This window comes from Saccharopolyspora indica, assembly GCF_027853965.1.
In the GTDB taxonomy this organism is placed as follows: Bacteria; Actinomycetota; Actinomycetes; order Mycobacteriales; family Pseudonocardiaceae; genus Saccharopolyspora; species Saccharopolyspora indica.
This window is the reverse complement of the sequence record NZ_JAQGLB010000020.1, coordinates 1-57,671: the sequence shown is the minus strand read 5'-3', so window position 1 is coordinate 57,671 and position 57,671 is coordinate 1. Positions and strand designations below refer to the sequence as shown.

At 70.6% G+C, this 57,671-nt stretch carries 46 protein-coding genes (1 of these 46 running past the window's edge); 17 read left to right on the top strand and 29 right to left on the bottom strand.

Annotated elements, in window-relative coordinates; all coding sequences use genetic code 11:
• Window positions 1-1,042, bottom strand: the 5' portion of a protein-coding gene (dnaK, locus tag OU416_RS31985; protein WP_270930791.1) for a molecular chaperone DnaK. The gene continues 794 nt to the left of window position 1, outside the view; the window shows 1,042 of its 1,836 coding nt (coding positions 1-1,042); it begins with the start codon at window positions 1,040-1,042; its stop codon lies beyond the left edge, outside the window.
• Between the two features lie 285 nt (window positions 1,043-1,327).
• Here dnaK and OU416_RS31980 point away from each other — a divergent pair, with 285 nt between their 5' ends.
• Window positions 1,328-2,095, top strand: coding sequence for a hypothetical protein (locus OU416_RS31980; protein WP_270930790.1), 768 nt, complete (start codon window positions 1,328-1,330; stop codon window positions 2,093-2,095).
• A 152-nt stretch (window positions 2,096-2,247) separates the two neighbouring features.
• Here OU416_RS31980 and OU416_RS31975 read toward each other — a convergent pair whose 3' ends face one another.
• Window positions 2,248-2,817: a helix-turn-helix domain-containing protein gene (locus tag OU416_RS31975; protein WP_270930789.1), complete on the bottom strand. Its 570-nt coding sequence runs from the start codon at window positions 2,815-2,817 to the stop codon at window positions 2,248-2,250.
• An 88-nt stretch (window positions 2,818-2,905) separates the two neighbouring features.
• Here OU416_RS31975 and OU416_RS31970 point away from each other — a divergent pair, with 88 nt between their 5' ends.
• Entirely contained in the window at window positions 2,906-3,736 is an 831-nt protein-coding gene (locus tag OU416_RS31970; RefSeq protein WP_270930788.1) for a class I SAM-dependent methyltransferase, read from the top strand.
• An 83-nt stretch (window positions 3,737-3,819) separates the two neighbouring features.
• On the opposite strand, the gene OU416_RS31965 is transcribed toward OU416_RS31970, so the two are convergent.
• The gene (locus tag OU416_RS31965; RefSeq protein WP_270930787.1) at window positions 3,820-4,371 is read right to left on the bottom strand and encodes a DUF3060 domain-containing protein; all 552 of its coding nucleotides are present in this window, start codon (window positions 4,369-4,371) and stop codon (window positions 3,820-3,822) included.
• A gap of 289 nt (window positions 4,372-4,660) precedes the next feature.
• Between OU416_RS31965 and OU416_RS31960 the strand changes: the two genes are divergently transcribed.
• Both OU416_RS31960 and OU416_RS31955 read left to right on the top strand, forming a co-directional pair.
• Window positions 4,661-5,074 (top strand): hypothetical protein, encoded by a 414-nt coding sequence (locus OU416_RS31960; protein WP_270930786.1) that lies wholly within the window; start codon window positions 4,661-4,663, stop codon window positions 5,072-5,074.
• A complete protein-coding gene (locus OU416_RS31955) occupies window positions 5,071-8,823 on the top strand; it encodes an nSTAND1 domain-containing NTPase (protein WP_270930785.1) in 3,753 nt (1,250 codons plus the stop codon). Before OU416_RS31960 ends, OU416_RS31955 begins: the two co-directional genes overlap by 4 nt.
• Before the next feature lies 1 nt (window position 8,824).
• Here the strand turns inward: OU416_RS31955 and OU416_RS31950 are convergent, their stop codons facing one another.
• The 11 genes from OU416_RS31950 to OU416_RS31900 all read right to left on the bottom strand — a co-directional run bounded on the left by OU416_RS31950 (window position 8,825) and on the right by OU416_RS31900 (window position 20,845).
• The gene (locus OU416_RS31950) at window positions 8,825-9,967 is read right to left on the bottom strand and encodes an MCE family protein (RefSeq protein WP_270930784.1); all 1,143 of its coding nucleotides are present in this window, start codon (window positions 9,965-9,967) and stop codon (window positions 8,825-8,827) included.
• Window positions 9,967-11,115 (bottom strand): MCE family protein, encoded by a 1,149-nt coding sequence (locus tag OU416_RS31945; RefSeq protein ID WP_270930783.1) that lies wholly within the window; start codon window positions 11,113-11,115, stop codon window positions 9,967-9,969. The genes OU416_RS31950 and OU416_RS31945 overlap by 1 nt, the downstream gene beginning before the upstream one ends.
• A gap of 250 nt (window positions 11,116-11,365) precedes the next feature.
• Window positions 11,366-12,565: an MCE family protein gene (locus OU416_RS31940; RefSeq protein WP_270930782.1), complete on the bottom strand. Its 1,200-nt coding sequence runs from the start codon at window positions 12,563-12,565 to the stop codon at window positions 11,366-11,368.
• Window positions 12,565-13,581, bottom strand: coding sequence for an MCE family protein (locus tag OU416_RS31935; RefSeq protein ID WP_270930781.1), 1,017 nt, complete (start codon window positions 13,579-13,581; stop codon window positions 12,565-12,567). The genes OU416_RS31940 and OU416_RS31935 overlap by 1 nt, the downstream gene beginning before the upstream one ends.
• Window positions 13,578-14,612 carry an MCE family protein gene (locus tag OU416_RS31930; protein ID WP_270930780.1) on the bottom strand — a complete coding sequence of 345 codons (1,035 nt, stop codon included), beginning with the start codon at window positions 14,610-14,612 and terminating at the stop codon, window positions 13,578-13,580. Before OU416_RS31930 ends, OU416_RS31935 begins: the two co-directional genes overlap by 4 nt.
• Complete coding sequence (locus OU416_RS31925) at window positions 14,609-15,925, bottom strand: MCE family protein (RefSeq protein ID WP_270930779.1); 1,317 nt, start codon at window positions 15,923-15,925, stop codon at window positions 14,609-14,611. Before OU416_RS31925 ends, OU416_RS31930 begins: the two co-directional genes overlap by 4 nt.
• Complete coding sequence (locus tag OU416_RS31920) at window positions 15,922-16,776, bottom strand: MlaE family ABC transporter permease (protein ID WP_270930778.1); 855 nt, start codon at window positions 16,774-16,776, stop codon at window positions 15,922-15,924. The genes OU416_RS31925 and OU416_RS31920 overlap by 4 nt, the downstream gene beginning before the upstream one ends.
• 4 nt (window positions 16,777-16,780) lie before the next feature.
• On the bottom strand, window positions 16,781-17,560 hold the full coding sequence (locus OU416_RS31915) for an MlaE family ABC transporter permease (protein ID WP_270930777.1): 780 nt from the start codon (window positions 17,558-17,560) through the stop codon (window positions 16,781-16,783).
• 89 nt (window positions 17,561-17,649) lie between these two features.
• Entirely contained in the window at window positions 17,650-18,396 is a 747-nt protein-coding gene (locus OU416_RS31910) for a glucose 1-dehydrogenase (protein ID WP_270930776.1), read from the bottom strand.
• Window position 18,397: 1 nt separating this feature from the next.
• On the bottom strand, window positions 18,398-19,906 hold the full coding sequence (locus OU416_RS31905; RefSeq protein WP_270930775.1) for an aldehyde dehydrogenase family protein: 1,509 nt from the start codon (window positions 19,904-19,906) through the stop codon (window positions 18,398-18,400).
• Between the two features lie 51 nt (window positions 19,907-19,957).
• The gene (locus OU416_RS31900; protein WP_270930774.1) at window positions 19,958-20,845 is read right to left on the bottom strand and encodes a 3-oxoacyl-ACP reductase; all 888 of its coding nucleotides are present in this window, start codon (window positions 20,843-20,845) and stop codon (window positions 19,958-19,960) included.
• Window positions 20,846-21,300: 455 nt separating this feature from the next.
• Here OU416_RS31900 and OU416_RS31895 point away from each other — a divergent pair, with 455 nt between their 5' ends.
• From OU416_RS31895 to OU416_RS31885, 3 genes are all read left to right on the top strand, one after another.
• Entirely contained in the window at window positions 21,301-22,479 is a 1,179-nt protein-coding gene (locus OU416_RS31895) for an acyl-CoA dehydrogenase family protein (RefSeq protein ID WP_270930773.1), read from the top strand.
• 121 nt (window positions 22,480-22,600) lie between these two features.
• On the top strand, window positions 22,601-23,695 hold the full coding sequence (locus tag OU416_RS31890; protein ID WP_270930772.1) for an acyl-CoA dehydrogenase family protein: 1,095 nt from the start codon (window positions 22,601-22,603) through the stop codon (window positions 23,693-23,695).
• Window positions 23,696-23,698: 3 nt separating this feature from the next.
• Window positions 23,699-25,261 (top strand): long-chain-fatty-acid--CoA ligase, encoded by a 1,563-nt coding sequence (locus tag OU416_RS31885; protein ID WP_270930771.1) that lies wholly within the window; start codon window positions 23,699-23,701, stop codon window positions 25,259-25,261.
• Window positions 25,262-25,346: 85 nt separating this feature from the next.
• Here OU416_RS31885 and OU416_RS31880 read toward each other — a convergent pair whose 3' ends face one another.
• Together OU416_RS31880 and OU416_RS31875 are read right to left on the bottom strand one after the other, a co-directional pair.
• The gene (locus OU416_RS31880) at window positions 25,347-26,093 is read right to left on the bottom strand and encodes an SDR family NAD(P)-dependent oxidoreductase (protein WP_270930863.1); all 747 of its coding nucleotides are present in this window, start codon (window positions 26,091-26,093) and stop codon (window positions 25,347-25,349) included.
• 29 nt (window positions 26,094-26,122) lie between these two features.
• Window positions 26,123-27,277: an MFS transporter gene (locus tag OU416_RS31875; RefSeq protein ID WP_270930770.1), complete on the bottom strand. Its 1,155-nt coding sequence runs from the start codon at window positions 27,275-27,277 to the stop codon at window positions 26,123-26,125.
• Between the two features lie 77 nt (window positions 27,278-27,354).
• Here OU416_RS31875 and OU416_RS31870 point away from each other — a divergent pair, with 77 nt between their 5' ends.
• Window positions 27,355-27,768 carry a MarR family winged helix-turn-helix transcriptional regulator gene (locus tag OU416_RS31870; RefSeq protein ID WP_270930769.1) on the top strand — a complete coding sequence of 138 codons (414 nt, stop codon included), beginning with the start codon at window positions 27,355-27,357 and terminating at the stop codon, window positions 27,766-27,768.
• 1 nt (window position 27,769) lies between these two features.
• On the opposite strand, the gene OU416_RS31865 is transcribed toward OU416_RS31870, so the two are convergent.
• Together OU416_RS31865 and OU416_RS31860 are read right to left on the bottom strand one after the other, a co-directional pair.
• A complete protein-coding gene (locus tag OU416_RS31865; RefSeq protein ID WP_270930768.1) occupies window positions 27,770-28,873 on the bottom strand; it encodes an NAD(P)H-dependent flavin oxidoreductase in 1,104 nt (367 codons plus the stop codon).
• Window positions 28,874-28,968: 95 nt separating this feature from the next.
• A complete protein-coding gene (locus tag OU416_RS31860) occupies window positions 28,969-30,588 on the bottom strand; it encodes an acyl-CoA synthetase (RefSeq protein WP_270930767.1) in 1,620 nt (539 codons plus the stop codon).
• Window positions 30,589-30,733: 145 nt separating this feature from the next.
• On the opposite strand from OU416_RS31860, the gene OU416_RS31855 reads away from it, so the two are divergent.
• The gene (locus OU416_RS31855; protein ID WP_270930766.1) at window positions 30,734-31,528 is read left to right on the top strand and encodes a crotonase/enoyl-CoA hydratase family protein; all 795 of its coding nucleotides are present in this window, start codon (window positions 30,734-30,736) and stop codon (window positions 31,526-31,528) included.
• A gap of 309 nt (window positions 31,529-31,837) precedes the next feature.
• Here the strand turns inward: OU416_RS31855 and OU416_RS31850 are convergent, their stop codons facing one another.
• Window positions 31,838-33,388, bottom strand: coding sequence for an acyl-CoA synthetase (locus OU416_RS31850; protein WP_270930765.1), 1,551 nt, complete (start codon window positions 33,386-33,388; stop codon window positions 31,838-31,840).
• Window positions 33,389-33,659: 271 nt separating this feature from the next.
• Complete coding sequence (locus OU416_RS31845) at window positions 33,660-34,706, bottom strand: LLM class F420-dependent oxidoreductase (RefSeq protein WP_270930764.1); 1,047 nt, start codon at window positions 34,704-34,706, stop codon at window positions 33,660-33,662.
• Between the two features lie 49 nt (window positions 34,707-34,755).
• On the opposite strand from OU416_RS31845, the gene OU416_RS31840 reads away from it, so the two are divergent.
• The 6 genes from OU416_RS31840 to OU416_RS31815 all read left to right on the top strand — a co-directional run bounded on the left by OU416_RS31840 (window position 34,756) and on the right by OU416_RS31815 (window position 40,544).
• A complete protein-coding gene (locus tag OU416_RS31840) occupies window positions 34,756-35,751 on the top strand; it encodes a Zn-ribbon domain-containing OB-fold protein (RefSeq protein ID WP_372907130.1) in 996 nt (331 codons plus the stop codon).
• A 126-nt stretch (window positions 35,752-35,877) separates the two neighbouring features.
• Window positions 35,878-36,927 carry a thiolase domain-containing protein gene (locus tag OU416_RS31835; RefSeq protein WP_270930762.1) on the top strand — a complete coding sequence of 350 codons (1,050 nt, stop codon included), beginning with the start codon at window positions 35,878-35,880 and terminating at the stop codon, window positions 36,925-36,927.
• Complete coding sequence (locus OU416_RS31830; protein ID WP_270930761.1) at window positions 36,927-38,081, top strand: thiolase domain-containing protein; 1,155 nt, start codon at window positions 36,927-36,929, stop codon at window positions 38,079-38,081. Before OU416_RS31835 ends, OU416_RS31830 begins: the two co-directional genes overlap by 1 nt.
• Window positions 38,082-38,083: 2 nt before the next feature.
• On the top strand, window positions 38,084-38,953 hold the full coding sequence (locus tag OU416_RS31825; RefSeq protein ID WP_270930760.1) for a TIGR03619 family F420-dependent LLM class oxidoreductase: 870 nt from the start codon (window positions 38,084-38,086) through the stop codon (window positions 38,951-38,953).
• Between the two features lie 70 nt (window positions 38,954-39,023).
• A complete protein-coding gene (locus OU416_RS31820) occupies window positions 39,024-39,467 on the top strand; it encodes a nuclear transport factor 2 family protein (protein WP_270930759.1) in 444 nt (147 codons plus the stop codon).
• Window positions 39,468-39,623: 156 nt separating this feature from the next.
• Complete coding sequence (locus OU416_RS31815) at window positions 39,624-40,544, top strand: hypothetical protein (RefSeq protein ID WP_270930758.1); 921 nt, start codon at window positions 39,624-39,626, stop codon at window positions 40,542-40,544.
• Window positions 40,545-40,600: 56 nt separating this feature from the next.
• Here OU416_RS31815 and OU416_RS31810 read toward each other — a convergent pair whose 3' ends face one another.
• The gene (locus OU416_RS31810; RefSeq protein ID WP_270930757.1) at window positions 40,601-41,827 is read right to left on the bottom strand and encodes a cytochrome P450; all 1,227 of its coding nucleotides are present in this window, start codon (window positions 41,825-41,827) and stop codon (window positions 40,601-40,603) included.
• 207 nt (window positions 41,828-42,034) lie between these two features.
• Here OU416_RS31810 and OU416_RS31805 point away from each other — a divergent pair, with 207 nt between their 5' ends.
• Complete coding sequence (locus OU416_RS31805) at window positions 42,035-43,171, top strand: steroid 3-ketoacyl-CoA thiolase (protein ID WP_270930756.1); 1,137 nt, start codon at window positions 42,035-42,037, stop codon at window positions 43,169-43,171.
• Window positions 43,172-43,245: 74 nt separating this feature from the next.
• On the opposite strand, the gene OU416_RS31800 is transcribed toward OU416_RS31805, so the two are convergent.
• The 4 genes from OU416_RS31800 to OU416_RS31785 form a co-directional block, all read right to left on the bottom strand.
• Window positions 43,246-43,890 (bottom strand): formylglycine-generating enzyme family protein, encoded by a 645-nt coding sequence (locus OU416_RS31800; RefSeq protein ID WP_270930755.1) that lies wholly within the window; start codon window positions 43,888-43,890, stop codon window positions 43,246-43,248.
• Complete coding sequence (locus OU416_RS31795; RefSeq protein ID WP_270930754.1) at window positions 43,887-44,246, bottom strand: DUF4180 domain-containing protein; 360 nt, start codon at window positions 44,244-44,246, stop codon at window positions 43,887-43,889. The genes OU416_RS31800 and OU416_RS31795 overlap by 4 nt, the downstream gene beginning before the upstream one ends.
• On the bottom strand, window positions 44,239-44,688 hold the full coding sequence (locus OU416_RS31790; RefSeq protein ID WP_270930753.1) for a helix-turn-helix domain-containing protein: 450 nt from the start codon (window positions 44,686-44,688) through the stop codon (window positions 44,239-44,241). Before OU416_RS31790 ends, OU416_RS31795 begins: the two co-directional genes overlap by 8 nt.
• Window positions 44,689-44,794: 106 nt before the next feature.
• Entirely contained in the window at window positions 44,795-47,026 is a 2,232-nt protein-coding gene (locus tag OU416_RS31785; protein WP_270930752.1) for a helix-turn-helix domain-containing protein, read from the bottom strand.
• Between the two features lie 540 nt (window positions 47,027-47,566).
• On the opposite strand from OU416_RS31785, the gene OU416_RS31780 reads away from it, so the two are divergent.
• Window positions 47,567-48,034, top strand: a complete 468-nt coding sequence (locus OU416_RS31780; protein ID WP_270930751.1) for a helix-turn-helix transcriptional regulator — start codon at window positions 47,567-47,569, stop codon at window positions 48,032-48,034.
• A gap of 131 nt (window positions 48,035-48,165) precedes the next feature.
• Here OU416_RS31780 and OU416_RS31775 read toward each other — a convergent pair whose 3' ends face one another.
• The 4 genes from OU416_RS31775 to OU416_RS31760 form a co-directional block, all read right to left on the bottom strand.
• Window positions 48,166-48,885, bottom strand: coding sequence for a thioesterase II family protein (locus tag OU416_RS31775; RefSeq protein ID WP_270930750.1), 720 nt, complete (start codon window positions 48,883-48,885; stop codon window positions 48,166-48,168).
• Entirely contained in the window at window positions 48,878-50,035 is a 1,158-nt protein-coding gene (locus tag OU416_RS31770; RefSeq protein WP_270930862.1) for an acyl-CoA dehydrogenase family protein, read from the bottom strand. Before OU416_RS31770 ends, OU416_RS31775 begins: the two co-directional genes overlap by 8 nt.
• A 5-nt stretch (window positions 50,036-50,040) precedes the next feature.
• On the bottom strand, window positions 50,041-53,187 hold the full coding sequence (locus OU416_RS31765; RefSeq protein ID WP_270930861.1) for a non-ribosomal peptide synthetase: 3,147 nt from the start codon (window positions 53,185-53,187) through the stop codon (window positions 50,041-50,043).
• 37 nt (window positions 53,188-53,224) lie between these two features.
• Window positions 53,225-57,671: amino acid adenylation domain-containing protein (locus OU416_RS31760; RefSeq protein WP_270930749.1), on the bottom strand; the 4,447-nt coding region annotated here is incomplete at its 5' end.

Here is a 57,671-nt window from a genome sequence, read left to right as displayed (position 1 = left end):
CGACCGCGACGACCTCGTCCGGGTTCACGCCCTTGTTCGGCTCCTTGCCGTCGGTCAGCTCGCGCACCAGGTCGGTCACCGCGGGCATCCGCGTCGCGCCGCCCACCAGCACCACGTGGTCGATGTCGCCGACCTTGATCCCGGCGTCCCGGATCGCGTTGCCGAACGGCTTGCGGCAGCGCTCCAGCAGGTCGGAGGTGATCCGCTCGAACTCGGCGCGGGAGAGCGTCTCGTCCAGGAACAGCGGGTTCTTGTCCGCGTCGACCGTGATGTAGGGCAGGTTGATGCTGGTCTGCGAAGAGCTGGAGAGCTCGATCTTGGCCTTCTCCGCGGCTTCCTTGATCCGCTGCATGGCCATCCGGTCCTTGGTCAGGTCGATGCCCGACGACGCCCGGAACTTCTCCACCAGCCACTCGACGATGCGCTCGTCCCAGTCGTCACCACCGAGGTGGGTGTCGCCCGAGGTCGCCTTGACCTCGACCAGCCCTTCGCCGACGTCGAGCAGCGAGACGTCGAAGGTGCCGCCACCGAGGTCGAAGACCAGGATGGTCTGCTCCTTCTCGCCCTTCTCCAGGCCGTAGGCCAGCGCGGCCGCGGTCGGCTCGTTGACGATCCGCAGCACGTTCAGACCGGCGATCTGCCCCGCTTCCTTGGTCGTCTGCCGCTGCGAGTCGTCGAAGTAGGCCGGGACGGTGACGACCGCGTCGGTGACCTCCTCGCCCAAGTACGACTCGGCGTCCCGCTTGAGCTTCATCAGCACGCGAGCGCTGATCTCCTGCGAGGTGTAGGCCTTGTCGTCGATCTGCACCTTCCAGTCGGTGCCCATGTGCCGCTTGACCGACCGGATGGTGCGGTCCACGTTGGTGACCGCCTGGTTCTTCGCGGGCTGACCGGTCAGCAGATCGCCGTTCTTCGCGAACGCCACCACCGAGGGCGTGGTCCGCGAGCCCTCGGAGTTGGCGATCACCGTCGGTTCACCGCCCTCCAGGACCGCCACCACGGAGTTGGTCGTCCCCAGATCGATGCCCACCGCGCGACCCATCACGCACCCCTCTCCGACTCGCTGCCGTCGAGCCCTTCGAGGTCGATGTCCTCAGTATGGGAATGCCCCACGAGCACGTCCACCTGGGCAAACCGGGGATCCGGCCGCGGAGGTGGGCAGCGCAGCTCACGCAATGTGACGGGTGGTGCGACCGAGGGCGGTGAGGCGCTCCGCACGCTGAAGCGGGCGAACGCGTCGAACGCATGACATTTGCCCGAAAACAGGAGAACGAGGGCGATTCACGTGCTTCGATGCTGATCCGCAAAACCTTGTCGAGGAGCTTCGATGACCCACCCCGGCCCGCCGCAGCAGTACCCGCAGGAGGGACAGCCCCACGGGCAGTACCCGCAGCAGGTTCCGCAGGGCCAGCAGCATCCGCAGCAGTACGTCCAGCACGCGTACCCCCAGTGGGGGCAGATGCCGCCGCAGCAGGGCAAGCGCAAGAGCAAAGGCCCGCTGATCGCCGTGCTGGCCGTGGTGGGCGTGGTGCTCCTCGCCGGCGCCGCGGTGGGCGGCCTCTTCTTGATGGAGGAGTTGGCCAAGGAGGAGAAGCCGGTGGTCAACACCTCGCTGGACCTGCCGAAGGCCCCTCTGGGCTGCGCGCTCTTCGAGGAGAACGAGGTCGCGCCGTACATCCCCGGCCGCACGGACTACGAACCCAGCTCCTTCGGCAGCCAGACGAAGACGAAGGAGAGCGCGCAGTGCAGCTGGAGCAACCGCGACACCTTCCGCGATGACAAGGTCCCCAACACCAGCGTGTGGGCCACCAGCTACATCTGGCACGCCACCTCCCAGCAGTCCGGCGTCGACCAGGCGAAGGAGGAGATGGAACGCGAGGGCAGGGCGAGCCGCAAGGCCGGCGACGTGCACGTGCCCGGCGCCGACGAGGCGATGCTGCGGGAAGTCACCGACAACAAGGTGGAGGTCATCAGCCGGTACCGCAACGTCATCTACAAGATCAGCTACGACACCCGCGCCGATGGTGCCAACCTCAAGCGGCCGGCGACCGAGCTGACCGCCCTCGTGATCAGCAAGATCACGAGCGGGAGCTGACAGCGCGTGACACCTCTGTGTCCACCCCAGTCCTGCTCAACCGCACCTCAGGGGACCGTGACGCAACCCAGCCACAAGAAACCCCCACAACGCAAGATCACTCCGAAACGCAACCACCACTGAAAATCCCGGAGAGGCGGGACAGCGGGAAGTCACGCGCCGCGGGGCTTGGCGCGGACGTGCATCTTCTCGCCCTGCGGGCCGAAGAGGCTGAGCACCTCCACCGGCGCTTCGCCGGTGCTGCCGAACCAGTGCGGGACGCGGGTGTCGAACTCGGCCGCTTCGCCCACCTTGAGCACCACGTCGTGCTGGGCCAGCACCAGCCGCAGCTTGCCGCTGAGCACGTAGAGCCACTCGTAGCCCTCGTGGGTGCGCTGGTCGGGTTCGCTGCGCTCCGGGCCGATGATCATCTTGAACGCCTGCAGCCCGCCCGGCTGCTGGGTGAGCGGCACGATCGTGGTGGCGTCGCCCTGCTTGAACGGCTTCATCCGCACCCGCGGGTCGCCGACCGGCGGCGCGCCGACCAGTTCGTCCAGCGGCACCTGGTGGGCGTGCGCGATCGGCAGCAGCAGTTCCAGGCTCGGTTTGCGCTGCCCCGACTCCAGGCGCGAGAGCGTGCTGACCGAGATCCCGGTCTTCTCCGACAGCGCCGCCAGCGTGCACTTGCGCTGCTGGCGGATGCCCTTGAGGCGCGGTCCGACCGCGGCGAGCACTTCATCCATGCTCGTATTGCAGAAACAGCAACAGGATTTGTCAAGTCGGCGAGGCCGAGCGCACCGTGGTGGCAGGACAACCGGGATTGGAGTGCAGATGACCGACCACGACTGGGCGGCGATGGCCGACGTGCTCGAACTCGAAGGGGAGGCGTACCGGCCCTACGTGCAGCTGGCGCTGGCCGAGCTGGCGCAGCTGGAGCCGCGGCGGATCACGGACGTCGGCAGCGGCCCGGGCGTGGCCGCCTGCCAGCTGGCGGCCGCGTTCCCGAAGGCCGAGGTGACCGCCGTCGACGGCACGCCGGAGCTGCTGGCGCGGGCCGAGCAGCGGGCGAAGCGGCTCGGGGTCGAACTGCGCACCCAGGTCGCCGAGTTCCCGGCCGGGCTGGACGACCTCGGCACCGCGGACCTGATCTGGACGGCGCAGACCGTGCACCACGTCGGCGACCAGCAGGACGCGCTGGACCGGCTGGCGCGGCTGCTGGCGCCGGGCGGCGTGCTGGCGGTCGTGGAGGGCGGGCTGCCGACCCGCTGGCTGCCGCACGACTTCGGCTTCGGCCGACCCGGACTGCAGTCGCGCATCGACGCGGCGATGTCCGAGCGGTTCAACCAGATGCGCGCCGAACTGCCCGGCTCGGTCGCGACGGTGGAGACCTGGGCCGACATGCTGCGCGCGGCAGGCCTCGACGGCACCCGCAGCAAGACCTTCCTGGTCGACCGCCCGGCCCCGCTGGACGACGGAACCCGGCGGTGGCTGCGCGGAACGGCCGAGCGCTACCGCCACGGCCTCCAGGACCACCTGGACGCCGAGGACCTCGCCGCGCTGGACCGCCTGCTGGACCCGGCCGACCCGATGGGCCTCGACCAGCGCCCGGACCTCTTCCTGCTCACCGCGAAGACGGTCCACTTCGGGCACAACCCGGCCTGACCGATCGGCGCAGGCAGAGCCCGTGAGCGTTTTGTGGTGCTATAACCCCACAAAACGCTCACGGGCTTTCACCTGCGGAACGGTCAGGGTGTCGCCGAGCCGCCCTGGGAGACGGTGCCGCCCTTGTTGACCACCTGCGGCCGGCCGGAGGCGTAGTGCACCGCGCTGCCGGGGCCGACCGCGATGATCTTCTGCGCGGAGCCCACGTCGACGGTGGAGTTGCCGCCCTGGACCTTGACCAGCGAGCAGGCGCCGTTGAGCGTCAGGTCGGCGTCGCTGGCCAGCACGATGACCTTCCGGGCCGCGCAGTCCTCGGTCAGCGAGGTGCCGTTGGCCCGGACGATCAGCGGAGCCCCGCCGCCCCGGTGGTCGCCGCCCTGGTAGTCGTCGGCGGATTCGTCCTGCCCGGTGGTGTCGCCCTCGCCGGTGGCACCGACAGCCTCGTCCACGTCATCCACGACCGGCAGCGGCGCGGCCTGCGCGTCGGCGGACGCCGAGGCCTCGCCTGACTCGGACGCCGCCTGGCCGCCCGAGCCGCACCCCGCCACCAGCAGCGCGGTCAGCCCGGCACCCGCCAGGACCACTGCGGCGCGACGAACCCCGGACAAGCCGTCCCTCAGAGGATCTACCTGCATGTTCAACAAAATATCAACCTTGAGTTCCGTGTCGACCCCCTGGCCACACCTGGGGTGATCTCCCTCTCCAGGCCCGAACGGCGCGGTGACCGTTCGGCCCATCGAATCAGAAATCGCTTCACATTCTGTGAACGATGAAGAGCTCGCCCATTCATGGCATATTCCGCGAATTTCGGAATCCTTTCGACGTCGGCGTGAACCTTTTCGATTCCCAACCGCGCGACCAATGCGGTGGTCTATGGTCACCGACCAAGTCGAGCACCCAATAGCCCTTCATCGGGGGGACGAAATGGATCCCGAACTCGCCGCCTTGGCGTCGTCCGCGGCGAACACGCTGGTGGAATCGCTGACGACCAGTGCGTGGCAACAGGCCAAGAACGGGCTCGGAGCGCTGTGGCGCCGAGTGCACCCCGAGCAGGCCGAGACCGTGGAAGCGGATTTCGACGGCTCCCGAGAGGAAGCGCTGGCGGCCGCCCGAACCGGCGATGAAGAGGCCGCGGGGGAAGCGCTCACCGCGGAATGGCGGTCCCGGCTGCACCGCTTGCTCAACAAGAACCCCGAGCTGGCCACCGAACTGAGCCGGTTGATCGAGGAGCTGCGCCCCGCGCTGCCGGAGAGCAGCACCTCGACGATGTACGGCAGGGCGTCCGAGCACGGCAGGGTCTACCAGGCCGGCCGCGACATGCACTTCAACGAGCGGTGAAGCCCGACGAGAAGGCCGGAGCGCCCCACCTCTCGGCTCGTGCGTCCGAATTCGCGAACATCTTCCAGTCGCTCCGCGATCAGCACTTCCACTTCTACGACCGTGAGGGCCGGTCGACGCACCGCGCGCTCCCGACGGATGGCATCTGCCCGTACCCGACCGACATGGCGGCGTTCGGCCCGGCGGACCAGCAGTGGTTCTTCGGCCGCGACCACCTCGTCGCCGACCTCCTGCAGCGCCTCGACCAGCGGCGGAAGGACGAGCACGGCCCGCTGGTCGTCGTCGCGCCCTCCGGGGCGGGGAAGTCCTCGCTGCTCCAAGCCGGGCTGATCCCCATGCTCGCAGCAGGCGCGCTGCCGGGTTCCGCGCGTTGGCCCCGGCTGCTGTTCACCCCCACCGGCGACCCGGTTCGCGCCTTCGCCGCCGAGCTCGTCGGTCTCATCGGTGACGACCCGGACGAGATCCAGCAGCAGTTCACCGATCCCGTTCAGCTCGGCGAACGCCTGCGTGAGGCGCTGCGCGAACGGGCGGCCGCCGGGGAGGAATCGGGGGCGAGCCTGGTGGTGATCGTCGACCAGCTCGAAGAGCTGTTCACGATGTGCACCGACGTGGCGGAACGGCAGCGCTTCCTCGCGCTGCTCTCGCACCTCGCCCAACCAGGGCCGGGCGGCGGAGCCCCGACCGCGCTGGTGGTCTACGCGCTGCGCGCCGACTTCTACGCGCAGTGCACCGACCACCCCCAGCTGCGCGACGCGTTGCAGAACGGGCAGGTCGTCGTCGGCCCGATGAGCCGGCTGGAACTGCGCCAAGCGATCGTCTTCCCGGCGCGGAGGGCGCGCCTGGGAGTCGAAGAAGCGCTGGTCAGCATCCTGCTGCGCGATCTCGGCGTGCCCGACGACGACGCAGCCGGGTACGAGGCCGGGCGACTGCCGCTGCTGGCCCACGCGCTGCGGGTCACCTGGCAGGTGCGCGAAGGCGATCAGCTCACCGTCGCCGGATACGGCAGAACGGGCGGGATCCAGCACGCGGTGGCGACCACCGCCGACGGTGTGTACGACGCGCTCCTCTCCACCGAGCAGCATGCCGCGCGGACCCTGCTCCTGCGGCTGGTCAAGATCGGCGACGGCACCGAGGACACCCGCAGGCGGATGTCCCGCTCCGAGCTGCTGGCCGATCTGCCCGATCAGCAGATCGCGCGGGACGTGCTGGAGAGGTTCACCCGGGCCCGCCTGCTCACCCAGCAGCAGGACACCGTCGAGATCACCCACGAGGTCCTGCTCCGCGCCTGGCCCCGGCTGCGCCGCTGGATCGACGACGACCGGTCCGGCAACCTGATCCGCCAGGCGCTCGACGAGGACGCCACCGCCTGGGATCGCGACGGGCGCAGCCCTGCCCTGCTGTACCGGGGAAAGCGGCTCGACGACGCCCGCGCGTGGAGCAGGGCGCATCAGGGCGAGGCGAACACGCTGGCCTCGGCGTTCCTCAGCGCATCCGCCCGGCGGAAGCGCTTGCTCACCGGTGCGGGCTACACGGCGGTCGCGCTGGTCGGCGTGCTCGCCCTGGTCGCGACGCTCGCGGCGGCGGACGCCTTCCGGCAGCGCGACAAGGCCGTCTTCAACCAGGTCACGGCGCAGGCCGATCGCCTGCAGGACGTCGACGTGTCCCTGTCGGCCAAGCTGAACCTCACCGCCAGCCACATGCGCCCGGACGACCCCGACGTCCGGATGAGCCTCGTCGCCGCCGAGAACACCCCGCTCTCGTCGCTGCTGACCGGCCACTCCGGCCGGGTGGGCTCGGTGACCTACAGCCCGGACGGGCGCACCCTCGCCAGCACCGGTGAGGACAAGACGGTGCGGCTGTGGAACCTCTCCGATCCCGCTCGTCCCGCGCCGCTCGGGCCGCCGCTGACCGGGCACACCGATACGTCGACGCAGACGGCGTTCAGCCCGGACGGGCGCACCCTCGCCTCCGGGAGCAACGACGGCGCGGTCCGGCTGTGGAACGTCGCGGACCCGGCGCATCCCGTTCTCCTCGGCCAGCCGCTGACGGACCAGATCGGCGAGATCTCGGACGTGGCGTTCAGCCCGGACGGGCGCACGCTGGCCACCACGGGGGAGAACGGCACGGCGCGGTTGTGGAACGTCGCCGACCCGGCGCGTCCAGTGATCTTGGGAACTCTCTCCAGCGGGTACTCCGGATACCTCGCTTCCGCTTCGTTCAGCCCCGACGGCCGCACGCTCGCCACTGCCGGGAAAGACGGGCTGCTGTTGCTGTGGAACGTCGCCGATCCCGCCAATCCGGCGCCACTGGGCAAGAACCTCGACGGCCACAACGGCAACGTCCAGTCCGCGGTGTTCAGCCCGGACGGGCGGCTCCTGGCCGCGTCCAGCGATGACAAGAAGACGCTGCTGTGGAACGTTTCCGATCCCGCGCAGCCCGTGCTGCTGGACCGGGCGATGACCGGACACACCGGCCCGGTGTTCTCGGTGGCCTTCAGCCCTGACGGGCGGGTGCTGGCCAGCGCCGGTGTCGACCGGACCATCCGGTTGTGGAACATCTCCGATCCCGCCTACCCGGTGGCCCTGGGCGAACCGCTGAGCGGGCACGGCAACTACGTGAGCTCGGTGGCGTTCAGCCCCGACGGCAACGCGCTGGCGAGCAGCAGCAACGACGGCACGATCCGGGTGTGGCACCTGCCGCGCACCCTGCTGACCGGCCACACCCACTTCGTCAGATCGGTGGCGTTCAGCCCGGACGGGCGCACGCTGGCCAGCGGCGGCGATGACCAGACCGTGCGGTTGTGGGACGTTTCCACCGGCACCCGCCCGGCACCGCTGGGCGAACCCCTCACCGGCCACACCGACGCCGTGTGGTCGGTGGCGTTCAGCCCCGACAGGCGCACGCTGGCCAGCGCGGACGTCGATGGCACCGTGCGGTTGTGGGACGTCTCCAGGCCAGCGCACCCGGTGGCCGGGCAGGCCTTGGCCGGTGACCCCAGTCCACTGTGGTCCGTCGAGTTCAGCCCGAACGGGAGAATCCTGGCCGGGGCGCGGGAGAACGGGACGGTCCAGCTCTGGAACGTCGCCGACCCGGCTCACCCGGAACAGCTCGGAGGCCCCTTCCCCATCGGCAGCGAGAAAGCGCATTCGGTCGCGTTCAGCGCGGACAACCGCAAACTGGCCGTGGGAGGCGACGACGCGGTCCGGTTCCTGGACATCACCGACCCGGCACGGCCGACAGCTCTGCCGCTGATCAGCAGCGAGGGAGGCAGCGTGCAATCGGTGGCCTTCGGCCCCACCGATGATCTCCTGGCCACCACCGGATACGACCTGAAGGTGCGGCTGTGGGACGTCTCCGACCCGGCGAACGCCGAACTGCTGGGGCAGCCCCTGACCGGCCACACGAACTTCGTGACGGCAGTGGCCTTCACCCCGGACGGCCGCACCATGGCCAGCTCGGACAACGACGGCGCAGTGCGGTTCTGGGACGTCTCCGATCCGGCCAACCCGAAACCGCTCGGCCAGCCCTTCACCGGCCACACCGACGCGGTGTGGGGCCTGGCCTTCAGGTCCAACACCACGCTGGCCACCGGCAGCCACGACCAGTCGGTGCAGCTGTGGAACCTGGATCCGGGCTTCGCCTCGAACCGCGTCTGCGCCGTCACCAACGACAACGTCCTGACCGAGGAGGAGTGGCGCAAGTACGTCTCCCCCGAGCTGGCGTTCGACCCGCCCTGCCAACCGTCCTGACTCACCTGAACGGCGGCGGGGCGGGCACCGGGTCCGGGATCGGCTGGCGCGGGGCGTTCTGGGAGCCCCGGACGCTGATCACGCTGCCCGGCGGTTCGGCGCAGTGCAGGTCCTCGTTGATCGGGCCCGGTGCCGTTTCGCTGCCCGGGCGGCGGGGCGTGTCCTCGTAGCCGCGGGTGCAGGCGATCGGGTTGAAGAAGTTCAGGACCAGCCCGAGGTGACCGGTGCCGTCCGGGGCCAGCGTGTGCGAGAACGCCGAGATCACCGGCAGGGCCACCAGCAGCTGCTCCATGCCCTCGGTGCGCACCTCGGTGATCTTCATCGTGGTCAGCATGTTCGCCGCGACCACGCCGAAGTCGGTGCCCGCGCTGTCGAGCAGCGCCTGGACCTCCTGCCCGGCCGCGGGCGCGTCGCGGATGATGCCGCGCAGGTCCGGGTCGGATTCCTTGAGCTGCCCGGAGATCTCGCGCAGGCCCTGGCTGAAGGACACGATCTCCTCGGCCTGCTGCTGCTGGGTGCGCAGCACGACGTCGCTGTTGGCGAGCAGCGAGGTGGTCTGCGGCAGGTGCTGCTCGGCCGCGGCGGTCACCGAGCTGGTCGCGTCCAGCAGCCGCTGCAGGTGCGCGCCGGAGCCCTCGAATGCGGTGCCGACCTCGTCGACGACCGTGCGCAGGTCGTCGACCGGCACGCTGCCCACCAGCCGGTCGAGGTCGACCAGCAGCGATTCCGGCGGCAGCGGCACGGCCGTGCGGTCCTGGGCGACCACGGCCCCGCTCGCCAGGTACGGGCCGCCTTCGCGCTCCGGCCGCAGATCCAGGTACTGCTCGCCGACCGCGGACCGGTTGGCCACCACCGCGCGGGTGTCGGCCGGGATCTGCGGGGCGGAGTCGTCGATGTGCAGTTCGGCTTCGAGGCCGGTCTCGGTGAGCCGCATCGCGGTGACCCGGCCGACCGCCACGCCCCGGTAGGTGACCTCGGAGTTGGTGAACAGCCCGCCGGAGTCCGCCAGCTGCACGGTGACCGAGTAGCCGTTGCCGCCGACGAGCCGGTCCAGCCCGGCGTAGCGGCCACCGGTGTAGCCGATGCCGACCACGGCCAGGACCAGGAACAGCGCCAGGTGCACCTTGGTCTTGCGGCTGAACATCACTGGCCTCCCAGCAGCGGCGGGACGGAGGGCGGCGGCGTGGAGCCGGGCACCGGCAGCGGGAGCGGCGGCAGCGCCGGGGCCGGTGGCGGCGGCCGCAGGCCCGGCTGGCCGGCGTCGGTGAGGCCGGGGATCGGGATCAGCGGGCCGGAGGAGCGCGAGAGGTTCTCCACGATGCTGCTCAGGTCCAGGTCGAAGCGGACGTCGGCGTTGACGAAGTCGCCCTTGAGCGGCTTCATCACGTACTCCGGGAACGGGTAGGTGGCCAGGAAGCCGATCGCGTCCGGCAGCGCGTCACCGGTGTCGGCGAGCTTCTGCAGGGTGGGCGCGAGCGCGTGCAGGTCGGCGAGCATGTCCTCCCTGCTGCGGTTGACGGTGTCGACCGCGACGCCGGAGAGCCGGTCCAGCGATTCCAGCATCGACACCAGCTGACCGCGCTGCTCGTTGAGCACCTGCAACCCCGGCCCGATGCCGTCGAGCGCGGCCGAGACGGTGCCGGTCTGCTCGCGCAGCGTCGTGGACAACCGGCCGAGCCCGTCGATGGCGCGGGTGATGTCCTCCCGCTGACCGTCCAACCTGGACACCGTCTCGTCCAGGTTGCCCAGCAGCGAGCGGATCTCCGCCTCGTTGCCGGTGAAGGCCTTGTTCAGCTCCTTCACGATGTCCTGCAGCTGCGCCACCCCGCCGCCGTTGAGCAGCATCGACAGCGCGCCGAGCACCTCCTCGATCTGCGGGTTGCGGTTGGTGCGCTCCAGCGGGATCACCGCGCCGTCGGCGAGCTCGTCGGACGCGGGCTGCTCGGGTGCGGCGAGCTCGACGAACTTCTCCCCCAGCAGGCTGGACTGCCGCAGCCGGGCATCGGCGTTGGCGGGCAGCCGGACGTCGCCGTTGACCGACATCGACACCAGCGCAGTGGTGTTGTCCGGGCCGAGCTCGATGCGCTCCACCCGGCCGACCGGCACGTCGTTGACCTTCACGCTGGACTGCGGCACCAGGTCGAGCACGTCGGCGAACTGCGCGCTGACCCGGTACGGCCGGTCGCCCAGCTCGGCGCCGCCGGGCAGCGGCGCGTTGTAGAGACCGGTGAACCCGCCCGCCGAACAACCGGACACCAGCAGCAGCACCACCACCAACGAACACCGCTTCACCGGAAGCTCTTTTCATTCTGGCTGGCCGCAGCCGCGACGCTCGACCGGCTATGCCGCGGAAGCTGTCGCATGCGCCGCGAGGCGCATGACCCACCCTCGCAGCTCGCACCGCCGCGGGTTCTCAGCGGTTTCCTGGCGAGGACAGCCCGTTCGCCGTGTATCGGACATACATAAGAACGGGATCCCGCAGCCAGGGAACCGCTGAGGTTCCGCCACCCGCACCGCCACGCAAAACGAGCCTGGAAAAACCTCATTGGGAGCCTCCTTCGCGCGAGGCGTCGACGAGCGGTAGCGGCAAGGGCGGGAGTTCGCCTTGCTGGAGGTGGTGCAGGGCCTCGCCGATCGAGGGCAGGCCGAGCTTGCCGTCGAGCACCGGGGCCAGCTCGTCGCAGGTCTTCTTCAGGTCCTCGGGCACCGGTTCCGGCAGGCTGTGCTGGATCAGCTTGCACACCATCAGGATCGGCGGGTGGGTGAGCTCGTTGAGGTGCCCGCGCACGGTCACGCTGCCGGAGGCCGCGTCGTAGGCGTTGATGAAGTTCGTCGCGCCCAGCGGTGCCACGTCGAGCACCTCGCCCAGCGCTTGGCGCTGGTCCACCAGCGCCTGCGTGACACCGGTCAGGTTCTCCACGTTGGACGAGAACTGCTCGCGGTTGTCCCGGATGAACGCCGAGACATCGCCCAACGCCACGGCCAGCGAGCTCAGCGAGGCACCCATCTGGTCCTGCTCGCTCGCCAGGAACCCGGCGACGTCGGCAAGCCTGCCGTTGAACTCCCGGATCTGCCCGTCGCTGGCGGCCAGCGCGGCGGTGAACTCGTTCAGGTTGTCCACCGTGGCGAACAGGTCGTCCTGGTTGTCCTGCAGCGTTCCGGCCAGGTCGCCGAGCCGCTGGATCGTCGCGTTGAGGTTCTCGCCGTTGCCCTCCAGCGCCGCGGCCGAGGTGTTGAGCACGTCGGTCAGCGCGCCGGTGCTGTTGGCCCCGTCCGGCCCGAGCGCCTCCGCCAGCGACTTGGCGCTGTTGTAGAGCTCGTCGAGCTCGGCCGGGGTGGCCGTGCGGTCCTTGTCCAGCACCGCGCCGGTGGCCAGCTCCGGGCCGCCGGAGTAGGCCGGGGTGAGCTGCACGTACCGGTCGCTGACCAGGCTCGGCGCCACCACCACGGCCTTGACGTCGGCCGGGATCTGCACGTCCCGCTCGACGTGCAGGTCGACGCGGACCACCTCGCCCTGCGGCACCACCGCGTCGATGCGCCCCACCTCGACGCCGAGCACCCGCACGCTCGACCCGGCGTAGACGCCGACGGCCTTGTCGAAGTAGGCGGTCAGCTGCTTGCCCGGATCGCTGAACACCCACCACAGGCCGGCGCTGACCAGCAGCACCAGCGCGCTGCCGATGCCGAGCACCTTGATCAGCGGCGACTTCCGGCGCGGCTCTTCCTCGTCCGGTGTGGACATCAGTCACCTCCCACTGGTCGGCTCGGCACCGGGAGCTCGCAGGAGGTCGTGTTCGTCTGCAGCGGCCCGGCGTTGATCGGGGGCGGGAACAGCCCGCAGATGTAGCCGTCGAACCAGCGCCCGTTGCCGACGGTGTTGTTGAACCCGCGCACGTAGGGCGCCATCGCCTCGATGGTGCGGCCCAGGTTGTCCTGGTTGCGCTGCAGCATCTCGGTCAGCTGGTTGAGCTGGTCCAGCGTCGGCCGCAGCTGCGCCTGGTTGTCGGCGACCAGGCCGCGCAGCTCGTCGGAGAGCTTCTGGGTGCCGCTCAGCAGCGAGGAGATGGCACCGCGGCGCTGCTGCAGCTCGGTCAGCAGGAGGTTGCCGTCGGCGATCAGCCGCTGCACCTGCTCGTCGCGGTCGGCGACGATCCGGCTCACGCCGCTGGTGTTGCGCAGCAGTTCGCTGAGCTGCTGGTCGCGCGAGGAGATCGTCTGCGACAGCGCGGAGAGCCCGTCGACGGCCTCCCCGAAGTGCTCCGGCGCACCGCGGAAGGTGTCGGCCAGCACCCGGAAGCTCTGCGCGAGCTGCTCGCCGTCGACCTCCTCGGCGGTGCGGGTGAGCTGGTCGAGCGCGTCGGGGATGTCGAACGGCGCGGCGGTGCGCTCCACCGGGATCGGCTCGGCCAGCTCCTGCTCGCCTTCCGGTTGCAGCGCAAGGAACTTCTCGCCGAGCAGCGTCTTGATCTCGATCCCGGCGCGGCTGCGGTCGCCCACCTCGGCGTCGTCGACGCGGAAGGACACCAGCACCCGGTTGCCCTCCAGCGACACGTCGGTGACCTCGCCGCTGCGGATGCCCGCGATGCGCACGTCGTTCCCGGCGGCCAGCCCGGCCGATTCGGTGAAGTAGGCCTGGTAGGTGCTCCCGCCGAGCACCGGCAGGTCCTTGGCGAAGAACGCGCCGCTGGTGACGAGCACCAGCAGCACGATCGTCACCACCCCGACGACCGCCTGGTTCCGCTCCCGCAACGGTTTCACGACTGGCACCTCTCCGGCATCTCCGACGGCGGCGCGGGCAGGATCGGGATCTTGATGTTGAGATCGGAGATCCCGACGGTGCCCGACATCCGGCACAGGTAGAAGTTGAACCAGCTCCCGTAGCTCACCGTCCTGGTCAGCGCGTTCAGCCGCTCCGGCACGGTCTGCAGGTCGTGCTCCAGCTTGGGCATCTCGGCGTTGAGCACGGTGGTGAACCGCTGGAGCTCGGCGATGTTGCGCTGCAGCGGTTCCCGGCCCTCGGCGAGCAGATCACCGGTGGTGCCGGCCAGCTCGTCGAGCGCGGCGACCGCCTCGCCGACCGGTTCGCGCTGCTCGGCGAGCCCGCTGGTGAGCTGCTGCAGCGAGGTGATCAGCTCGCCCAGCTGCGGGCCGCGCGCGTTGACCGCGCCGACCGCGGTGTTGAGGTTGTCGATCACCTGGCCGATCACCTCGTCCTTGCGGGCGAGCGTGGTGGTCAGCGAGGCGGTGTGCGAGAGCAGGCTGTCCACCGTGCCCGCTTCACCTTGCAGCACCTGGACGAGTTCGCCGGAGAGCTGGTTGACGTCCTCCGGCGAGAGCGCCTGGAACAGCGGCTTGAAGCCGTTGAACAGCGCGGTGAGGTTCAGCGCCGGGTGGGTGCGCTCCAGCGGGATCTCGCCGCCCGGCGGCAGCACCTCGTCGCCCTCGCCGATGGGTGCGTCCAGCGCGAGGTAGCGCTGCCCGGCGAGGTTGCGGTACTTCACCGTCGCCGAGGCGTCCACCGGCAGCCGGCGATTCGCGTCGACGTCGAAGCTCACCAGCGCGTGCTTGGCGTCGACGACCTCCAGCCCGGTGATCCGCCCGACCTTGACCCCGGCCATCCGCACGTCGTCGCCGAGGTTGAGCCCGGAGGCGTCGGCGAACCGCGCGGTGTAGGCGCTGGAGGAGCTGGACGTCGACGCCGCGATGGTCATCGCCAGCACTCCGGTCAGCACCACCGTGACCAGCGCGAACAGCAGCAGCTTGAGGAGCGGCGCAGTGATCGACCTCATTTCACCTCCACCTCGGCCCCGCGGTAGACCGGCCCGACCAGCAACCCGCTCCACCCCGGCACGTCCTCCCTGGCGACGCCGAGCTGCGGGGCGAGCAGCGTCGAGAGGAGCTCGCGCTCGGCCGGAGCGTTGGCCACCGACTGCGGGGTGGTCGACGCCGGGGACGCCCACGGGAACACCTCGTCGCGGTCGCGCGGCGGTTCCGGGAACGTCGAGCCGTCCTCCACCGGACCGCCCGGCGGGTACTGCGGGAAGGTGTCCGGCGGCTCGACCCACGGGTAGCAGCGCGGCCCCCGCTGGTCCAGGTACTTCGGATCGTCCACGCCGGGCAGGTACTTGCCGCGGCTGCCGGTGATCTCGATGGTGAACTTGGCGATCTCCGGGTTCTCGGTGCCCTTGCCGAAGGACGCCTCGGCCGTCGGGATGGAGTCCGCGAACTGCTTGAGCATGCACGGGTACTGCGGCGAGTACTCGGCCAGCAGCTCCAACGTGGACCGCGAGCTGCTGGTCAGGTTGATCAGGTTGTCCTTGTTCAGGGCCAGGAACCGGTCGAGGCTCTCGGCGCTGGTGGTGACGCTGCCGATCATGTGCTGCAGCTGGGTGCGCTGCTCGGCCAGCGTCCGGCTGGTGGTGGTCAGATCTCCCAGCGCCTGCGCCAGATCCGGCACCGCCTCGGAGTAGGTGTCGGCCACGTCGTCGATGCGGGCGATGACCGACTCCAGCTTCGGCAGCGAGGGGTTGAGCCGCTCCAGGTAGCTGTCCAGCTGCACCAGCGTGTCGCCCAGCTGCTCGCCGCGGCCGTCCAGCGCCGTCGACACCGCGGTCAGCGTCGTGGACAGCTTCTCCGGCTGCACCGCCTGCAGCACCGGCATCAGCTCGTCGAGCACCTTCTCGACCTCGATGGCCGAACTGCTGCGGTCCTGCGGGATCACGTCGCCGTCGGCGAGCACCTGCGAACCGCCGCCCTCCGGGATCTGCAGCGCGACGTAGCGCTCGCCGAACAGCGTCTTGGGCAGCAGCCGCGCCGACGCGCCCGCCGGGATCAGCTCGGCCTGGTCCGGTTTCAGCGCCAGCTCCAGCACCGCGTGGTCGCCGACCGCGCGCACGTCGCGGACCTCGCCGACCACCACACCGCGCGCCTTGACGTCGGCGCCGACGCGCATCTGGTTGCCGATCCGGTCGGTCTCCAGGCTCACCGCCACCACCGGCGTGAACGCCTTGCGGTACATCGCGATGGTGCCCGCGAAGAACATCCCGGCCGCGACCAGGAAGGCCACTCCGAGCGCCTGGTAGCGGCGCCTGTTCCCGTTCATCCGGAGATCCGAACCGTCGTGGTGGAACCCCAGATGGCCAGGCTGAGGAAGAAGTCCAGCACCGAGATCAGCACGATCGAGGTGCGCACCGCCCGGCCCACCGCCATCCCGACCCCGGCGGGCCCGCCGCGCGCGGTGTAGCCGTAGTAGCAGTGCGTCAGGATCACCGCGAGACTGAACACGATCACCTTCCCGAAGGACCACAGCACGTCCTCGGGCGGCAGGAACAGGTGGAAGTAGTGGTCGTAGGTGCCCGCCGACTGGCCGTAGAACCACACGGTGATCTGCCGGGAGGCGAAGTAGGAGCCCAGCAGCCCCACCACGTACAGCGGGATCACCGCGGTCACCCCGGCGATCACCCGGCTGGTCACCAGGTACGGCACGGTCCGCACGCCCATCACCTCCAGCGCGTCGATCTCGTCGGAGATCCGCATCGCGCCCAGCTGCGCGGTGAACCCGCAGCCCACGGTCGCCGACAGCGCCAGGCCCGCGGCCAGCGGCGCGACCTCGCGGGTGTCGAAGTAGGCGGCGATGAAGCCGGTCAGCGCGGAGGTGCCCAGCTGGTCCAGCGAGGAGTAGCCCTGCAGGCCGACCACCGCGCCGGTGGCCACGGTCATGCCGATCATCACGCCGAGGGTGCCGCCGATGACGGCCAGCGCCCCGCTGCCGAACACCACCTCGGTCAGCAGCCGCGCGGTCTCCCGCGAGTAGCGGCGCAGCGTGACCGGGGCCAGCGCGAGGGCGCGCAGGTAGAACGAGAGCTGCCAGCCCAGGCCCGCGAGCGCGTCCCCGGGTCCGCGCAGGAACTGGTTGCGCGCCGGGGAGGCGGCGACCGGATCGACGACGGCCATCGGCTCACAACCCCTTCGGTGGCACGAGTTGCAGGTAGATCCCGGTGAGCACCAGGTTGATCAGGAACAGCAGCAGGAAGGTGATCACCACCGCCTGGTTGACCGCGTCGCCCACGCCCTTGGGCCCGCCGGACGGGTTGAGCCCCCGGTAGGCGGCGACGACGCCCGCCACGAACCCGTACAGCAGCGCCTTGAACTCGCTGATCCACAGGTCCGGCAGCTGGGCGAGCGCGTTGAAGCTGGCCAGGTAGGCACCCGGGGTGCCGCCCTGCAGGATCACGTTGAAGAAGTAGCCGCCCATCACGCCGACGACGCTGACCATCCCGTTGAGCAGCAGCGCGACCAGCATCGCGCCGACCACCCTGGGCACGATCAGCCGGTGGATCGGCGAGACGCCGAGCACCTGCAGCGCGTCGATCTCCTCGCGGATGGTGCGCGCCCCGATGTCCGCGCACATCGCGGATCCGCCTGCCCCGGCCACCAGCAGCGCGGTGATCAGCGGGCTGGCCTGCTGGAGGATGGCCAGCGCGCTGGCCGCGCCGGTGAACGACTGCGCCCCGATCTGCTGGGTCAGCGACCCGAGCTGCATCGCGATGACCGCGCCGAAGGGGATGGCCACCAGCGCGGTGGGCAGGATCGTCACGCTGGCGAAGAACCACGCCTGCTGGATGCACTCGCGGACCTGGAAGGGCCGCCGCGGCATGAGCCGCAGCACCTCCCACGCCAGCGTCGCGATCCGTCCGACCTGGGCGAACGCGCCCGCACCAGCGCTGCGCACCGCCATCTGGTCACCTCCCGATCCGCGTTGATCCGGGGCGAAGGGCACCTTTCCCCAAGTAAGTCGGTCAAAGGTGCCCTTCACTCACCGCCCGTTCAGGCGAGCGAGTGCGTTGCCGTCGCACCGCCGTCGGCGACGAACTCCGCGCCGGTGCAGTAAGAGCTCTCGTCGCTGGCCAGGAACACCACCAGGTCCGCGATCTCCGACGGCTGCCCGACCCTGCCGAGCGCGACCCGCTCGCCGACGTGCTCCATCGGCACCGGCCCGCCCACCGCGTCGGGGATCATCTGGGTGTCGATCGCGCCCGGGTGCACCGAGTTGACCCGGATGCCGCGCTTGCCCAGCTCCATCGCCGCCACCTTGGTCATGCCGCGGATGGCGAACTTGCTCGCCGAGTAGGCCACCAGCAGCGGCATCCCGCCCAGACCCTCCACGGAGGACACGTTGATGATGGAGCCGCCGCCGTCGGACATCGCCGGGATCACCTCCCGCATGCCCAGGAAGGTGCCGATCTGGTTGACCCGGATCACCCGCTCGTAGTCGGCCAGGCTGGTGTCGGCCAGCTCCGAGAAGTGCAGCACCCCGGCGTTGTTCACCAGCACCTCGATGCGGCCCAGCTCGCCCGCCGCGCGCACCGCGTCGACCCAGTCGTCCTCGGAGCTGACGTCCAGGTGCTGGTAGACGGCGTTCTCACCGAGCTCGTCGGCCAGCGCCTTGCCCGCCTCGTCGGCCACGTCGGCGATCAGCACGCGCGCGCCCTCTTCGACGAACCGCCGTGCCGCCGCCGCGCCCTGCCCGCGCGCCGCGCCGGTGATGATCGCGACCTTTCCCGTCAGCCTCATGTCACATCAACTCATCGGTCAGCGGCAGCAACACGGTCTTGAGCTCGGTATAGGCCTCGTAGGCCGATCGGCCGCCCTCCCTGCCGAGCCCGGACTGCTTGTACCCGCCGAAGGGCAGGTGCGGCTCCACCTGGAACCCGTTGATCCCGACCGTGCCCGCCCGGATCCGCTTGGCCACCCGGAACGCCCGCTGCACGTCCTTGGTGTACACCCCGGCGCCGAGGCCGTACTCGGTGTCGTTGGCCAGCCGCACCGCCTCGTCCTCGTCGTCGAAGGGCACCACGGTCAGCACCGGGCCGAAGATCTCCTGCTGCGCGACGGTCATCGAGTTGGTCGCGTCGGCGAAGATGGTCGGCTGCACGAAGTTCCCGGCGCTCAGGTCGCCGTCGCCGCGCGCGCCGCCGGTGACCAGCCGCGCGCCTTCCCGCTGGCCCTGCTCGATGAAGCCGAGCACCCGCTCCAGCTGGCGCTGGTTGATCAGCGGCGCGGACAGCACGCCGGGGTCGAACGGGTCGCCGTAGGTCACCGAACCGGCGATCAGCTCGGCGGCGCCGATGAACTCGTCGTAGGCGTCGCGGTGCACCAGCGCCCGGGTGGTCGCGACGCAGGCCTGCCCGGACAGCCCGAGGGTGACCATGCCCATCGCGGTCATGCCCGCCAGCCCGACGTCACCGTCCGGGAACACGATCGCCGGGCTCTTGCCGCCGAGCTCCAGCGACACCCGCTTCATGGTGCCCGCCGAGGCCTCGACGACCCGGCGGCCCACCTCGCGGCTGCCGGTGAAGCTGACCTTGTCCACCTGCGGGTGGGTGATCAGCGCTTCGCCGGTCGGGTCGCCGGGGCCGGTGACGACGTTGACCACGCCGTCCGGGATCCCGGCCTCCTGCAGCAGTTCCACCATCCGCAGCACGCTGAACGTGGCGTACTCGGAGGGTTTGACCACCACCGTGCACCCGGCCGCCAGCGCGGGCGCGACCTTCTGCGCGAACAGCAGGAACGGCGCGTTCCACGGCAGCACCGCGGCCACCACGCCGACCGGTTCGCGCAGCGTCATCGCGAGGTGGTCGCCGCCCTGGTACGGCGGGAACGTCTCGCCACCGGCCTTGTCGATCCACCCGGCGTGGTGGTCGAAGACGTCGGCGGCCACGTCGACCGAACCCGCGTAGACGGTGGCGAACGACAGCGGCACGCTGTTGTCCAGCGCCTGCCGCGCCCGCAGGTCCTCGGCGTTGTCCCGGAGCAGGTCGGAGCACCGGCGCAGCAGCCGGGAGCGCTCGCCCACCCGCATCGCAGGCCACGGGCCCTCGTCGAACGCGCGACGGGCGGCCCGCACCGCTTCGTCGACGTCTTCGGCACCGGCGACGGCGATGTCGCCGACGACCTCTCCGGTCGCCGGGTGGTGGTGGGTCCAGGTGCGGCCCGCGCGGGCCTGCCGCCACTGGCCGTCGACCAGCAGCAATCCGTCCTTGAGCCCAGCAGCGTCGCGGTGCTGCTGCACGGTCAGCGCCATTCGGAAGTCCTCCCTGCGCGGCGGTTCCAGCTGGTTTCGGGGGGCTCCTCCCTAGGGGAGGGAGAGAAGTTCGGTCGCGGAGAAGTTGCGCTCCGGGTCGCGGTCGGCGAAGTAGGCGCCGACGGTGCCCGCCAGTTCGTCCTCCGTCCACAGCGGACCGCTGGTGTCGAAGCGCTGCTCGACCACCGGGGCGGCCATGAGCGCGATCATCCCGCTGTGCACGACGAAGACCTGCCCGCTGATCCGCTCGGCCGCGGGCGAAGCGAGGTAGGCGACCAGCGGTGCCACGTGATCCGTCGACAGCGGATCGACGCCGTCCTCCGGCGCCGGGCCGAAGACCCCCTCGGTCATGGCCGTGCGAGCTCGCGGGCAGATCGCGTTGGCGCGCACGCCCATTCGCGCGAGGGCGCGCGCGGTGGACACGGTGAGCGCGGCGATCCCGGCTTTGGCCGCGGCGTAGTTCGGTTGTGCCGCGGCACCGAGCAGGAAGGCCTCCGAGGCGGTGTTGATCACGCTGCCGTACGTGGTGCCGTCCTGCTTGTACTGGTCGCGCCAGAACGCGGCGGCGTTGCGGGACAGCAGGAAGTGGCCGCGCAGGTGGACGCGGACCACGTCGTCCCACTCCTGGTCGGCCATCTTGAACAGCATCCGGTCGCGCAGCACGCCGGCGTTGTTCACCACCACGTGCAGTCCGCCGAAGCGCTGCACCGCGGTGGACACCAGCTCCTCGGCGGTCGTGCTGGACGAGACGTCCCCGAGCACCGCGACGGCCTTGCCACCGGCCTCCTCGATCTCGGCCACCACGTCCGCGGCGCGTTCGCCGACGTCGTTGACCACCACCTCGGCTCCGGCTCCGGCCAGCGCGAGCGCTTCCGCCCGCCCCAGCCCGGCACCCGCCCCGGTGACGACCGCGACCTTGCCCTCCAGACTCCGCACCACCACTCCTAGCTTCAGTCGAAGATCACGATCCGGCGGACGCGCAGGCGCCGGCCCCACGGCCGGCCTGCTCGAGAACCGCCACCTTCACCGGTTGGTCACCTCACCGAGGGATCCGGGACTGTAACTCGCAACACACTAGAACGTGTTCTTTCACAGTGGCAAGACCGGCGGGAAAAACCTTGCTGATTTCCGATCGATCCACGTCGTGGATCGTGCAACCAGTTCTACCGAGATCCGCCAGGGCGATCCGCTCGGCTGATCAACGAGCCGTTCGAGCGAACGTCACTGCTCCGTTCGGTGCGATCTCACCCCTTCGCCGCACCCTAGAACTCGTTCCGCGCCGGAAATCCGGACGACACCACCCATCCCACGAGCGACTTGTCGACCTGAGCACCCCGCCGGGCTTATGGTTGTTGAAACATGTTTCAGCACACTGCCGATCGCAGGAGGGGTGCATGCGCATCGCCTACACGTCCGAGCAGGAGGAGCTGCGCGAGGAGCTGCGGCGCTACTTCGACAAGCTCATGACGCCCGAGATCCGCGAGGAACTGGCCGCGCACGGCGACTACGGCGACGGCGAGGCCTACCGGCAGGTCGTGCGGCAGATGGGCGCCGACGGATGGCTCGCGCTGGGCTGGCCGACCGAGTACGGCGGGCAGAACCGCAGCACGCTCGACCAGCTGATCTTCACCGACGAGGCGGCCGTCGCGGGCGCCCCGGTGCCCTTCCTGACGCTCAACAGCATCGCGCCGACGATCATGCGCTACGGCACGCCGGAGCAGAAGGCCCACTACCTGCCCAAGATCGCCGCCGGAGAGATCCACTTCGCGATCGGCTACTCCGAGCCGGAAGCGGGCACCGACCTGGCCTCGCTGCGCACCACCGCCGACCGCGACGGCGACGAGTACGTGGTCAACGGCCAGAAGATGTGGACCAGCCTGATCCAGTACGCCGATTACGTCTGGCTGGCCTGCCGCACCGACCGCGAGGCCAAGAAGCACCGCGGGCTGAGCATCCTGATCGTGCCCACCGACTCCCCCGGCTTCTCCTGGACGCCGGTGCACACCGTCGCCGGGCCGACCACCAGCGCGACCTACTACCAGGACGTGCGGGTGCCCGCGTCGGCGCTGGTCGGCGCCGAGAACGAGGGCTGGCCGCTGATCACCAACCAGCTCAACCACGAACGCGTGGCGCTCACCTCGGCCGCCCCGCTGCGCTCCGCGCTGGACGAAGTCCTGGAGTGGGCGCGGGAAACGCGGCTCACCGACGGGCGGCGCGTGATCGACCAGGAGTGGGTGCGCCACCACCTGGCCCGCGCGCACGCCGGTGCGGAGTTCCTCAAGCTGGTCAACTGGAAGATCGCCACCACCGTCGAGCGGCACCCGGCGCCCGCCACCGCATCGGCCACGAAGGTGTTCGGCACCGAGTTCGCCACCGAGGCCTACCGCCTGCTGATGGAGGTCCTCGGCAGCGCGGCCCACATCCGCCGCGGCTCGCCCGGCGCGGCCCTGCGCGGCCGCATCGAACGGATGCACCGCTCCTCGCTGATCCTGACCTTCGGCGGCGGGACCAACGAGGTGCAGCGCGACATCGTCGCCGCGGTGGGCCTGGGCCTCCCCCCGGCCAAGCGCTGACCCAGCAGCGGGGCTGCGTCAATTTCGCACGAAATTGACCGTCACCCGGGTGAACGTCAATTTCGTGCGAAATTGACCGGGGCCCGGGCGGCGGAAGGGACTGGACTTCGTAAGGAGAGGCATGGACTTCACGCTGACCGAGGCGCAGGACGACCTCGCCGAGCTCACCCGCAAGATCCTCGACGACCAGGTGACCAACGAGCGGCTGCGCGAGGTGGAGCGCGGCGAGGACCGGTTCGACCGGGCACTGTGGACGCAGCTGGCCACCGCCGAGGTGCTCGGCGCGGGACTGCCGGAATCCGTCGGCGGCGGCGGTTTCGGGCTGCTGGAGCAGTGCAGCGTGCTCATCGAGCTCGGCCGCGCCGTCGCACCGGTGCCCTACCTGAGCTCCATCACCACCGCTGCGGCCGCGATCGCCCGCTTCGGCACGGAGCAGCAGCAACGGCGCTGGGCCGCTCCGGCCGCCCGCGGTGAACTGGTGCTCACCGCGGCGCTGACCGAGGAGCACAACCCGACCCCGGCGGTTCCGTCCTGCCAGGCCGAGCGCCGGGGTGGCGAGTGGGTGCTCACCGGCAGCAAGACCGGCGTCCCCGCGGGCGCGATGGCCGATCTGGTGCTCGTCCCGGCGTCCACGTCGGAGGGACCGCGGGTGTTCGTGGTCGAGCCGGACCGGCTGACCGCGCAGCGCCAGCGCGTCGTCGACTCCGACAGCGAGGCGTGGCTGGACCTGGGCGGCGTCCGGGTCGGCGACGACCGGGTGCTCGGCGGTGATCCGGTGCTCGGCTGGCTGCTGGCCCGCGCCACCGTCGGCAGCTGCGCGCACCAGGCCGGCGTCGTGTCCCGGGCCCTGGAGATGACCAGCGAGTACGCCCGCGAGCGGGTGCAGTTCGGGCGTCCGATCGGCAGCTTCCAGGCGGTCGCCCAGCGGCTCGCCGACGCCTTCATCGACGTGGAGGCGGCGCGGCTGACGCTGTGGCAGGCCGCGTGGCGCCTGGAGGAGGGCCTGCCCTGCGCGGCGGAGCTGGCGACCGCGAAGTTCTGGGCGGCCGAGGCCGGGCACCGCGTCGCGCACACCGCGGTCCACGTGCACGGCGGGGTCGGCATCGACCTCGACCACCCGCTGCACCGCTACTTCGTCGCGGCCAAGCGCAACGAGTTCAGCCTCGGTGCCGCGGCGGTCCAGCTGGGCCGGCTCGGCGACGCCCTGGCGGGCTGATGCATGACGCCCACCGTGACCGAGTTCCTGCTCGCCCGCACCGAAGACGAGCGCCGCGGTCTGCTCTTCGAAGACCGCTCGTGGTCGTGGGCGGAAGTGGTGCGCACCTGCTCGCAGTACGCGTCGCTGCTGCGTTCCCTGCGCCGCCCTGGCCCGTTCCACGTCGGGGTGCTGCTGGGCAACGTCCCGGAGTTCCTCTTCCTGCTCGGCGGCGCTGCGTTCTCCGGCGCGGTGCTGGTCGGGCTGAACCCGACGCGGCGCGGCGCGGCGCTGGCCCGCGACGTGCGGCTGACCGACTGCCAGCTGATCATCACCGACGACGCGCACGCGGACCTGCTCGCGGGCGTGGACGTCCCGGTGCTGCTGATCGGCACGCCGCCCTGGTCGGCGCTGCTCGCCGAGCACTCCGGCGTCGAGCTCGCCCCGGTCGAGGCCGATCCCGACGACCTGCTGGTGCTGGTGTTCACCTCCGGCACCGGCGGCGACCCGAAGGCGGTCCGCTGCACGCACGGCAAGATCGCGTTCCCCGGCCGGATGCTGGCCGAGCGCTTCGGGCTCACCGGCGAGGACGTGACCTACGTGTCGATGCCGCTGTTCCACTCCAACGCGCTGATGGCCGGGTGGGCGGTCGGCGCCTCCGCCGGTGCGGCCATCGCGCTGCGCCGCCGGTTCTCCGCCTCCGGCTTCCTGCCCGACGTGCGCCGCTTCGGCGTCACCTACGCCAACTACGTCGGCAAACCGCTCGCCCACGTGCTGGCCACGCCGCCCCGGCCGGACGACGCGGAGAACCCGCTGCGCCTGGTCTACGGCAACGAGGCCAACGAGCGGGACGTGCGGCGCTTCGCCGAGCGGTTCGGCTGCCGGGTGGTCGACGGCTTCGGCTCCACCGAGGGCGGCATCGCGATCGCCCGCACCCCGGACACCCCGCCCGGCGCGCTCGGCAAGCTGCCGGAGGGCGTGGCCGTGCTGGACCCGGACACCGGGAAGCCCTGCGCCACCGCGCAGTTCTCGCCCGACGGGAGGCTGCTCAACCCGGACGAGGCCATCGGCGAACTGGTCAACACCACCGGGTCCGGCTGGTTCGCCGGCTACTACAACGCGCCGGAGGCCGATGCGGAGCGGATGCGCGACGGCATGTACTGGAGCGGCGACCTGGCCTACCTGGACGCCGAGGGCTTCTGCCGCTTCGCAGGCCGCACCGCCGACTGGCTCCGGGTGGACGGCGAGAACCTGGCGACGGCACCCATCGAGCGAATCCTGCTGCGCCACCCGGAGATCCGCGAGGCGGCGGTCTACGCGGTACCGGACGAGACCACCGGCGACCAGGTGATGGCCGCCCTGATCACCACGGCCGACTTCAGCCCGCACACCCTCGCGGACTTCCTGACCGCCCAACCAGATCTGGGCCCCAAGCAGTGGCCCCGCTACATCCGCCTCGCGGCCGCCCTGCCCCGCACGGCGACCCACAAGATCCTCAAACGCCACCTGATGTCCGAGGGCCTCGACATCTCAGATCCGGTCTACCACCGCGAGGGCTCCACCTACGTCCGCCGGTCCGAGGGGTGAGAAGGAGGCGATTTCGCGCGAAATCGGCGCGCTCCCTCCGTGGGAGATGTCGATTTCGCGCGAAATCGCCACCCGACGGCCAACGTCAGGCGAGGTAGCCGCCGTCGATGTCGAGGACCGCGCCGGTGATGAAGGACGCGCCCGGCCCGGCCAGGAAGGCGATGCCCGCGGCGATCTCCTCCGGGCGGCCGAAGCGCCCCATCGCGTTGGCCGCGCGCTGGACGTCGGCGAACGGTCCCTCGTCGGAGTTCATCTCCGTGGCCACCGAGCCCGGCTGGACGACGTTGACGGTGATGCCGCGCGGCCCCAGGTCGCGGGCCGCCGCCTTGCTGTAGCCGACGATCGCGGCCTTCGTCGAGACGTAGTCGGCGACGCCCGGGAAGCCGACGCGGGTGGCCTGCATGGACCCGACGGTGATGATCCGCCCACCGGCTCCGAGCACGCCCGCGGCGGCCCGGATCGCCGCGGTGGCACCGCCGAGGTTCACCGCGAGCTGGCGGGCGAGCGCACCGGGGTCCACGTCGTCGTCGACCTTGCCGGGCACGAAGGTCGCCGCGTTGTTGACCAGGACGTCCAGCCTCCCGAAGTCGTCGACCGCGCACCGCACCAGCGCCCGCACCTGCTCCGGATCGCCCTGGTCGGCCGGGTAGGCGGCCGCCCGGCCACCACCGGCCTCGATCTCGGCCACCACCGCCGCGGCGCGGTCCGGGGAGGCGGCGTAGCTGATCGCCACCGCCGCACCGTCGACCGCCAGCGCCCTGGCCGTCGCCGCACCGATGCCGCGTGATCCTCCCGCCACCAGCGCCACCTTGCCCGCCAGCGGTTTTCTCACGTCCACCAAGGGAATCCCCTCCTCTCGGGTCAGGCGGCGACGGGCCGCCGGTCGCGGTGCACCACCAGGAACGCGATCGCCAGGCTCGCCGCGGTGAGCACCGCTCCGGCGAGGTGGAGCGAGCGCAGGCCGGGGCCGCTGCCGATGATCCAGCCGCCGAACCACCCGGCGAAGGCAGCCGCCAGCTGGAAACCGGAGGCGTTGACCGCGACCGCCAGGGTGGGTGCCGCGCTGGCCGCGACCACGACCTGCGTCTGCATGCCGGGGATGATCGCGAAGGCCAGCACACCGGTGCTGAAGGTCAGGATCACCGCGGCCACCTGCATTCCGCCGACCAGCCAGAACACCAGGAGGTCGAGCGCCAGCGCGGTCAGCAGCCCGATGAGCGCGGGCATCCGGGCCCGGTCGGCCAGCCAGCCGCCGAGGAAGTTGCCGACCACCGCGCCGACGCCGTAGACCAGCAGCAGCACCGGGACGGTACCGGCGGCGAACCCGCCGATGTCCACCAGCAGCGGGGTGATGTAGGAGAAGACGGTCACCACGCCGACGTTGCCGAGCGCGGTCAGCGCGATCGCCAGCAGCACGCCGCGGTCGGCGAACACGCGCAGCTCGCCGAGAACCGAGCTCGACGCCACCGCGGGCTGGACCGGCACGAACACCAGCACGAGGACCAGGGCCACCGCGGTGAGCCCGGCGATGGTCGCGAAAGTCGCCCGCCACCCGGCGTTGTGGCCGATGGAGGTGCCGATCGGCGTGCCGAGGATCATGCCCAGGTTCATCCCGAGCGCGACCTTGGCGACGGTGGAGGCCTGCTTGGCGGCCGGGGCCAGCGACACCGCGGTGGCGATGGCGACGGCGAAGAACGTCGCCACCACCAGGCCCGCGACGAACCGGGACACCAGCAGGACGGCGTAGTTCGGCGCCGCGGCGGAAGCGGCGTTGCCCAGCAGGGACACGCCGACCAGGCCGACCATGAGCGGTTTGCGGGCCACTCGCGCGGTCAGCGCGGTGACCACCGGGCCGCCGACGATCATGCCGAGCGCGTAGGCGGTGACCAGCAGGCCCGCGTCGGGGATGGAGACCAGCAGATCGGCGGCCACGTCCGGCAGGATGCCGACGATCACGAATTCTCCGGTGGTGAAGCTGAAGACCACCAGCACGAGGGAGAACAGCACGGGAGGCATGAGACCCCTGTAGTTCGAGTTCAAATGATGTGAACTAGAACTACCATAGTTCGAACGACCCTCGCTAGACTGGCGGCATGGCGGAGGACCGGATCGATCGCGACGTGTGCAAGCTGGTCCACCAGTTCACGCAGGCGCTCGACGCGCACGTGCGCCGCGTCGCCGAACAGCTCGGCCTCACCGCCTCCCAGGTCATCGCGCTCCGCGAGCTGTCCGAGCCGATCACCGCGCGCGAGCTCGCCGTCCGGATGTCCTGCGAACCGTCCAACGCGACCTTCGTCCTCGACCGGCTCGAACGGCAGGGCCTCATCGAGCGCCGGCCGCACCCGACGGACCGGCGGGCCAAGCAGATCGTGCTCACCCAGGACGGCGAGCGCACCCGCACCACCGTCCTGGAACACCTGGACACCCGCTCACCGCTGGACCCGCTCACGCCCGGCCAGCAGGAGACCTTCCGAGATCTGCTGCGCGCTCTGGTGACCGACCGCTGACCTACCGGAGGCCGTTGAGGCGGTCGACCGTCGCGTCGAGTTCGGCCAGCAGGTCGGCCATCACGTCGGCGACCGGGCGGACCTGGTTCATCCGGCCCACGATCTGGCCCACCGGCATCGACACCACCGACGGGTCCGCGGCCCGCATGATGCGCTGGTGCGCCTCGCTGACCAGGATGTTCTGCAAGGGCATCGGCAGCGGGTCGGGCGCGCCGGGCACCGTCCACGCGTCGGTCCACCGGGTTTTGAGCAGCCGCGCGGGCTTTCCGGTGTAGATGCGGGAGCGCACCGTGTCGCTGGAACCGGCCTCCAGCAATGCCCGCTGCGTCACGGCGTTGCCCGGCAGCTGCTGGTACTCGGTGGTGGCCAGCCAGTACGAGCCCATCCACGCACCGGCGGCCCCGAGCGCGAGCGCGGCCGCCGCCTGCCGCCCCGATCCGATGCCGCCCGCCGCCAGCACCGGCGCCCGCGCGCCGACCGCGTCGACGACCTCCGGCACCAGCACCATGGTGGCGATCTCGCCGGTGTGCCCGCCCGCTTCGTGGCCCTGCGCCACGACGATGTCCACCCCGTTGTCGACGTGCCGCACCGCGTGCTCGGCCTTGCCCGCCAGCGCCGCCACCAGGACGTCGTGCTCGTGCGCCTGCTCGATGACGTCCACCGGCGGCGATCCCAGCGCGTTGGCGATCAGCCGCACCGGGTGCCGCAGCGCGACGTCCACGTGCGAACGCGCCACCGAGTGCAGCCAGCCCAGCACGCCGTCGCGCTGCTCCTCCTCCGCGGGCAGCTTCGGCACGCCCAGCTCGTCGAGTGTGCGGTGCACGAAGTCCCGGTGCTCGGGCGGGATGAGCTCGGCGAGGTCCACCGCGGCGCCCTCGGTGGGGATCTTCGCCGGCATCACCACGTCCACCCCGTAGGGCCTGCCGTCGGTGTTGGCGTCCATCCAGTCCAGCGCCGCGTCCAGGTCGTCGGGGTCGTTGAACCGCACGCAGCCCAGCACCCCGAGCCCGCCCGCCCGGCTGATCGCCGCCGCGACGTGCTCGGAGGGCGTGAACCCGACGATCGGGTGCTCGATGCCCAGGGTGTCGCACAGTGTCGTTCGCATCTGGTCCTCATCGGTCGTCTCGGAACGCCGCGCTCGGCGGAAACCCGCGACCTCCGCGGAAATCGGACGTGCGATCTCAACGGAGGTCGCGGGACCTACTGAGCCGCGCGCTTGGGCTCGCGCACCTCGGCGGGCGGGTGCGCTTCGGTGTGCTGCTTCGCCCAGGTGTAGTCGGGTTTCCCGCTGGGCGAGCGGGTGATCTCGTCGACCAGCCAGAGGCTGCGCGGCACCTTGTAGCCGGCGATCGACTCCCGGACGTGCGCGTCGAGGTCGGCCAGCCGGGGATCCGCACCGGACCTCGGCTGCACCACGGCCGCGACGCGCTGGCCCAGCCGCTCGTCCGGAACCCCGACGACCAGCACGTCGAAGACGTCCGGGTGGGACTTCAGCGCGGCCTCCACCTCCTCCGGGAAGACCTTCTCCCCGCCGGTGTTGATGGACACCGAGCCGCGGCCCAGCATGGTCACCGTGCCGTCGTCCTCGATCCGGGCGTAGTCGCCGGGCACCACGTAGCGCGTGCCGTCGATCTCGACGAACACCTTCCGCGACTTCTCCTCGTCCTTGTAGTAGCCGAGCGGCACGTGCCCGCGGCGCGCCAGCCACCCCACCTCGCCGGGTTCGGCGAAGGTGTTGTCGTCGCGGATGACGGTGGTGGAGGCGTCGGCGTTGACCCGCGGGCCGCCGGACTGCCCGCTGTCGCGGGAGACCACGCCGATGCCGCTGAACCCGGTCTCGGAGGAGCCGATGGAATCGGTGATCACCACGTTCGGCAGCTCGTCGAGGTACTGGCACTGCACCGCGGGCGAGAACAGCGCCGCGCTGCTGGAGATGGCCAGCAGCGAGGACGCGTCGTAGCCGCCGTCGCGGTAGGCCTCGATGAGCGGCCGGGCCATCGCGTCGCCGACGATCGCCAGCACGTTGACCTTCTCGCGCTCGATCGCCCGCCACACCTCGTGCGCGTCGAACTGCGGCACGAAGACCACGGAGCTGCACGCGAAGAGGTTGCCGAAGCTGGCCCACTGCGCGGCCCCGTGGATGAACGGGGCCGCGGGAAGCCGCACCAGACCGCCGCTCTCAGCACCGGCGCGGGCCTGCTGCCACTCGTCGCCCAGCACCTCACCGGTCATGAAGTCGATGCCGCCGCCCAGCACCCGCCAGACGTCCTCGTGCCGCCACATCACGCCTTTCGGCATGCCGGTGGTGCCACCGGTGTAGAGCAGGTACAGGTCGTCGGAGCTGCGCAACTCGAAGTCCCGCTCACCGGAATGGCCGGACAGCGCGGATTCGTACTCGGTCCCGTCGTGGTCGAGGTCCGTTCCGTCCTCGATCACCAGGACCTCGCGCAGTCCCGGGAAGTCCGGGCGGATCTGCGCGACGTTGTCGCTGTAGCGGCGCTCGTGCACCAGCGCCGCCAGGTCGGCGTTGTCGAAGATGTACCGCAGTTCCGCAGGCACGTAGCGGAAGTTGATGTTGATCGGTACGGCGCGGATCTTGTAGGCCGCCAGCATGGCTTCCAGGGCCTCGATCCCGTTTCGGGAGTAGATCCCGATGTGCGAGCCCCGCCCGAGTCCACGAGCGGTGTAGTGGTGCGCCAGCTGGTTGACCCGCCGGTCCAGCTGCCCGAAGGTGAGCCGTCGCTCGCCGCAGATCACGGCGGCGCGATCTGGCGTCAGATCGACGGCGTGCTCGAAAAGATCTGCGATGTTGTACGCCACCCTGAAGAAAGTAGAACGTGTTATCGTCCCGGGCAAGAACCCGTTCGAGCCCAACCGGAATTCACCGCCGATGCCGGGCTCCTTGGACGATCCAGATCCGCTTTCCCCTTGACAGCAAGGCCATCCGCCGAGTGGAGGGTTTTCCATGACGTCGAGCACCGAAGCACCCCACTGCCTGGTCGAGCGCCGCGGGCCGGTGCTCGTGGTGACGATGAACCGCCCCGAGGCGCGAAATGCGCTGTCCGGCCCGATGTTGCAGATCATGCGCGAAGCGTGGGACGAAGTGGACCGCGACGACGAGATCCGCGCCTGCGTCCTGACCGGTGCGGGCGGCGCGTTCTGCGCGGGCGCGGACCTCAAGGCGATGACGCAGTCCCACCCCGGCGACACCACCCGCGGCATGGACATGTCGGTGATCGAGCCGCTGCTCAAGGGCCGCAGGCTGACCAAACCGCTGATCGCGGCGGTGGAGGGCCCGGCGATCGCGGGCGGCACCGAGATCCTGCAGGCCACCGACATCCGGGTGGCGGGCGAGAGCGCCCGCTTCGGCGTCTCCGAAGCCCGCTGGGGCCTGTTCCCCCTCGGCGGCTCGGCCGTCCGGCTACCGCGCCAGATCCCCTACACCGTCGCCGCGGACATCCTGCTGACCGGCAGGCACATCCGCGCCGCGGAGGCCAAGGACATCGGCTTGATCGGCCACGTCGTCCCCGACGGCCAAGCCCTCGCCAAAGCCCTCGAACTGGCGAACCTCATCGCCGCCAACGGCCCGCTGGCCGTCCGAGCGATCCTCCGCACCATCCGCGAAACAGAAGGCATGCCGGAAAACGATGCGTTCAAAGTGGACGCCCACCACGGCATGCAGGTCTTCACCAGCGAGGACGCCAAAGAAGGCCCCAGAGCCTTCGCCGAGAAGCGCACCCCCACCTTCCGCTCCCGCTGATTTCCCCCGGTGAAGGGCACCTTTTAGCAAGTATCTTGCCCAAAGGTGCCCTTCACCGTCCCCCCCAAACGGGTTACGGGGCCAGGTGAAGGGCACCCTCCACCAATTTAGCTGGCGAAAGGTGCCCTTCACCCACCACCCGTTCGAGAACGAAGCCGCGCGGCGCGGTATGAGTTTTCCGCGTGAAGGGCACCTTTCGCCGAGTAAGTTGGTCAAAGGCGCCCTTCACCTGCTCCCCGAACGAGTGGCGATCACCGGTGAAGGGCACCTTTAGGCAAGTTAGTTGCTAAAAGGTGCCCTTCACCGCGCTCAGATCGCGCGTTCGCGGTCGGCCCAGTAGGGGGCGCGGAGCTTGCGCTTGTAGAGCTTGCCGTTGGGATCCCTGGGGAGTTCGTCGATGAAGTCGATGGTGCGGGGTGTTTTGAACTTCGCCAGGCGGTCTCGGGCGTAGGCGAGGAGTTCGGCCGCCAGGTCGTCGCCGGGCGCGGTGCCTTCGGCGGGTTGCACGACGGCCTTGACCTCCTCGCCCCAGTCCGCGTTCGGGACGCCGAACACCGCCACGTCGGCGACCTTCGGGTGCACCGACAGGGCGTTCTCGATCTCCGCCGGGTAGATGTTCACGCCACCGGAGATGATCATGTCGCTCTTGCGGTCGCACAGGTACAGGTAGCCGTCGGAGTCGAGGTAGCCGACGTCGCCGAGGGTGAACAGGTCGCCGACGCGCGCCTGCTCGGTCTTGCGGGAATCGCGGTGGTACTCGAAGGTCGAGCTGCCCATCCGCATGTACACCGTGCCGATCTCGCCGGGCGGCAGCTCCGCGCCGTCGTCGCCGAGCACCTTGACCGTCGAGCCCGGCCACGGCCTGCCCACCGATCCCGGCTTCCGCAGCCACTCCTCGGCGCCGATCGCGGTGCCACCGCCTTCGGTCGCCGCGTAGTACTCGACCACCACCGGGCCCCACCACTCCAGCATCGCCCGCTTGACCTCCAGCGGGCACGGCGCGGCACCGTGGATCGCCGCGCGCATCGAGGAGACGTCGTAGCGCTGCCGGACCTCGGGCGGCAGCGCCAGGAGCCGGTGGAACTGGGTGGGCACCATGTGCGTGTGCGTCACCCGGTGCCGCTCGATCAGCCGGAGCATCTCGGCCGGTTCCCAACGGTCCATCAGCACCGCGGTGTGCCCCAGCTGGATGGCGTGGGTGACGAAGTTGAGCACCGCCGTGTGGTAGAGCGGCGAGCCGCACAGGTGCACGTGCCCGTCGAAGGGTTCGAGCCCGAAGATGCCGAAGAACCAGGTCGCGGCGGCGGGCACCACGTCGGGATCGGCACCGGTCAGCGGCCGCCGGACGCCCTTGGGGCGACCGGTGGTCCCGGAGGTGTAGAGCATCGGCGAGCCCGCGGTGCGCACGTCCGGCCGCTTCGCCGGTTCCTGCGCGCCGAGCTGCGACAGCTGCTGGAACCCGGGGACCTCGCCCACGGCGAAGCGCGCCGAGGCCGGCAGCCCGCTGCGCGCGGCGGCGTCGGAGGCGGCATCGGCGAACCGCTCATGAGCGATGAATGCCTTCGCGCCGCTGTCCTCGATCAGGTAGGCGACCTCGGGGCCCACCAGGTGCCAGTTCACCGTCACCGCGTACAGGCCGCACTGCAGCGCGGCGAAGTAGGCGGCCAGCAGGTCCGGGCCGTTCGGCAGCATCAGCACCACGCTGTCGCCGACGTCGAGCCCCATGCTCTGCAACCCGCGGCCGTAGCGGTCCGCCGCGGCGGCGAGCTCGGCGTAGCCGATCGAACTGCCGTCGGGGGCGATCACGGCGGTGCGGTCCGGTTCTTGCTCTGCGATCTTCCACAGCCCGATCTCGGACACGGCGGACTCCTGTCAACGTCGACGGGGGAATCGGAAAGCTCCCGCGAATCTAGAACCTGTTCCACCACATCGGCAAGGCCTGGCCGCGATCGCCGTTCTGTCCACCGAGGACAGAGGACATCAGCCCGCTCCCGCCGGGACCGTCACCTCGCCCGAGTGCGGGGCCGTCCGATTCACGCTCCGTTTCCGCTGCTCAGAACCCGTGAGCGGTTTGTGGGGCTATAGCACCCCAAAACACTCACGGTCACCACCGCGACGTAGCCTCCGGACCTCACCCGCCGGTCAGATCAAGGGCCTTTGCGACGCTCCGGATGTGGTCGGCGGAGCGGCAGCCGACCAGCAGCGTGTCCACCCCGGACTTCTCCCACTCCGCCACGCGCGCCCGCACCGCCGCCGCGTCGCCGATGATCGCTACGTCGTCGACCATCTCGTCCGGCACCGCGGCCACCGCCTCCTCGCGCCTGCCCTCGCCGAACAGCCGCAGCACGTCGTCCACGACCTCGTCGTAGCCCATCCGGCGGAAGAGCTCGGCGTGGAAGTTCATGCCCGGCGCGCCCATCCCGCCGATGTAGAGCGCGAGCGAGGGCTTCAGCTTCGCCCGCTCGGCGGCCGCGTCGTCGGTCACCACCACCTGGCAGCTGGCGGCGACCTCGAAGTCCGCGCGACCGCGCCGCGCTCCCGGCCGGGCGAAGCCCTCCCCCAGCCAGTCCTCGTACATCCCGGCCACGCGCGGCGAGTAGTACACCGCGATCCACCCGTCCGCGATCTCGGCCGTCTGCGCCACGTTGCGCGGGCCTTCGGCACCCAGCCAGATCGGCAGGTCGGAGCGCAGCGGGTGGGTGATCGGGCGCAGCGGCTTGCCCAGCCCGATCGATCCCGGCCCGTCGTAGGGCAGCCGGTAGTGCGCCCCGTCGTTGCGCACCGGCGCCTCGCGGGCCAGCACCTGCCGCACGATCGAGACGTATTCCCGAGTCCGCGCAAGGGGTTTCGCGAACGGCGTGCCGTACCAGCCCTCCACCACCTGCGGCCCGGACACTCCGAGCCCGAGCACGCAGCGGCCGCCCGAGAGGTGGTCCAGCGTCAGCGCGTGCATCGCGCACGACGCCGGGGTGCGCGCGGCGACCTGCGCCACCGAGGTGCCCAGCCGCACCCGGCTGGTCCGCGAACCCCACCAGGCCAGCGGCGTGAAGGCGTCCGACCCCCAGGATTCCGCGGCGAACACCGAGTCGAACCCGGCGCTCTCGGCACCGAGAACGAGTTCCTCCGCGTTCGGCGGCGGCGCCGCTCCCCAGTAGCCGAGCTGAAGTCCGATCCTCATCAGCGATCCTCCTCGTCCCGACGGATCCACCGACGCCCATCCTGCCCGCATGTTGCCCCAAAATCGAGAACATGTTTCACTGCGAATCGTGACTGGGCTCTCCGAACCACTCAGCGCACCGCTCGAAGTCGGCTTCGACTACACCCGCTCCCTCGGACCGGTCCACCGCCGGTTCGCCACCGAACTGCGCGGCCGCCGCATCGTCGGCGTGCGCGGCAGCGACGGCCGGGTCCACGTGCCACCGGTCGAGTACGACCCGGACACCGCCGCCGCGCTCGACGAGTTCGTCCCGGTCGGCACTCGGGGCACCGTGCTGAGCTGGTCGTGGATGCCGAAACCACTGGAAGGCCAGCCGCTGGCGCACCCGTTCGCCTGGGCGCTGGTGCTGCTCGACGGCGCGGACACTCCGATGCTGCACGCGCTGGACACCGGCTCGCCCGGTGCCGTGCGCACCGGCATGCGGGTGCAGGTCCGGTGGTCCGCCGAGCTGGGCAACGGGATCCGCGACATCGCCTGCTTCGAGCCGGTCGGCGGCTCCTCCGCCGCGCCGCTGGCCGATCCCGAACCGGTCGCCATGATCACCTCGCCGGTGCACCTGCACTACCAGCACTCGGCGTCCCCGGAGGAGAGCCGCTACCTGCGCGGGCTCGCCGAGGGACGGTTGCTGGGCCAGCGCTGCCCGGAGTGCCGGAAGGTCTACCTCCCGCCGCGCGGCGCCTGCCCCACCGACGGCGTGCCCACCGTGGAGGAGGTGGAGCTGCCCGACACCGGCATCGTGACCACCTTCTGCATCGTCAACGTGCCGTTCCTGGGCCAGCGCATCCCACCGCCGTACGTGTCGGCCTACGTCCTGCTCGACGGCGCCGACATCGCCTTCCTGCACCTGGTGCTGGGCTGCGACGCGGCGGAGGTGCGGATGGGCATGCGGGTGCGCGCGGAGTGGAAACCCCGCGAGGAGTGGGGCTACACGCTGCAGAACATCGACCACTTCCGCCCCACCGGCGAGCCGGACGCCCCCTTCGAGACCTACGCCCAACACCTCTAGCCGGGCCGGACCGCGTCAATTTCGCGAGAAATTGACGTTCACCCGGGTGATGGTCAATTTCTCGCGAAATTGACGCACCGCCCCGGAGCGGTCCGCTGCGACAACCGAAACGCCGAGGAGTGCACCGTGGCAGACGTAGCGGTCGTCGGGTTCGCGCAAGCACCGAACGTGCGCGCCACCCACGGCACCACCAACGGGGTCGAGATGCTGGTCCCGATCTTCCGGGAGGTGCTCGACAGCACCGGATTGCGCACCGAGGACATCGGGTTCTGGTGCTCTGGCTCGTCGGACTACCTGGCGGGGCGGGCGTTCTCGTTCATCGCCGCGGTGGACGCCATCGGAGCCTTCCCGCCGATCAACGAGTCCCACGTGGAGATGGACGCCGCGTGGGCGCTCTACGAGGCCTGGGTGAAGATCCGCACCGGCGAGGTCGACACCGCGCTGGTCTACGGCTTCGGCAAGTCCTCGGCCGGTGACCTGCGCCGGACCCTCGCCCTGCAGCTCGACCCGTACACCGCGGCTCCGCTGTGGCCGGACTCGGTGAGCATCGCCGGGCTTCAGGCCCGCCTCGGCCTGGACTCAGGCGCGTGGACCGAGCAGGACATGGCCGAGGTCGCCGCCCGCAGCCGCGCATCCGCCGGACCCGGCGCCCAGATCTCGGGCCAGGTGGACGCAGCTGACCTGCTCGCCGAGCCGTACCTCGCCGACCCGCTGCGCAAGCACGACTGCGCCCCGATCACCGACGGAGCCGCCGTGGTCGTGCTCGCCAGCGCCGACCGGGCGCGCGAACTGCACGAGCGCCCGGCGTGGATCACCGGCCTGGAGCACCGGATCGAATCCGGCAGCATCGGCGCCCGCGACCTGCTCCGATCGCCGTCGACCACCGCCGCGGCCGAGGCCGCCGGGGCCGGCGACGTCGAGGTGGCCGAGCTGCACGCACCGTTCACCCACCAGGAGATCGTGCTGCGCCGGGCGATCGGGCTCGGCGAGGACGTGGCGATCAACCCCTCGGGAGGGCCGCTGTGCGGCAACCCGATGTTCGCCGCCGGGCTGGCGCGCATCGGCGAAGCCGCCTCCCGCGTGATGTCCGGTGCGGCGCAGCGGGTGCTGGCGCACGCCACCAGCGGGCCCGCGCTGCAGCAGAACCTGGTCTGCGTGATGGAGGGAAGGTCCTGATGGGCAAGCGGTTGGCGGCGGTCATCGGGACCGGCCAGACGCACCACACCAGCAAGCGCCTCGACGTCTCGATCGCCGGGCTGTGCCGGGAGGCCGCCGAACGCGCGCTGGCCGACGCCGGGCTGGACTGGCCGGACGTCGACGCCGTCGTCGTCGGCAAGGCCCCCGACCTGTTCGAAGGCGTCATGATGCCCGAGCTCCACTTGGCGGATGCCCTGGGCGCGACGGGAAAGCCGATGATCCGGGTGCACACCGCCGGATCGGTCGGCGGCTCGACGGCCAACGTCGCGGCCAGCCTGGTGCAGGGCGGCGTGCACCGGCGGGTGCTGGCGGTGGCCTTCGAGAAGCAGTCGGAGTCCAACGCGATGTGGGCGCTGTCGATCCTGCCGCCGTTCAGCATGCCGGTCGGCGCGGGCGCGGGCGGCTACTTCGCACCGCACGTGCGCTCCTACATCCGCCGCTCCGGCGCGCCCGAGCACATCGGCGCGATGGTCGCGGTGAAGGACCGCCGCAACGGCGCGCGGAACCCGTACGCGCACCTCAAGCAGCCCGATATCACGCTGGAATCGGTGCTGGCCTCGCAGGTGCTGTGGGACCCGATCCGCTACGACGAGACCTGCCCGTCCTCCGACGGCGCGTGCGCGGTGGTCATCGGCGACGAGAGCTCGGCAGGTGGTTCCGCGGCCTGGATCCACGCGACCGCGATGCGCACCGAGCCGACCACCTTCGCCGGGCGCGACCAGGTGAACCCGCAGGCCGGCCGGGACGCCGCGGCGGCGCTGTGGCGGGAGGCGGGCATCACCGATCCGCTGTCCGAAGTGGACGCCGCCGAGATCTACGTGCCGTTCTCCTGGTTCGAGCCGATGTGGCTGGAGAACCTCGGCTTCGCAGCCGAGGGCCAGGGCTGGAAGATCACCGAATCCGGCGACACCGCGCTGGACGGGCGGCTGCCGGTGAACCCCTCCGGCGGCGTGCTCTCCTCCAACCCGATCGGCGCTTCCGGCATGCTGCGCTTCGCCGAGGCCGCGATGCAGGTCACCGGCAAGGCGGGCGAGCACCAGGTGGACGGTGCGCGCACCGCGCTGGGCCACGCCTACGGCGGTGGCTCCCAGTACTTCTCGATGTGGGTGGTCGGCACCCGGAAACCGGGGTAACGATGAAGTTCACGCTTTCAGTGGCGATGAGCCCGCTGGACCAGCTCGCCGGGCTGGCCCGCACCGCGGAGGAGTGCGGCTTCGCCGCCATCGCCCTGCCCGACTCGCTGTTCTACTCCGAACAGGTCTCCGCGGCCTATCCCTACACACCGGACGGCTCGCGGATGTGGAACGCCGAAACACCGTGGGCGGACCCGCTGATCGCCGCCGCGGCGATGGGCGCGGTCACCTCGCGGCTGCGCTTCTACACCTCGGTGCTCAAGCTCGGGCCGCGCAACCCGGTGCTGCTGGCTCGGCAGCTGGCATCGGTCGCGGTGCTCACGGGCGACCGCTTCGGGCTGGGCATCGGGCTCGGCTGGGCGCCGGAGGAGTTCGAGTGGTGCGGCGCGCCGTACGCCAAGCGCGGTGCGCGCGTGGACGAGGCCATCGAGGTGCTGCGGCTGATCCTCGGCGGCGGGATGGTCGAGCACCACGGCGAGTTCTTCGACTTCGACCGCCTGCAGATGAGCCCGGCGCCGACCGCGCCGGTGCCGATCTACATCGGTGGGCACACCGAGCCCGCGCTGCGGCGAGCGGCCCGGATCGGCGACGGCTGGGCCTCGGCGATGATGACGCTGGAGGAGCTGCGCACCACCATCGACCGGCTCGCCGAGCTGCGCGCCGAGCACGGCCGCTCCGAGGCGCCGTTCGAGATCCAGGCGGTGTGCGTGGACCGCTTCGGCGCGTCCGGCTACCGCGAGCAGGCCGAGATCGGCGTGACGGACGCGATCGTGGTCCCGTGGCTGTTCGACGGGCACGGCTTCGACGCCGAGCTGAGCGCCAAGCAGGACTCCATCCGCAAGTTCGCCGACGAAGTCATCGGCCAGATCTGATCGCCCCAGGGGAACAGCGCTCACCTCGTTCGATGAGCGCCGAACCACCGCACCGGACTCGGAGGAAACCATGGTCGATGGCGTGCACTGGTCCGCCAGCGCGGAGCCGCACCCGGCGCGCGACGCGGCGCTGAAGTCGATGAGCGCGGTGACCCGCGGCGAGAAGGACGAGTGGGTGGCGCTGTTCGCCCCGGACGGCTTCGTGGAGGACCCGGTCGGGCCGTCGGTCTTCGACCCGGAGGGCCGCGGGCACCACGGCCACGAGGGCATCGCGGCGTTCTGGGACCTGGCGATCGCCCAGGCCGAGCGCATCGAGTTCCACATCCAGGACTCGTTCGCAGCGGGCAGCGAGGTCGCCAACACCGGCCACATCACGACGTTCCTCCCGGACGGCAGCACGATGGACGCCGAAGGCGTCTTCGTCTACCACGTCGACGAATCAGGCCTGATCCGCTCCATGCGAGCCTTCTGGGAGTTCGACCGGGCGATGAAGACCCTCCGCACGGCGGAGTAGCCCGACGCGAACGGGGGCGCCTTTCCGCGGAAGGCGCCCTCGCGGAGTGCGGTTCTGAGCTACCGCCGGTGCAGGATTCGCTACCTTGGGGCAGATCTTGCGGGAGGCGTGATGGCGGGACGAGGTCGCGGGGGTATCCGGCCTGCGGTGCACGCGTTGGGCACTGCGGTGGTCTCCTCGGCATGCGCCGCGGCGATCAACGTGGCGACCGGCGATCCTGCGGCGGTGTGGGCGTGGTCAGCGGTGGGGGTTCTCACGGTGACCAGCGGCTTGTGGAGCTGGCAGCTCAGCCGCGGCGTGGAGCGCGAGACGCCGCCGGCTGCGGTCGAGGAACAGGGGCCGCGCTCCGCCGCTACGACCGATCCCCGCCCGCGCCCTCCTGCTCAGCCCGGCTCCTTCCGGATCTCTTGGAGCGGCGAAGAGCCGCTGTCCGAGTACGCGTCCAGACCGCACGTCTGGCGCTTCTGGCTGGGCGCGGTGTCGTCCTCGGCAGTACTGCTCGCGGTCTACGTCGGCATCTACTTGCCGCTCGGACTCGCTGCCGAGGACTCGTTCTGGTACGAGGTTGCCGTAATCCTCGGCGGCTTCTCGTCCGCGGCGGTCTTCTTCCTCGCCTTGGGCGGGCTCCTCAACACGGCTTCGGTCGTGCGTCACCGCTTCACCCCGAAAACCTGGTCCGGATGGGATGTGAGCGTGGGGCCGTCCGGCATCGTGACCAGCAGTGCCGCTGCCCGGTTCGAGTTCTCGTGGAACCAGATCGACCGGGTCAAGATCGAGAAGGTCGATGCCGTGGCCGGATACGCCTACACCGGTCTCTACGTCGACCCGGTGCGCGGAGCCAGGTTGCCCCCGATGCTCCGCCCGGCAGGGTGGCCGTACCGGGACAGCAAACCCCCGGCACGACGTGTCAGGGGCCGGACCCTCGTCTGCGTCCTCGGGCCGATGACAGAACGACAGCGGGTACAGCTCATGGAAGCCCTCGCGAGTCACGGCGGCGAACGGTGGTTTCCGTTCCTCCTCAGTTTCGCGACCCCTCCGATCGACACCGCCGAGCGGACGATCGACCGACTGCCGTGAAACGTGCCCGACCGTCGTGAGCGGCGGCAGGCGAGCACCGCCGCTCACAGCGGAGGTCAGCTGTACTGGACCTGGACTTCCTTGATGCCGTTGAGCCAGCCGGAGCGGAGGCGGCGGGGGTCGCCGATGCGCTTGATGTCCGGCATGTGGTCGGCGATGGCGTTGAAGATCAGGTCGATCTCCAGGCGGGCCAGGTTCGCGCCGAGGCAGAAGTGCGCGCCGGTGCCGCCGAACCCGACGTGCGGGTTGGGGTCGCGGGTGATGTCGAAGCGCTCCGGCCCGTCGAAGACCTCCGGGTCGAAGTTCGCCGAGCTGTAGAACAGCCCGACCCGCTGGCCCTTCTTGATCTGCACCCCGCCGAGCTCGGTGTCGGTCAGGGCGGTGCGCTGGAACGAGACCACCGGAGTCGACCAGCGGACGATCTCGTCGGCGGCCGTCTTCGGCCGCTCCCGCTTGTACAGCTCCCACTGGTCCGGGTTGTCCATGAAGGCCAGCATGCCGTGGGTGATCGCGTTGCGGGTGGTCTCGTTGCCCGCCACCGCCAGCAGGATCGCGAAGAAGCCGAACTCGTCCGAGGTCAGCGCGCTGCCGTCGACGTCGGCGTGCACGAGCTTGGTCACGATGTCGTCCATCGGGCAGCCGCGCCGCTCCTCGGCCATGTTGCTGAAGTAGCCGAGGATCTCGGCCGCGGCGACGTCCGGCTGCACGCCGTACTCGGGGTCGTCGTAGCCGATCATCTGGTTGGACCAGTCGAAGATCTCCTTGCGGTGCTCCTGGGGCACGCCGAGCAGTTCGGCGATCGCCTGCAGGGGCAGCTCGCACGCCACGTCGGTGACGAAGTCGCCGCTGCCGTTCTCGCGGGCCTCGGCGACGATGCGCCGCGCGCGGTCCTGCAGCGTCGCTTCGAGGGTCTTGATGGCACGCGGGGTGAACCCGCGCTGCACGATCTGGCGCAGCTTGGTGTGCTGCGGCGGATCCATGTTGATCATGATGAACCGCTGCAGCTCGATCTGCTCGCGGGTCATGCTGTCGTTGAACCGGATGATCGCGGTGTTCTCCCTGGTCGAGAACACGTCGGAACGCCGGGAGACCTCCTTGACGTCAGCGTGCTTGCTGACCACCCAGAAACCACCGTCGTCGAAGCCGCCGCACCGGTCCGGCTGCTCGTTCCACCACACCGGAGCGGTGCTGCGGAGCTCGGCGAACTCGGCCAGCGGTAGCCGTTCGGCGAGCAGATCGGGATCGGTGAAGTCGAAGCCCTCCGGAATGCGCGGTACCGCCACGGCTACCTCCTACGCGGGAATCCGATCAAGAAATGAAACGAGTTCTACGCTAGAGAGAAGCACATTCCGCAGGTTCAGTAAACCCCTGTAACTCAGCCCGAATCGAGCAAGGTTCGGGATTCCCGAGCAAGTCCGCTCGGACACCTTGTCGAGTAAGAGGAACGTGTTCTAGTTTTGATCGACGATGCCGTCCGAAGGGAGTACCAGGTGGGCAACCCGGTGATCGTGGACGCGGTCCGCACCCCGATCGGCAAGCGCCGCGGCCGGCTCTCCGGCCTGCACGCGGCCGAGATCCTCGGCGCGGCCCAACGCGGCCTGCTCGACCGCGCCGGTCTCGACGCCGCCGAAGTCGACCAGGCGATCGGCGGCTGCGTGACCCAGGCCGGCGAGCAGTCGAACAACATCACCCGCACCGCGTGGCTGCACTCCGGCCTGCCGCACCAGGTCGGCTGCACCACCGTCGACGCCCAGTGCGGGTCGGCGCAGCAGGCCACGCACCTGATCGCCGGGCTGATCACCGCCGACGCCGTGCGCGTCGGGATCTCCTGCGGCGTCGAGGCGATGAGCCGGGTGCCGCTGCGCAGCAACCTCGGCGCGGACGTCGGTACGCCAAGGCCGGATTCCTGGGACATCGACCTGCCGAACCAGTACCTGGCGGCCGACCGGATCGCGGCCAACCGCGGCCTGACCCGCGAGGACGTCGACGCCTTCGGCCTGCGCTCCCAGGAACGCGCCAAGACCGCGTGGCGGGAAGGGCGGTTCGACCGCGAGATCGTCCCGGTGCGGGTGCCCGGCGGCGAACCGGTCACCCGCGACGAAGGCCTGCGCGAGACCAGCATGGCGGCCCTCGGCGGCTTGAAACCCGTGCTGGAGAACGGGATGCACACGGCGGGCACGTCCTCGCAGATCTCCGACGGAGCGGCCGCGGTGCTGCTCGCCGACGCCGACCGCGCGGCCGAGCTCGGCCTGCGCCCCCGCGCCCGCATCGTCGCGCAGTGCCTGGTGGGCGGCGAGCCCTACTACCACCTGGACGGGCCGGTGCAGGCCACGCAGCGGGTGCTGGAGCTCAGCGGGATGAAGATCGGCGACATCGACCTGTTCGAGGTCAACGAGGCGTTCGCCTCGGTGGTGCTCTCGTGGGCCGCGGTGCACGAGCCGGACCTGGACCGGGTCAACGTCAACGGCGGCGCGATCGCCCTCGGCCACCCGGTCGGCAGCACCGGAGCGCGCCTGATCACCACGGCCCTGCACGAGCTCGAACGCAGCGACGCCAGCACGGCCCTGATCACCATGTGCGCGGGCGGCGCACTCGCCACCGCGACGATCATCGAACGCCTCCGCTGAGACTGCCGTGAGTGTTTTGGGGCGTCATAGCACCCCAAAACACTCACGGAACCATGGAGACCGAACCCCCACCACTACCCAGCTCGGGCCAGGCGGAACCCGAGGTCCTCCACGCGGAAGGTCGGGTGGCTCTTGCGGCGGCAGGACGCGCGGCAACCGCGGGGCGGGTCGAACGCGCCTCCGCCGCGGAACACCCGGTAAGGGCCGTAACGCCGCGGGTCGTAGCGGTCCCAGCACCACTCCCAGACGTTGCCGATCGTGTCGTGGAAGCCCCACGCGTTCGGCACCCTGGTCGCGACGTCGTGCACGCGTTCGCCGGAGTTGCCGCGGTGCCAGGCGATTTCGTCCAGCTCGCCGTAGCGGACCTCGGCACTTCCCGCCCGGCACGCGTGCTCCCACTCGGCCTCGGACGGCAGGCGGTAGCCATCGGCCGTCCAGTCGCAGAGCACGCCCGCTCCGTCGGGATCGCCGGTCAGCGCGTAGCACGGGCTGAGCCCCGAGTCCCGCGAGAGCCGGTTGCAGAACTCGATCGCGTCGAGCCACGACACCTCGGTCATCGGCGTGCGCGGCGAATCCGGTTGCGCGGCACCGAGAACTTCGTGGTACAGCTCGCGGGTCACCGGATGCGAAGCCAGCTGGAAGGCCTCGACGTCGACCTCCCAGCTGGACTTCGCGCCCTCGTCCCGCAGCTCGATCCGTCCCGCCGGGACCTCGATCACGCGCTCAGGCGGGCGTCGAGCGCGGGCAGGTCGGGCAGGAACCAGACGTGCTTGGCGCGGTTCGACTCGCGGACCAGCGCGCGCAGCGCCGAGCTGGACTCCAGGTGCTCGGAGATGTCGCCGATGATCGCCAGCTTCACGTGGTAGTTGACGAACTTCTGCATCACGTCACCGGCGAAACCGTTGCTCAGCCGGAAGAACCGCGCGTCGATCCGGGAGACGGGCAGCGCGACCAGCTCACCGCCGTAGGACGCGCCGATGAGGTCCAGCGCGTCCTGCACGGTCGCGACCTCCGGCCCGTCGGCGTCGCACACCAGCACCTGCACGCCGGCCCGCTCCTCCATCACGTCAGCCACTTCCAGCCTCCCCTGAGTGCAGTCCGCTTTCGAGCACGGCCTCCAGCAGCCGCAACACCTCGGCGGTGTCCCCGGCGCTGCCGAGCACCACGACCTTCAACCGGTGCCACTCCTCGTCGTAGACGGTTTGAACGCGCAGCGGCTGCGACGCCTCGCGAGCGGAGTTGACCCCGGCCAGCACGAGGGTGCCCAGCCGGTCGGCCGACCTCCGGTCGACACCGTCGACCTGCACGATGCTCGACACCTCCACCGAAGCGGCGCCGGTCATCTCGACCGGCGTCTGCCGCCCGGTGAACGCCTCCAGGTCGGACCGGGAGATCCGGTACTGCTTGCCGATCCGGACCGCGTTGAGCCGCCCGCCGCGGATGTATCCCCGCACCGTGCGCACGTGCAGGCCGAGCAGGTCGGCAACCTGCTCCACCGAGTACATTTCGTCCTTCATCGTTCCCTAACGATACCTCAACAGGGAACGATACGTCATGTTACGCCGGATACATCGATGACAGCCGAGGACCGGGGATCGACGCCCGCCCCGCGTCCTGCCCGGCTCAGGACCGGCGGGCACGCTTGATGTGGTCGAGCAGCGCGTCGGCGGAGAAGGTCTCGCCGCGCCCCCGGAGCGTCACCAGCGCCGTTCGCCAGCAGCGCTCGGCCAGCTCCGCGCGTCCGAGGCTGAAATGCAGGTCTCCGCAGGCCGTGAGCGCGTCGACCTCCCCTTCCCAATCGCCGATATCGCGCAGAATGGGCAAAGCGGTCTCGAAGTTGCCGACGGCCCGGTCCTTGTCCTCGTCGATGCGGCCGAGAGCCACCCACACCAGGGCCTGATCATGTCTGTCATCGACCTGCTCGAACAGATCGAGGGCCTGGTGGAGGAATCCGCGGGCGCTCTCGTGGTCTTCGGCGCCGATCAACACGTACGCCGTTTGCAGCAGGCAGCGCCCCTGACCGTACTGATGCTTCAGCTCCGCGAAGATGTCCATGCCCTTGCGCAGGTGGGAGAGCGCGTCCGCAGAATTACCCTCACCATTTGCCGTGATCCCCAGATTGAGCTGGATCCAACCCTGCCCGGGCACATCATCTATGTCCCGCCGAATCGCGAACGCCTGCTCAAAACAATCGCGTGCGGCGACGAGGTCATTCCGCCGGCGGTGGTAGTCGCCGATGCTGGTCAGAATCCACGCCTTTCCGAAGGGATCGGGATGCTCCCGCAGCGAGCGCAATGCGATGGAATTGGTCGCCCACCAGCACCCCCACGGCTGCCGAACGTGAAAGAAGTCCCACAACGACGCCGCGAACCGCCACACGCCCGGATATCCGTGATCGACGGCATTGCGCAACACGCTGGCGAAGTTGACCACCTCCTGATCGCACCAGTCCAGTGCCTCGAGATAGGTGTCGAAGCGCTCCGCCGGAGTTCGGTCGTCCACCAATTCCGCGTCCGGGCGCATCCGATAAGGCCCGAGGATCGACGTCGCGGTATCGATCGATCCCAGATAGTAGTCCAGCAGCCGGGTGACGGCTTTCTCCCGGACGTCCCGCTCGTCTTCGACGGAAGTTCGCTCCGCGGCGTACAACCGAAGCAGGTCGTGCAGCCGGTACCGGTCGGCCGAGATCTCCCCGACCAGGTGCGATCCGCACAATCGGCGCAACTGCGAACTCACATCGTCCGCGGCGCAATCTGTGAGCGCGGCCACCGCGGTGGTTCCGATGTTGCAGCCCTGGTGCAGCCCGAGAAAGCGGAATGTTCTCGCCTCAGCGGAATTCAGCGCGTCGTAGGACAACCCGAAGACCGCCCGGACCGCCACCGTCGCGTCGTCCTCCTCATTGGCCGACAGGGAGTCCAGCCGGGCGTTCCGCAGCTCCCGGCACAGGGTCGGCACGTCGAGGTGGTCCTGCGTCACCGCGCGCTCCCCCGCGACCTGCAGCGCGAGGGGCCAGCACGAGCACAGATCCGCGAGTTGCGCGGTCGCCTTCGGGTCGTTCTTGGCGCGGTCGCCGATTATCCGGCAGAGCAGCTGAGCTGCCTCGTCGTGGTCCAACGGGCCGAGGCAGAGCCGCTTGGCGCCGTTGCGGATCGACAGGCCGACCAGCTGCCTCCTGCTCGTGATGAGCACCGCGCAGCTGGACGCACCGGGCAGCAGGGGCCTGACCTGCGCGACATCGGCGGCGTTGTCCAGCACCAGGAGAACCCGCTGCCCCTCCAGCACGCTCCGGAAGAGCGCCGCGCGGGCGTCGACCTCGCTCGGGATCTGTTCGCCGGACACACCCAGCGCGCGAAGGAAGTGCTCGAGAATGTCGGTCACGTCCACCGGCGCACGCGAGGAGGTGAAGCCGTGCAGGTCGGTGTAGAGGATGCCGTCCTGGTAGTGGTTCTTGATCGCCGGGCTGGAGGCGCACTGCACGGCGAGCGCCGTCTTGCCCACTCCGGGCGGCCCCTCCACTATTGCTATGCCACTGTTGGACAGCAGTATTTTCGAAATCTCTTCCAGCTGGTTCTTCCTGCCCACGAAATAGGCGCTGCGCGCCGGCAGTTGCGTCGGCCGGGCGATCGGCGCGCGGCGGGAGTTCGATACCAGCGGCAGCAGGACCCCGTCGAGACCCAGCGCATTCTCGCAGGCCCGGGCGAACTCGACCGTCGGCCTCTTCGCCCCGGTCTCGACATGGGAGAGGTGCCCCGGTGAGAACATGATCTGGCGAGCGAACGCACGTAATCCTATATGTGCCGACTCGCGGTACTTCCGCAACGCGATCCCAAAAGCGGTAGGCCGCACGCCATTCACTCACTGCCTCCTGCGACAGATAGCGACCCCCGTATTGTGATCCCCTGGATCGGACGTACGGGAAGGGTCGTTCTGCCATAGGCCTGCAAGCGTGGCAACATACACCAAAAAACGAATCGAGAACGTTCTCAGGAAGATTTTTCCGGCAGTCGGTGACAGCAATTGTACGGCAAGTCGAGCCCACTCCGATCTGAACCGACCGGCCAAACCAGGAAGCACGCCGGAAGCCGCTAACATTCGAGCAGCCGCGCACGTTCCGTCCAAACCCGCCATATCACACCCCCGCCATCGGGTAGGCACCCCAGAAGCACCCACAGGTCCGAACCAAGGCTACCCTAACGCGCAAGTCCGCCCGACCGTCTAGAGTGCTACGCCGAACGGTGGTGTTTTCGCCGTTTGCACACAACGGAAGCGTCCGAGCACCGGTGTTGGGCAACATAATCGGTGCATGACACCAGGACGATGCAGCGCGCCGCGAAAGTGACTCGCCGTTCCCTCCGCTTTGAAATGGAATACCAGAACCAGCACAGGAGCAGAGCCATGTCGACGGCGCACAATGAACGAGCCTTGGCCCACGCGTTGAAGACCATCGACGACTTTCTTGCGCACTTCCAGGTGATGAACGACCTCGCCCGCGAGGCGCGGGACAGGCTGGCGGCCTACCGCGACGTGCCGAAACCGGCCCTTCAAGTCGAGGTCGGGATGCCGGCCCCGCTGCCGCAGTGGGAGAACTCCGTCAAGAATTCAACAAATCGCCCGGACGTCCAGCTGACACAACGCCAGCAGGACGTTCTGGAGCTCCTGGTGCAGGGCGCGACGAACCGGCGCATCGGCCGGGTCCTGCACATCACCGAGCAGACCGTCAAGGCCCACCTGCACATGATCTACCGCAAGCTGGGCGTGGCCGACCGCACTGAAGCCGTGGTCATCGCCATGCGCTTCGCCCTGGTCCCGGACGGCCTGCCGGCCGCTTCCCGGCTGCCGCACGCCCGGGAAACCGTTTCCTGACCGAGCCGACCCGGCATCCGCCAGCGGTCGGACCGCACGAGCGCGTGAGCTGACGTCGGTGTTCTCCGGTGATCCACCGCGCACCGTGGCCGGTGCACCACCGGAGAACGACCGCCGTCCGGGCAGGCAGGTCATCGGGACGCGTTCCCGGTGCGCGGTCGGAGCCGATCACCGACCGCGGCCACCACCCCCTGCCAGTCGTCGTCGACGAAGAAGTGATCTCCCGGGAACGCGACCAGCTCGAACGGGCCCGTGCTGCGGTGCCGCCACGCGTCCAGTTCGCCGAGGTCGACGTCCGGGTCCTCTTCGCCGCCCAGCGCGGTCACCGGGCAGGTCAGCGGTGGCCCCTCGGCGAACTCGTAGGTCTCGGAGGCGGTGAAGTCAGCGCGCAGCACCGGCAGCAGGAGCCTCCGGAACTCGGGGTCGGTGAGCGCGCGCAAGGTGCGCGATCGTTCGCTCAGCGCTTCGAGGAACTCCGCGTCCGGCAGGTGGTGCAGCACCTCCTCCCGCATCGGCAGCTGAGCTGCCCGGTGCCCCGACACCAGCAGGTGCACCGGCTGGACGCCGTGCTCTGCCACCAGCATCCGGGCGCACTCGAAGGCGAGCAGGGCGCCGAGGCTGTGCCCGAACAGCGCGATCGGCCGGTCCGCCAGGCGAGCGAGCCTGTCCCGGGTGTCGGCCAGCAGGTCTTCCCAGCGGTGGCGGGGTGCCTCCCTGATGCGCTCCCCGTGCCCCGGCAGCTGCATCGGGCACACCTCGACGTCCGGTTCGAGCGGACGTCGCCAGCGGACGTAGCTCTGGGCGTTGCCGCCCGCGTACGGGAAGCACAGCAGGCGCAGCCGTTCAGTCACCTGCGCTCACCCCGAGCATGATCGAGGAGATGTTGCGGAGCAGCACGTTCGAGGTCCCCTCGTAGATCTTGCCCGCCTTCGCATCCCGGTAGAGCCGCTCCGCCGGGTAGGCGTCGGTGAACCCGTTGCCGCCCAGGGTTTCCACCGCCACCGAGGCGGCCCGCTCGGCGATCTGGGAGGCGGTGTACTTGGCCATGGCGGCGAACCGCATCCGCTTCACCGCGTCGGTGTCCCGCTGGAACACGTCGACCGACTCGTACAGCAGTGCTCGGGCGGCGGCCAGCTGGCTGGCGGCGTCGGCCAGCGGGAACTGCACGCCCTGGTAGTCGGCGATGCGGCTGCCGAACTGCTCGCGGGACCGGCTGTAGGCGACAGCCAGGTCCAGCGCGCCCTGGGCCAGGCCGACGAGCTGGGCGGCGATGCCCAGGCGCCCCAGGTCCAGCGCGGCCATGGCCACCGTCTGCCCACCGCCCACCGAGCCGATGCGCTGGGCGGCGCGGACCGGGGTGCCGTCGAACACCACGTCCGCGGTGTGCGCGGCCCGCACCCCCATCTGCTCGGCGTGGTCCTCCACGGACAGCCCGGCGGCGTCCGCGGGCACCAGGAACGCGGTCGGGCCGCTGTCTTCCACGAGCGCGAAGGCGAGCAGCAGGTCGGCGTTGCGCGCGTTGCTGGTCCACCGCTTGCGCCCGGTGATCCGGTAGCCGTCCCCGTCCGGCCGGGCGGTGGTGGTCAGAGCGAACGCATCGCTGCCCGCCTGCTCCTCGGACAGCGCGAACGCGCCGACCTTCGCGGTGGCGAGCAGCGGGAGGTACTGCCTGCGCTGGTCACCGGTGGCGTGCCGCAACAAGGTGCCCGCGACGAGCACGTTGTGGACGTCCACTCCGACGGCGACGCCCGGGTCGACCCGCGCGATCTCCTCGATGGCGAGCATCAGCTGGAGCAGGGTGCCACCCGTTCCGCCGTAGCCGCGTGGGATCTCCACCGACATCAGCCCCGCCGCGAACAGCTGCTCGCGCAGCCCCGGGTCCAGCTCGCCGGTCCGGTCCATCCCCGTGGACAGCGGGCTGATCGCCTCCTCGGCGAACCGCCGGACCTGGTCCCGCCACTGCTGGTTCGCCGGGCTGCTGTGGTGCTCCGGTTCGGACATCGCGTTCACCGCGCCTCCCCCGCCGGTACCGGTCGGACCGCGTCCACCGCGCTCGCCAGCTCGGCCACCGTGCGGGCGGCGAGCAGATCGGCCAGTGCCAGGTCGAGCGCGTGCTCGCTGCGCAACCGCGCGGTCAGCCGCATCGCGCCGAGCGAGTGCAGCCCCAGTTCGCCGAGCACGTCGCCCGCGCCGACCCTCGGCAGCTCCAGCACCTCCGACAGCAGCCGGGCCAGCAGCTGCTCGGTCTCCGTTCTCGGGGCGAGGAACTCACCGTCCGGCACGCCGTCCGGTGCAGGCAGGGCGGCGAGGTCCACCTTGCCGCCGGGAGTGGTGGGGATCCGGTCGATCCAGTGCACCGCGACCGGCACCATGTGCTCGGGCAGCCGGGTGCGCACGAAGTCCAGCACCTGATCGGCAGGCCGGGGAGCGCTCGCCGCGTCCGGCTGCTCCGGGACGACGTAGCCCGTGATCCGGTTCGGCCCGCGGACGGCCGCCGTCGCCGCCCGCACGCCGGGCGCCTCGCGCAGCACAGCTTCGATCTCGCCCAGCTCCACGCGGAAACCGCGCACCTTGACCTGGGAATCGGCACGCCCGAGGAAGCGCAACTCGCCTCGGGACGTGCTGGTGGCCAGGTCGCCGGTGCGGTACATCCGGTCGGCACCGGTCCCCGGGTCGGTGCCGAACCGCTGCGCGGTCAGCTCGGCCCGCGCGTGGTACCCGGCGGCGACCGCGGGCCCGGCCACGCACAACTCGCCGGTGGCGCCCACGGGTACCGGGCGGTCGTGCTCGTCGAGCAGGTGCACCCGCTGGTTGGGCAGCGCGCGGCCGATCGGGATCGGCTGGTCGGTGCCGACGTCCTCCGCGCGCACCAGGTGGTAGGTGGAGACCACGGTGGCCTCGGTGACCCCGTAGAGGTTGTACAGCTCGACGCCCCGGCCGGCGAACCGGGCGAACCAGGGCCGCAGGATCACCGGGTCCAGCCGGTCGCCACCGAGGAACACCTTCCGCAGCGCCGGGTCGTCGGGCAGCTCTGCCACCAGGTGCTCGAACAGCGAGGGGGTTTCGCTGAGCACCGTCACCCGCTCCTCGTCGATCAACCGGGCCAGCGCTCGCGGGTCACGTCCGGTCGGCTCCGGGACCACGACCAGCCGGGCGCCGTTGGCCAGCGCACCCCAGATCTCCCAGACCGAGTAGTCGAAGGCGAAGGAGTGCGCGAAGGTCCACACGTCCTCGGCCGCGAAGCCGAATACCTCGCGCCCGGCGGACAGCAGGCTCTGCACGTTGCGGTGGGTGACCGGCACGCCCTTCGGCCGCCCGGTCGAGCCCGAGGTGTACAGCAGGTAGGCCGGGGCGTCGGGATCGGTGGCCGCCCGCGGCCCGTCGGTGACCGGCTGCCCGTCCACCTCGGCCGGGGTGATCACCTGGACGTCGCCGGTGTTGAACGAGGTGTCCGCGTCGGTGAGCACGAGTTCCGCGCCCGAGTCGGCCAGCATGTCGGCCAGCCGTTCCGGCGGGTAGTTCGGGTCCAGCGGAACGTAGGCCGCACCGGCTTTGAACACGCCGATCATGGCGGCCACCAGGTCGGTGGAGCGGGGCAGGCACAGGCCGACCCGCGCCGCGCCCGGGTGCCGGTCGCGCAGTGCGGCGGCGATCCGGTCGGAGCGCTCGTCCAGCTCCCGGTAGGTGACGGTTCGGTCCCCGAAGCTCACGGCGATCGCCTCCGGGCGGGCGAGCGCGTGCCGCCGGAACGTCTCGTGCAAGCACTCGGAAGGCGGCTCGGCGAGCGCGGTGTCCTCCGGTCGTGGTGCGCTGCGGAAGGACAACTCGCCGAGGGTGCGCTCCGGGTGCTCCACGAACTGCGTCAGCACCGAGACGACCTCGTCGGCGAAGCGCTCGGCGACGTCGTCGGCCACCTTCCGGCGGTCGTAGACGACCCGCAGCGGCATGTCCTCGCCCGGCATGATCACCATGGTGATCGGGAAGTGCGGTCTGCCGTCGTAGGACAGCCCGGTCATCTCCGCCCCGACGTCGGCCAGGTCGAAATCCGGCATCGGCACGTTCTCGTAGGAAACGCTGCTCGGCAGCAGCGGAACGCCGGCGTCCATGCCGAGCAGGGCGGGCATCTCCGCCAGCGGCACCTCGCTGTGCTGGCTGGCCTCGATCACGTGCCTGCCGAAGTCCCGCAACCACGAACCCACCACCGCCGTGGGATCCAACCGCCTGCGCAGCGGCAGCGTGGCGATCATCGGGCCCAGGATGTCGTCCGATCCGACCAGGTCGGGCGGCCGGTGCGCCATGGTGATCCCGCAGACGAGATCGTCGCGGCCGAGGAAGCGGCCCAGCACGAGGAACCAGGCTCCCTGCGCCAAGGTGGCCAGCGTGAGCTGCTCCGACCGCGCCAGTGCGTTCAGCCGGGGAGCCAGGTCGGTCAGCAGTCGCTCGAAGTGGGCGTGCGGGGACCGGCCGCGCGGCACGTCGCCGCCGCCCAGGTAGAGCTGCTCGACCGGCTGGTAGCCGGCCAGTTCCCGGCGCCAGAACTCCCGCGCCGCCGTGCTGTCCCGCTGCCGCCACCAGGACAGGTAGTCGCGGTAGGGCTGGCCCGGTGCGGCCGACGGCTGCCCACCGGAGCACAGCGAGCGGTAGTTGTCGATGAAGTCCTGGATGGCCAGGGTGAACGACCAGCCGTCCATCAGCAGGTGCGAGAAGCGCCAGGAGAACGTCCAGCGGTCTTCGGCACGCCGGATCAGCGTGCTGCGCATCAACGGCACGTCGGTCAGGTCGAACCCGGCCGCCCGCTCGGCTTCCAGCGAGGCCGTCAGCCGCTCCTCCTGCTCCGGCTCGCCGAGATCGCGCCAGTCCAGGGTTTCCAGCGGCAGCGTGGCCGTCGCGTGCACGACCTGCATGGCGGTGCCGTTCTTGCGCCAGTGGAAGGAGCTGCGCACGATCGGGTGCCGGTCCACGACCAGCTGCCAGGCCCGCTCGAAGTGCTCGGGGTGCATCGTCCCGGAGAACTCCAGCCGCAGCTGTTCCACGTAGACGCCGATTCCCGGCTGGGCGAGCTGTTCGTAGAGCATGCCCTGCTGGATCGGTGAGAGTTCGTAGATGTCCGCGATATCGCGGGCGGGTCGCTTGGTGGTGCCGTTGTCCTTCATCACAGCCCTGTTCCGCCTCTGTCGCAGGTCGTTCGGTTCACCGCAGGTCATCGAGGAATTCGTCCAGCTCGCCCTGGGACAGCTGGGCCAGCGGGAAGTCGGACGGTTCGTAGGAACCCGCCGCCATGCCCCGGCAGTGCTCGGTGATCTCCGCGAGCACCGCGTCGAATGCCGACGCCAGCCCGGCGAGCTCGTCGTCGGTGGCGGATTCACCCAGCTGCCAGCGGATCCGGAGGGCACCGTCGACCACGGCCGATCCGAGCTGACCGGCCAGGTCGTCCTGCCAGCCCACGAGGCCCGCCACACCGGTGAAGTCCTCGGGCGCGGCGAGCACGCCCGCCACGCGCTCCCAGGTCACCAGTTCCCGGACCGCGACCGCCGCTGCCCGGACCGGCTCCGCTCGCCGGGCCCGCAGCCGGCTCTTCACCGAGGGCAGGAACTGGTCCGGCCCCGCGTCGGCTGCCGCCGGGTCCACGGTCACCAGTTCGGTCACCCGGCCCACCAGTCGTCCGGCCGGTTCCTCGCTGCCCGCCAGATCCGACCGCAGCGACCGTTCCACCAGCAGTTGCGGGGGCTCGGCGAGCACCCGGCCCAGCGCGGCGGACGCGGCCGCCACCAGCACCTCGGCCGGATCCAGGTGGTACCCGCCCGCGGCCGCGGTGAACAGGTCCGCGGTGCGCGCGGCGTCCAGCTCCGTCGTGTGCTCCCGGGGCAGCGCTCGCGGCACGCCGGGCGGGTCGGCGAGCCCTGCCGGGTGCACGAGTTCCCGGTGCAGACCCCGGTTCCACGCCTGCAACGAGCCCGCCCCCGATTCCCAGACCACCGGCTGGCCGTCCGCGAGCCGCTGGTAGGCGTGGGCCAGTTCGCCGCACAGCAGGAGCAGCGAGGCGTCGTCGATCAGCCCCTGGGCCGCGGTGCAGGCCAGCGCGCTGCCCCGGTCGCCCAGCCGGAACACCGCGAGCTTGACCGTCGGCCCGGCCGCGACGTCCAGTTCATCGGCCATCTCGCCGACCATCTGCGGAACCGCTTCGGCCCGCACGTCCTCCGGCAGGCCGCCGAGGTCGATCTCCGGCACCTCGGGGTCGGGGACCTGGTCGGAGCGCACCGCGATCCGCTGCCCGTCCTCTTCGCGCACCCGGGACCGCAGTGCCGGATGACGGTCCAGCAGTGCGCGCAGCGCCCGCCCGGCCAGCACCGGGTCGAACTCGTCCGGCACCGCCAGCAGCACCGAACCGACCTGGCCGCGGGCCAGTGCCTGGTGCGCGGTGAGCGGGACGGCCGAACTCGCGTTCCCGGCGTCGGCTTCTGCCGGTACCGCGCGCGCCAGTTCCAGGAAGGTGGTGCTCTCGAACAGGCTCTGCGGCGTGATCGGGATGCCCTCGGCGTTGGCCCTGCCGACGAACTGCACGCCCATGATGGAGTCGCCGCCGAGTTCGAAGAAGTTGTCCTGCGGGCCGGGCTGGTCCACGCCGAGCAGGTCGGCCGCCAGCACCAGCAGCGTGCGCAGCGGCCCGGTGAGCTCCGCCGCCTCCGCCGTCTCGCCGCTGCCCGCGCGCAACGGTTCCGGCAGCGCGGACCGGTCCACCTTTCCGTTGCTGCTCAACGGCATCTCGTCGATGAGCACGAGGTCGGCCGGGATCATGTAGGAGGGCAGCGCGGCACCGAGGTGCTCCCGCAACCGGTCGGCGAACCCCGGTTCCTCCCGCGCGGCCGGGGTGGCGGGCACGACGTGGGCGACCAGCCGTTGCTGCGTGCGCGGCCCCAGCGCCGAGGCCACGGCGCTGGCGACCTCCGGGTGCTGCGCCAGCGCGTGCTCGATCTCACCCAGTTCGATGCGGTAGCCGCCGATCTTGACCTGGAAGTCGTCGCGGCCGAGGAATTCGATGGTGCCGTCGGGAAGGTACCGGCCCAGGTCGCCGGTGCGGTACAGCCGCTCCCCCGTCTCCGGGTGCGCGATGAACGATTCGGCCGTGCGCTGCTCGTCGTTCCAGTACCCCTCGGCCAGGCCCGCCCCCGCGATGTGGAGGTGGCCCGGGACCCACACCGGAGCGTGCCGCATCCGGTCGTTGAGGACGTGGAAGCGCTGGTTGCGCAGCGGATGTCCGTACGGGATGGACGGCCAGTCGGCCGCGACCGCGCCGATCGGGTAGGCGATCGACCACACCGCGGCCTCGGTGGCGCCGCCGAGGCTGATCACCTCGGTCGAGGGCACCACGGCACGCAGCCGGTCCGGCAGGGACAGCGGAATCCAGTCCCCGCTGAGCATGGTCAGCCGCAGCGCGGAGAGCGTGCTCGCACCGCCGTCGGACTCGAGGTGCTCGACCATCATCTGCATCAGCGCGGGCACCGAGTTCCACACCGTCACCCCGTGGCGGCGGCACAGCTCGGCCCAGCGGGCCGGGTTGCGGCGGTCCGCCGCCTCGGGCAGGACGATGGCCCCGCCCGCGGCGAGGATCCCGAACACGTCGAACACCGAGAGGTCGAAGTTCAGCGCGGACAGGCCCAGCACCCGGTCGGTCGAGTCGATGCGGAACCGCTGCTCGACGTCCACCAGGGTGTTCAGCGCCGCCTGGTGGCTGACCGCCACGCCCTTGGGCGTTCCGGTGGAGCCCGACGTGTAGATGACGTAGGCGGTGTCCTCCGGTTCGGCGGGGCAGGTCCACCCCGCGACGTCCGCCGAGGCCCATTCGACGTCCTCGTCCACCGGTATCACCTGCGGCGCGTTCGGCCAGTGATCCGCCGCCCCTGGTTCGGCCAGGACGCAGCCGATACCCGCCTGCTCGACCAGCCAGCGGCGGCGGGCCTCCGGGAGATCCGGGTCCAGCGGCACGTAGGTGCCGCCCGCGGCGGAGACCGCCAGCGCGGCCACGACCTGCCGCCAGCCCTTGGGCAGCCCGACACCGACCACGCTCCCCCGGCCGAACCCGGCCTCGGTCAGCGACCGGGCCAGTGCCACGGCACGACCGGTGAGTTCGGCGAAGCCGAGCGTGCGGTCCTCGGCGATCACCGCGGGTTCGCTGGAGCCGCCGCGGGCCAGCACCCGCGCGGGCAGCACGTCGCTCGGCAGTTCGCCGTCCGTGGCGTTGGCGGCGGCCCTGGCCTCCAGCTGCCAAGCGGGCAGGTCCAGCACCGGCGGCCGGTGCCAGTTGTCGGCATCGGCCAGCCCGGCCACGAAGTCCTGGTACGCCTGGAACATCTCGGCCATCAGCCCGTCCGGGAAGAGCCCGTCGACGGCGTGCCAGGCCAGCTCCAGGTTGCCCTCGAACTCCAGCAGGAAGTGGTCGATGGTCACCTGCGGGGTCTGGGAGATGAAGTAGGTCTGCTCGCCCAGCCAGTCCACTGGGGACGGTGCGGGCTTGCCGTCCACATCGCTGCCGAGCGCACTGGTGAACACGACCGGCATCACGTCCCCGGCGCCGCCGCGGGCCCTGGCCCGCTCGCGCAGGATGCGCACCCCGCTGACGTAGCGGTGCTCGAAGTCGGCCCAGCTCTGCCGCTGCAGCTCCCGCACCAGTTCGCCGAAGCTGCCCGCCGATACCGCGTCCACCTCCAGCAGGTCGAAGGAGGCGAACTCGCCGACCAGGTCCTCGACTTCTTCGTGCACCGGCAACCGGTTCACCGCCGTGAAGTTCAGGGTGAACCGCTGCGTCTTGCTCCAGGTGGCGATCGTGACGGCGAACGCGGCGAGCATCGCGCTGGAGGCGGTCACGCCGAACTCCCCCGCCTTCTCCTTGATCCGGCCCCAGGTCTCGGCGTCCAGCCTGGCGTGCCTGCGCACGAACTCCAGCCGTTGGCCATCGCCGCTGCCCTGCGCCGCGGGCAGTTCCGGTGCCGGCGGCAGCTCGCGCACCCGCTCGCGCCAGTACTCCAGCGCGCGTTCGTAGCGCGGGGTCTGCCGCAGCTCCTCCTCGGCGAGCACGTAGTCGCGGAAGGACAGCTCCAGCGGCGCGGGATCCAGGTCCGGCTCGTGGTAGAACTCCCGCCACTGCGGCAGGATCTGGTAGAAGAACGAGGACACGTCCGCGACCAGCAGGTCGAAGCTGATGTGCACCCGGACGACGCGCTCGGCCAGCAGGCTGATCCTGATCTCCCACAGCGGCCAGGTGTCGGCGCGCCGCACCTCAGCGCCCATCCGGTCGCGGATCTCGGCGAGCTCCCGCTCGGCCGCCGCCGCCTCCGCGTCGCGCAGGTCGAGCACCTCGAACCGGTAGGGCGTCACCTCCGGCAGGATCCGCTGCCTGCCGTCGGGGAGCACGACCATGCGGAGCACGTCGTGCCGCTGCACCACTCGCCGCCAGGCGCGCTCCAGCCGGGCCACGTCGATGGTGCGGCTGTCGAACTCGAAGTACAGGTGCGGAGCGACCCCGCCCATGTCGAAGCTGGACAGCCTGCCGATCCACTGCGCCTGCTGCATCTCGGTGAGCGGGAACGGCTCGAACCGGTCCTCGGGTCGCGGGACGACGACCGGCAGCCGGGCGTCGTGC

Coding starts and splice junctions, on each gene's coding strand:
- OU416_RS31895 (WP_270930773.1), top strand. CDS start 21,301: ATGCGCATCGCCTACACGTCCGAGCAGGAGGAGCTGCGCGAGGAGCTG.
- OU416_RS31890 (WP_270930772.1), top strand. CDS start 22,601: ATGGACTTCACGCTGACCGAGGCGCAGGACGACCTCGCCGAGCTCACC.
- OU416_RS31980 (WP_270930790.1), top strand. CDS start 1,328: ATGACCCACCCCGGCCCGCCGCAGCAGTACCCGCAGGAGGGACAGCCC.
- OU416_RS31840 (WP_372907130.1), top strand. CDS start 34,756: ATGTTGCCCCAAAATCGAGAACATGTTTCACTGCGAATCGTGACTGGG.
- OU416_RS31885 (WP_270930771.1), top strand. CDS start 23,699: ATGACGCCCACCGTGACCGAGTTCCTGCTCGCCCGCACCGAAGACGAG.
- OU416_RS31965 (WP_270930787.1), bottom strand. CDS start 4,371: ATGCAGGTAGATCCTCTGAGGGACGGCTTGTCCGGGGTTCGTCGCGCC.
- OU416_RS31915 (WP_270930777.1), bottom strand. CDS start 17,560: ATGGCGGTGCGCAGCGCTGGTGCGGGCGCGTTCGCCCAGGTCGGACGG.
- OU416_RS31870 (WP_270930769.1), top strand. CDS start 27,355: ATGGCGGAGGACCGGATCGATCGCGACGTGTGCAAGCTGGTCCACCAG.
- OU416_RS31875 (WP_270930770.1), bottom strand. CDS start 27,277: ATGCCTCCCGTGCTGTTCTCCCTCGTGCTGGTGGTCTTCAGCTTCACC.
- OU416_RS31975 (WP_270930789.1), bottom strand. CDS start 2,817: ATGGATGAAGTGCTCGCCGCGGTCGGACCGCGCCTCAAGGGCATCCGC.
- OU416_RS31950 (WP_270930784.1), bottom strand. CDS start 9,967: ATGTTCAGCCGCAAGACCAAGGTGCACCTGGCGCTGTTCCTGGTCCTG.
- OU416_RS31845 (WP_270930764.1), bottom strand. CDS start 34,706: ATGAGGATCGGACTTCAGCTCGGCTACTGGGGAGCGGCGCCGCCGCCG.
- OU416_RS31865 (WP_270930768.1), bottom strand. CDS start 28,873: ATGCGAACGACACTGTGCGACACCCTGGGCATCGAGCACCCGATCGTC.
- OU416_RS31970 (WP_270930788.1), top strand. CDS start 2,906: ATGACCGACCACGACTGGGCGGCGATGGCCGACGTGCTCGAACTCGAA.
- OU416_RS31960 (WP_270930786.1), top strand. CDS start 4,661: ATGGATCCCGAACTCGCCGCCTTGGCGTCGTCCGCGGCGAACACGCTG.
- OU416_RS31925 (WP_270930779.1), bottom strand. CDS start 15,925: ATGAACGGGAACAGGCGCCGCTACCAGGCGCTCGGAGTGGCCTTCCTG.
- OU416_RS31830 (WP_270930761.1), top strand. CDS start 36,927: ATGGGCAAGCGGTTGGCGGCGGTCATCGGGACCGGCCAGACGCACCAC.
- OU416_RS31920 (WP_270930778.1), bottom strand. CDS start 16,776: ATGGCCGTCGTCGATCCGGTCGCCGCCTCCCCGGCGCGCAACCAGTTC.
- OU416_RS31790 (WP_270930753.1), bottom strand. CDS start 44,688: ATGAAGGACGAAATGTACTCGGTGGAGCAGGTTGCCGACCTGCTCGGC.
- OU416_RS31910 (WP_270930776.1), bottom strand. CDS start 18,396: ATGAGGCTGACGGGAAAGGTCGCGATCATCACCGGCGCGGCGCGCGGG.
- OU416_RS31940 (WP_270930782.1), bottom strand. CDS start 12,565: ATGTCCACACCGGACGAGGAAGAGCCGCGCCGGAAGTCGCCGCTGATC.
- OU416_RS31770 (WP_270930862.1), bottom strand. CDS start 50,035: ATGTCCGAACCGGAGCACCACAGCAGCCCGGCGAACCAGCAGTGGCGG.
- OU416_RS31930 (WP_270930780.1), bottom strand. CDS start 14,612: ATGAGGTCGATCACTGCGCCGCTCCTCAAGCTGCTGCTGTTCGCGCTG.
- OU416_RS31780 (WP_270930751.1), top strand. CDS start 47,567: ATGTCGACGGCGCACAATGAACGAGCCTTGGCCCACGCGTTGAAGACC.
- OU416_RS31820 (WP_270930759.1), top strand. CDS start 39,024: ATGGTCGATGGCGTGCACTGGTCCGCCAGCGCGGAGCCGCACCCGGCG.
- OU416_RS31765 (WP_270930861.1), bottom strand. CDS start 53,187: ATGAAGGACAACGGCACCACCAAGCGACCCGCCCGCGATATCGCGGAC.
- OU416_RS31855 (WP_270930766.1), top strand. CDS start 30,734: ATGACGTCGAGCACCGAAGCACCCCACTGCCTGGTCGAGCGCCGCGGG.
- OU416_RS31905 (WP_270930775.1), bottom strand. CDS start 19,906: ATGGCGCTGACCGTGCAGCAGCACCGCGACGCTGCTGGGCTCAAGGAC.
- OU416_RS31825 (WP_270930760.1), top strand. CDS start 38,084: ATGAAGTTCACGCTTTCAGTGGCGATGAGCCCGCTGGACCAGCTCGCC.